Source organism: Mesorhizobium sp. M2E.F.Ca.ET.219.01.1.1 (assembly GCF_004016445.2).
In the GTDB taxonomy this organism is placed as follows: domain Bacteria; phylum Pseudomonadota; class Alphaproteobacteria; order Rhizobiales; family Rhizobiaceae; genus Mesorhizobium.
Genome location: NZ_SADT02000005.1, coordinates 504,346 through 560,554, shown reverse-complemented (window position 1 = coordinate 560,554; position 56,209 = coordinate 504,346). Strand labels below are relative to the sequence as shown.

Below are 56,209 nucleotides of genomic sequence, written 5' to 3'. Positions count from 1 at the left end.
ATTGCCGTCAGGTGGCGAATCGTCCTCCAAAGGGCGATGAGCCATCTCCGCTATTCTGGCCTGCCCTTCGAAGTCCAGCGCGCGGCGTTCCTCAGGATCGTCGCGGCCGACCCGCTGCTTGGCGAAACGCTGGCGCGGGTGCGGGCGCTTGCGCTGCCGGACTGGCTGGTGGTCTCCGGCGCGCTCTACAATAGCGTGTGGAACCATCTGACCGGCAAGCCGCCGGGCTACGGCATCAAGGATGTCGACCTGTTCTATTTCGACGACGCCGACCTTTCTTATGAGGCCGAGGACGCGGTGATCCGCCAGGCGGCACGGCATTTCGATGGGCTGCCGCTACCGGTCGAAGTGCGCAACCAGGCGCGGGTGCATCTGTGGTATCCGCAGAAATTCGGGCAGGAATGCCCGAGATATGCGAGTGCGAGCGAATCGGTGAGCTATTTCGCGTCGAAGACGCATGCGATTGGGGTGCGGTTCGGTGCTGATGGGGCGCTGGAGTTGGTGGCGCCGTTTGGGCTGGATGATGTTTTTTCGTTTCGCATCACGCCGAACCGGGCGCTGGATAATCAGCGGACGCATGAGGCGAAGGGGAAGCGGGCGCAGGCGTGCTGGCCGGAGATTGAGGTGGTGCCTTGGTAGAGGGTGCAGAGATAAGAAACGTCGGCGCGAGGCCCCCCTCTCTGCCCTGCCGGGCATCTCCCCCTCAAGGGGGGAGATCAGCTGTCACGCCGGCTTTCGCTAATCGCCAACGTTGCAAAGGGAGCGCCGGCGTCGAAGCTGCCAATCTCCCCCCTTGAGGGGGAGATGGCCGGCAGGCCAGAGAGGGGGGCCTCGCGTTAACCTCTCAACGAAGGCCGAAGCGCCCCCTTTCACCTTTACCCATTCACCAGCGCCAGCAATTCCTCCGTATAGCGCTTGCCGACCACCTTATCCGGCGACAATGCATCGCCGATCGCCGCAACCTCGGCGGCACTCAGCTCAATTCCGGCCGCCGCCGTGTTCTGCTCCAGGTGCCGTATCTTCCTAGCACCCGGGATCGGCACGATGAAATCGCCCTGGTGCAGCACCCAGGCGAGCGCCAGCTGCGCCGGCGTCACGCCCTTTTCCGCCGCCATTTTCTCCAGCATCGCGATGACGGCGTTGTTGGCTTCCATCGCCTCGGCCTGGAAGCGCGGCAGCGACCGGCGCCAGTCGCCGTCGCCGAGCACGTCAGGCTTGGCGATCGTGCCGGTGAGCAGGCCGCGGCCGAGCGGGCTGTAGGGCACGAAACCGATGCCGAGCTCGCGGCAGACAGCGAGTATCTCGTCCTCGGGATCGCGGCTCCACAGCGAATATTCGCTCTGCACCGCGGCGATCGGATGCACGGCATGCGCGCGGCGCAGCGTGGCAGCGCTCACCTCCGACAGGCCCAGTGCCCGCACCTTGCCCTCGCGCACCAGCTCGGCCATGGCGCCGACCGTGTCCTCGATCGGCACGTTGGGGTCGACGCGGTGCTGGTAATAGAGGTCGATCACGTCGGTATCGAGCCGCTTCAGCGAGGCTTCCGCTACCGCCTTGACGTGCTCGGGGCAGCTGTCGACGCCGACAATACGGTCGGTACCCGAGCCGTGCTCGGAAATCTTGAAGCCGAATTTGGTGGCGATGGTCACCTTGTCGCGCACCGGCTTCAGCGCCTTGCCGAGCAGGATTTCGTTCTCGAACGGACCATAGACTTCGGCCGTGTCGAAAAAAGTCACGCCGATTTCGACGGCACGGCGCAGCGTGGCGATCGATTCAGCCTCCGGCTGGCCGCCATAGGCGAAGCTCATGCCCATGCAGCCGAGGCCGACGGGAAAGACTTCGAGTTCAGTCCCGAGTTTACGGGTTTGCATGGCGCATCTCCTTGTTGCGATGGGCAGGACATAAGGCCTTGCAGTCCGTTCGATAATCGGCTCTCATTCGCACGGCTTGTTCTAAAACATAGACCAATGAACCGCACCAACCTCTCGCAGCTCGCCGTGCTCGCCACCGTCGCCCAATGCGCCAGCTTTCGCGGCGCCGCGCGCGAGCTCGGCATCGCGCCCTCGGCGGTGAGCCACGCGGTGTCGAGCCTGGAAGCGCGGCTCGGCGTGCGGCTTCTGGCGCGCAGCACGCGCAGCGTCGCGCCGACCGAAGAAGGCGCGCAACTGCTCGAACGGCTGCGCCCGGCGCTGTCCGAGATCGACCTGGCACTGGAGACGGCGGTCGAGGCGCGCGACCGGCCGGCGGGCAATCTGCGGCTCACCGTGCCGCGCACGGCCGCCCATCTGACGCTGACGCCCAGGCTCGGCGCCTTTGCCGCGGCCTATCCCGATATCGTGCTGGAGATCGTCATCGAGGATCGCTTCACCGATGTGGTCGAAGGCGGCTTCGATGCCGGCGTGCGGCTCGGCGAAAGCCTGCAGCGCGACATGATCGCGGTGCGCATCGGGCCTGACCTCCGGGGCGCGGTGGTCGCCGCACCCTCCTATTTTGCGACGATGCCGACACCGCGCCATCCACGCGAGCTGGCCGACCACCGCTGCATACGCTTCCGCTTCTCCAGCGGCATCCTTTACCGCTGGGAATTCGAGAAGGACGGCGAGGAAATCGAGATCGCGACGCAAGGGCCGCTGATCCTCGACGAAGACCATCTGATTGCCCAGGCGGCGATCGACGGCGCCGGGCTCGCCTTCGTCTTCGAGCCCTATGTGCGGGCACCGCTCGCCGACGGCAGGCTTATCCGCGTGCTGGAGGATTGGTGTCCGACCTTCGAAGGTTTCTTCGTTTATTATCCCAGCCGCCGGCAGATGCGGCCGGCGCTAAGGGCGTTCGTGGATTTCTTCAAGGTGAGCGGGTAGGCACGGACAAGGTCGCCGGTTCAAGGTGAAAGGCGAACTTGTCAACGTCGGCGCTGCCCCTCATCTGCCTGCCGGCATCTTCTCCCCGTTGAACGGGGAGAAGGGAGATGTCGCCGGCGGTTTCGCCAATCGCCAACGCGGCAAGAAAGAACGCCAGCGTCGCGGCCAGCCCCTTTCTCCCCGTGAACGGGGAGAAATGCCCGGCAGGGCAATGAGGGGCGGCGCCGGCTTCTGGAATTGTCTCGGGGACGAGGCATAGGATAGTTCGGAAGAAAGCTGATCTCGGCGGCGTTCTTCGGCCATGCAGACATCCCTCACCAACACCCCTACCCGCTATGGCTGGGCGATGATCGTCCTGCACTGGCTGATCGGCGTCATCTTCATCGGCCAGTTCGCGCTCGGCTATGTCATGGTGCGAACGACAAGCCAGCGGACGTCCTTCGAGCTGATCCAGCTGCACAAATCCTTCGGCTTCCTGCTGCTTGGCCTGATCATCCTGCGCATCGCCTGGCGGCTCGGCAACGCGGCGCCCGCATTGCCGGCCTCGGTCGGCACGCTGGAGCGCAGAACCGCGCCGCTGGCGCATTTCGCGCTCTATGCCTTCCAGATCGCGCTGCCGCTCTCCGGCTGGGCGCTGGTCTCGGTGTCGACGCTGGAGATCCCGACCATGCCGTTCAACCTGTTCGTGATGCCCAACCTGCCCTTGGCCGAATCCGATGCTTCGGAGAGCTTTTGGACGTCCGCGCATTGGTATCTCGCTTATGCCGGCATCGCGCTGGTGGCGCTGCATATCGCGGCGGCGCTGCGCCATCATTTCCTGCTGCGCGACAATGTGCTGACGCGCATGATCACACCTTCGTCAGGCAGGGAATAGAACCGCGCCATCATTCGTTGGTGGGGCGAGAACGCAGAAAATGCGTATCTGCGGAAGGAAAAAACCATGAACGCGCGCATCCTCGGATTGGCGGCTTTTGCCGCTTGCCTCGCCGTGCCTGCCGTTGCCGCAGTGGCGCTCAGCGACGCCGCCGGCAGCTACACGATCAGCCCGTCGGGCTCCTCGATCCGCTTCACCATCGGCAAGGCCGGCGGCGGCGGTTTCGACGGCGCTTTCGGCCGTTTCAAGGGCACGATCCGTATCGACAATGGCGATGTCGGCCGCTCCAAGGTGGACCTCACCATCTATCCCGAAAGCGTCGGCACCGGCCAGGGCCGCATCGACGCCTTCCTGCGCTCCGACGCGGTGTTCGACGCCGCCAACAATCCGGAAATCCAGTTCCGCTCGACCAGCGTGACCCGCACCGGCGACACGACGGCAGTCGTTACCGGGCGCCTGACGGCGCGCGGCAAGACGTTCCCGGAAAAGTTCACCGCCGAGCTCGGCGGGCTGAAATCCGGCACGATCAAATTCCACGTCACCGGCAAGGTGCTGCGGTCGCGCTACGGCATGGATGTCGGCACGCCGCTCTACTCCAATGTCGTCGACTTCGACATGACGCTGACGGGGAGACGGGGCTGAGCGCCATTTCCTCGCCCCCGCAACGCGGGGGAGAGGTGGCTGGGGCGAAGCCCGAGACGGAGCGGGCGATGCCCTATGCGACGGCAGAGCCTTCGCAGAATTGTGCCGTGGTGAAGCCGCTCCACTTGAAGTCAGCACTCTACGAAGGCCCCTCTCCGTCCCGGCTTCGCCGGGCCACCTCTCCCCACTGCGTGGGGCGAGGAAAGGAGCCTCCTGCATTGGCTTTTCCGTCGATTTCGGGCAAACCTCGTTGCCTGTAAACCGACATGGAGAAGCGTGATGTTCCGATGGGGTGTTCTGTCGACGGCCAAGATCGGCCGCGAGCAGCTTTTGCCGGCAATCGTGGATTCGGAGAACGGCGTCCTGTCGGCGATCGCCAGCCGCGACCTGTCGAAGGCCAAGGCGCTGGGCGAGCGTTTCGGCGCCCGCCACGCTTTCGGCTCCTATGAGGAGCTGCTTGCCTCCGAGGAGGTCGACGGCGTCTACATTCCGCTGCCGACCTCGCAGCATGTCGAATGGACGGCCAAAGCAATCGAAGCCGGGAAGCACGTGCTGGTGGAAAAACCGCTGGCGCTCGACGCCAAGGACATTCCGCCGCTGATCAAGCTGCGCGACGAAAAGAAGGTGCTGGTCTGCGAGGCCTTCATGGTCACCTACCACCCGCAATGGATCAAGGTGCGCGATCTCATCGCCGGCGGTGCCATCGGCCGGCTGCGCCACGTGCAGGGCGCGTTCTCCTACTACAATGTCGACCCCAACAACATGCGCAACAAGCTCGATCTGGGCGGCGGCGCGCTGCCCGATATCGGCGTCTATCCGACGGTGTCGACGCGCTTCTCGACCGGCAAGGAGCCGATCCGCGTGCAGGCGACGATCGAGCGCGACAAGACCTTCGGCACCGACATCTATTCCTCGATCCGCGCCGATTTCGGCGACTTCGAATTGTCCTTCTATCTGTCGACGCAAATGGCGGCGCGCCAGGTGATGGTGTTCCACGGCGAGAAAGGCTTCATCGAGGTCTTCGGCCCGTTCAATGCCGGGCTCTACGAGCACCACCGCATCGAATTGCACAACCAGAACCATACCGAGGCGCAGGTGTTCCGCTTCCCCGGCACGCAGCAATACCGGCTGGAATGCGAGGCCTTCGTGCGGGCGGCACAGGGCGGCAAGGACCGCGTCTTCACGCTGGAGGAATCGGTGCTCAACCAGAAAGTCATCGACGCCATCTTCCGCGCCGGCGAAAAGGACGGCTGGGAAACCGTCTGAACGCGATAAATTCGCCGGCTCTTTCTGGGAGGAACAATGGCTGACGCGGACGTGATCATTGTCGGCGCGGGGCTGGCGGGCCTCGTTGCCGCCGCCGAGCTGACCGACGCCGGCAAGAAAATCATCATCGTCGACCAGGAACCGGAGCAGTCGCTGGGCGGGCAGGCCTTCTGGTCCTTCGGCGGGCTGTTCCTGGTCGATTCGCCGGAGCAGCGGCGCATGCGCATCCGCGACTCGCACGACCTCGCGCTCGAGGACTGGATGGGCACGGCCGCTTTCGACCGGCCGGAGGATTTCTGGCCGCGCAAATGGGCCGAGGCCTATGTCGGCTTCGCCGCCGGCGAGAAGCGTTCCTGGTTGATCGAGAGGGGCCTGAAATTCTTCCCCGTCGTCGGCTGGGCCGAGCGCGGTGGCGGCAACGCGACCGGCCACGGCAACTCGGTGCCGCGCTTCCACATCACCTGGGGCACCGGCCCCGGGGTGATCGAACCATTCGTGCTGCGCGTGCGCGAGGCGCAGAAGCGCGGGCTCGTCCAGTTCCGGTTCCGCCACCGGGTCAACGAGATCATCCGCGCCGGCAACACCGTCACCGGCGTGCGCGGCGACGTGCTGGAACCGAGCAGTGTCGAGCGCGGACACAAGAGCTCGCGTACCGTGGCCGGAGAATTCGAACTCGGCGCGCAGGCGGTGATCGTCGCTTCCGGCGGCATCGGCGGCGATCACGAGTTGGTGCGCAAGAATTGGCCTGAGCGCCTGGGCGCGCCGCCGAAGCGGATGATCACCGGCGTGCCCGACCATGTCGACGGGCGCATGCTGGCGATCACCGAGGCTGCGGGCGGAAGGAACATCAACCGCGACCGCATGTGGCACTATGTCGAGGGCATCAAGAACTGGGCGCCTATCTGGACCGATCATGCGATCCGCATCCTGCCCGGCCCATCCTCGCTCTGGCTCGACGCGCGCGGCAAGCGGCTGCCGGTGCCGCTCTATCCGGGCTTCGACACTTTAGGCACGCTCAGCCATATCATGGGCACCGGCTTCGACTATTCCTGGTTCATCCTGACCAAGAAGATCATCCAGAAGGAGTTCGCGCTGTCGGGTTCCGAACAGAACCCCGACCTCACGGGAAAAAGCTGGCGGCAGGTGCTGGGCCGCGCCACGTCGGGCATTCCCGGTCCGGTGAAAGCCTTCATGGAAAAGGGCGAGGATTTCATTGTCGAGGCGGACCTTGCCCGGCTGGTCAAGCGCATGAATGCGCTGGCCGGCGGCGAGCCGCTGCTGGACGTCGCCCAGGTCGAGCGCGAGATCCGCGCCCGCGACATGCAGCTCGACAACCCGTTCTCCAAGGACGCGCAGATCACCGCGCTGCGCGGCGCGCGCGCCTATCTCGGCGACAAGCTGATCCGCACGGCCCGGCCGCACAAGATGCTCGATCCGGCGAACGGGCCGCTGATCGCGGTGCGTCTCAATATCCTCACCCGCAAGACGCTGGGAGGGCTCGAGACCGATCTCGACAGCCGGGTGCTCGATGCCACTGGGCAGCCGGTGCCGGGTCTCTATGCGGTCGGCGAGGTGGCCGGCTTCGGCGGCGGCGGCGTGCATGGCTATGCGGCGCTGGAAGGCACCTTCCTTGGCGGCTGCATCTTTTCAGGCCGCAGCGCGGGACGAGCGGCGGCGGCCACGATTGCGTGAACGATAGGCGTGAGCGCGCTTCACCGTTTCACGGAAACGGTGAAGCGCCCTATGTCTTTGTTTGACGCAATTCCACACGGAAAACTGCTCCCACTTTTCCCTGAACGAACTCCAACCGCAATGAGAACGAGATGCGCATTATCGTCTATGGCATCGGCGCGATCGGCGGCGCCATCGCGGCCCAGCTACGTTTTTCCGGCCACACGGTCATCGGCATCGCCCGCGGCAGGCAGCTCGACGCCATCCGCGCCTCGGGACTGTCGCTGTCTACCCCGCAAGGCACCAGGACCGCGCGCTTTCCTGTCCACGCCGACCCGTCGGAGATTTCCTTCGAACCGGACGATGTCGTGCTGCTGACCATGAAGACGCCAGATACGCTCGGCGCGCTGCAACGGCTCAACGCCGCCGGCTTGGCTGCGCAGCCGGTGTTCTGCTTCCAGAACGGCGTCGCCAACGAGGCGCTGGCCCTGCGCTTCTTCGCCAATGTCTATGGCGCGACAGTGATGCTGCCGGCGGACTACGACACGCCCGGCGAGGTCGCGGCCTATTTCGCGCCCAAGATCGGGGCCTTCGACATCGGCCGCTATCCTTCCGGAACCGACGGCACCGTCGAGAAACTGTGCCGGATACTCAGCGCGTCCGGCTTCATCGCCGAAGCCAGGGACAATGTGATGGAGAGCAAATACCGCAAGCTGCTGGCCAATCTTCGCAACATCATTGACGCTGCGCTCGAGGACGCCGAGCTTCAGCGGAAATGGTATGCTCGGGCGCTCGCCGAGGCGGAGGCGGTGCTGACCGCCGCCGGAATCGCGTGGGACCAAACCGACGCCATGGCTCGCGAGGAACTGACCATAACCGCCATTCCCGGCCGGACGCGCGTCGGGTCGTCGACGCTACAGAGCATTGTGCGCGGAACTGGTTCCCTCGAAACCGACTTCCTCAACGGCGAGATCGTGCTGCTCGGGCGGCTGCACGGCATGGCGACGCCGGTCAACGCAGCCCTGTGCAGGCTGTCGATCGAGCTGGCCAGCGGCCGGATGCAGCCGCAATCGGCCAGCGACGACACGATCGCCTCCATGATCGGCGCGCCCGGCTGAACCGGCTGATCGCCGGAGGCGATCAAAAGATGGAGCCCAGCCTGAGAATCCTTTCGAGCCCATGGAACGTCTTCCTCATGCAGACCCGCAAATAGGAGACGACCATGACCTATAATCTCATCCGTTACGGCGTGAAGGAAGCCGGCATCGCCGAAAACCGGGCGCTGGTGGAAAAAGTGTTCGAGGCGCTGGACGAAGCGCAGCCGCAATCCGTACGCTATCTGGTGCTCGAACTCGGTAATGGCGAATTCGTCCATCTTGTCGGCTATGACAAGGACAGCTCGGCACTGACCGAACTCGACACGTTCAAGCTGTTTGGCGCCGATCACGCCGGGCGGCGTTCGACGCCGCTGGTGAGGTCGCCGGCGAAGATCGTCGGCAATTATCGTATGCTGGCCAGGGCCGATGAGGCCGCGACCGCCTGATCTAAAGCGCGTCGCGATCCTTCGGATCCGCTCCATGCGCTTTAGGTCTTTGGTTTTGCGCATGTCTTTATCCCGAAACCGGTTCCCACTTTCGGGAGACATGCTTTAGTCATCGGCGAGGCGAGAAAGAGGACATGAGCTTGGCAGGGTTCGGCCGTGCGGAACTTGAAGCCATGCTCGTCGGCCTGCGCCCGAAACTGCACCGCTATGTCGCGCGCATGGCGGGCTCCGCCATCGAGGGCGAGGACATCGTGCAGGAGGCGGTGGTGAAGGCGCTCGCCGCCCATGACGGCGGCGCTCTGGTCGAACGACCGGAGCAGTGGCTGTTCCGCATCGCCCACAATGCGGCGCAGGATCACCTGCGCCGCCGCCAGCGGGAGCGCTCGCGCATGACCGAAGCCGACATGACCGGAATTGAGGATATCTCCGCCAACGCGGAGATTCGGCTCGCGGCGGCGGCAAGCCTGCGCAGCTTCATGCAGCTCACGCTGGCGCAGCGCAGTGCCGTGATCCTGGTCGACGTGCTTGGCCTCACCTTGCATGAGACCTGCGAGGTGACGGGCGCGACACTTGCCGCCAGCAAGGCGGCACTGCATCGCGGCCGGGCTGAGTTGAAGGCGCTGGCTTCGGCGCCGGCCGACGTCGCGATGCCAAAACTCGAACCGGAAGAGGAGCGCCGGCTGCGCCGCTACATCGACCTGTTCAACGCGCGCGATTTCGACGGGGTCAGGGCGCTGATCGCCGAGGACGTCCAGGTCGATGTCGTCAACCGCACCCGCCTCAACGGCAAGAAGGAAGCCTCGACCTATTTCGGCAATTACGAGCGGCTCGGCGATTGGGCGTTGTCGCTCGGCTTCGTCGAGGCCCGGCCTGCGATCCTGATCCGAAACCCGCAGGCGGGCGGAGCGCCGCGCGGCTTCATGCTGATCGAATGGCGCGGCGAAGAAGTCGTCCAAATCCGCGATTTCCGCCACGCCCCTTACTGCATCGCGGAGGCCGACGTCCTCTTGGTCCCCAGCGAACAAGAGTAACCGGCTTCGGGCCGCGTTTGCGCCTTCGAATCGATCTCCCGCCGGCAAACGCTCATTAACCGACCGACAACTTCAGCACCATCAACATCGATGTTTTAAACATCAATCCTTGACGATAAGACATTTTAATGTAGGCTGCAGCACCGAGACCTCATATCTCAGAACTGAACAAGAGAGTCGCCGGTGATAACCGCACCGCAATTGCGCGCAGCAAGATCGCTGCTCGGCATCGATCAACGACGGCTTGCCGAGTGGTCCGGCCTGTCGCTGCCGACAATCCAGCGCATGGAAGCCAGCGGCTCGATCATCCGGGGCAATGTCGATTCGCTGATGAAGCTGATCGCGGCGCTCGAGGGGGCCGGCATCGAACTGATCGGCGAAGGCGCGGCCAGCCAGGGCGGCGGTCGCGGCGTTCGGCTGAAGGCCGGCTTCGATCCCGCCAAGGCGTCCGGAACCGTTGGCGACGACGCCGAGCCGGGCGGGAGCATGCCGTGAATTCGACTGTCGCCCTCCTGTTGTGCGGTCCTGCCGCGCTTCTGGCAACAGCCATATTGGCTGCGGCCGCCAGCCGGCTCGCCGCCGCGACTCGACTGGTCTATGGCGCGACGCTTGCCATTTCAGCCGTGCTGCTCGCGACTGCCGCCAGCCATCTCGCCGGCAACCCCGGCGAGGCCTCCGCCACCTTGCCGCTCGGCCTGCCCTGGACCGGCGCCCGGTTCCGGCTCGACGGCCTGTCGGCGTTCTTTCTCGTCGTCGTCAATTTGGGCGGCACGATCACCAGCCTGTACGGTCTCGGCTATGGCCAGCATGAATCCCAGCCGCATCGGGTTCTGCCGTTCTATCCCGCCTTCCTCGCCGGCATGAACCTCGTGGTGCTGGCCAACGACGCCTTCAGCTTTCTGTTGTCCTGGGAATTCATGTCGCTCGCCTCCTGGGCGCTGGTCATGGCGCATCACCGCGATGAGGCCAGCCGGCGCGCCGGCTACATCTACCTGGTGATGGCAAGCTTCGGCACGATGGCGCTGCTGCTTGCCTTCGGCCTGCTGGCCGGGCCGGCGGGAACCTATGCGTTCGACGCGATGCGGACGGCGCATCCCGATCGGTTCGCCGCCGGCGCGGTACTGGTGCTCATGCTGCTTGGCGCCGGTTCCAAGGCCGGCCTCGTGCCGCTGCATGCCTGGCTGCCGCTTGCCCATCCGGCAGCGCCCAGCCACGTCTCGGCGCTGATGAGCGGCATCATGACGAAGGTCGCCATCTATGGCTTCATCCGCGTGGTGTTCGACCTGCTTGGCGAGCCGGCATGGTGGTCGGGCGTGGCGGTGCTTCTCATCGGCGGCGTGACGGCGGTGCTGGGCATCCTGCACGCGCTGATGGAAAAGGACCTCAAACGGCTGCTTGCCTATTCGACCATCGAGAATATCGGCGTCATCTTCGCCAGCCTCGGCCTTGCGCTGGCATTCAAGGCGAACGGCATGGCGTCGGCGGCCGCGCTGGCCTTCACCGCGGCGCTCTTCCATGTGCTCAACCATTCCTTCTTCAAGAGCCTGCTGTTCTTCGGCGCCGGCGCCGTGCTCTCGGCAACCGGCGAACGCGACATGGAAAAGCTCGGCGGCCTCATCCATCGCCTGCCGGTGACCAGCTTCGTCTTCCTGATCGGCTGCGTCTCGATCTCGGCGCTGCCGCCCTTCAACGGCTTTGCCTCCGAATGGCTGGTCTTCCAGGCCATATTACGCAGCCCCGAGCTGCCGCAATGGGGTCTGAAGGTGATTGTGCCCGCGGTCGGCGGCATGCTGGCGCTGTCGGCCGCACTTGCCGCGGCCTGTTTCGTAAAGGCATTCGGCATCACCTTCCTTGGCCGGGCGCGGTCGGCGGCGGTGGAACGCGCGCGCGAAGTCGATCGCTGGTCACTGGCGGCGATGGTCGTGCTTGCGGCCTTCTGCCTGCTCGCCGGTATCCTGCCAGGCTTCGTCATCGATAGCCTGTCGACTGTGACGCTTCCGCTCGTCGGCGAGCGCATGCCGGTTCAGATGGCGCAGCCCTGGCTGTCGATCGTGCCGATCGCCGAAAGCCGCAGCTCCTATAACGGCCTGCTGGTGTTCGTCTTCATCACCATCTCGGCGTCGCTCGCGGCCTTCTTCATTCACCGCTTCGCCTCGCATGCGCTGCGCCGGGGCATCGCATGGGGATGCGGCTTCCCGGACGCGGTGCCGGCCGCGCAATACTCGGCCGTCAGCTTCGCGCAGCCCATTCGCCGCGTCTTCGGCGGCTTCGCGTTCCGCTCGCGCGAGACGGTGGACATGCCGGCTCCAGGCGCCCTCGAGCCGGCGCGAGTCAAGGTGGAGATGCATGATGTGGCCTGGGAGATCTTCTATCAGCCGATCACCGGCGCGATCGATTTCGCCACCGAGCGGCTGAACCACCTGCAGTTCCTGACCATCCGCCGCTACCTGACGCTGGTCTTCCTCTACCTCGTCATCCTGCTTCTGGTGCTCGCGCTATGGCCGTGATCTTTGAGCTGGCCGTGCAGGGCGCGCAGATGCTGGTCGTGCTTCTGCTGTCGCCGCTTCTGATCGGCTTCGTGCGCAAGGTGAAGGCGCGGCTGGTCAGGCGGCAGGGGCCTTCGCTGATCCAGCCCTATCGCGACCTCGTCAGGCTGATGCGCAAGGAGGTCGTGCTGGCGGACAATGCGTCCTGGCTGTTCCGCGTGACGCCCTACCTCATCTTTGCCGCCACCTGGGTCGCAGCCGCGCTCGTCCCGACATTCGCCACCGGCCTCGAATTCAGCTGGACCGCCGACCTCATCGTCATCGTGGCGCTGCTTGGCAGCGCTCGCTTCTTCCAGGCGCTGGCCGGGATGGATGTCGGCACCAGCTTCGGCGGCCTCGGCGCCAGCCGCGAGGTGATGATCGCGTCACTCGCCGAACCGGCGATGCTGCTCATCGTGTTCAGCCTGGCGCTGCTGGCCGGCGCCACGCAGCTCTCGACGGTCGCCGCCTTCATGGGCTCGCCTGAAGTCGGATTGCGGGTATCGCTCGGCATGTCGCTGATCGCCCTGGTTATGGTGGCGATCGCCGAGAATGCGCGCATACCGGTGGACAATCCGGCCACGCATCTGGAGCTCACCATGGTGCATGAGGCGATGATCCTGGAATATTCCGGCCGCCATCTGGCGATGATCGAGCTCGCCACCTTCCTCAAGCTGCTGCTCTACATGTCGCTGATCGCCTGCGTCTTCCTACCCTGGGGGCTGGACGGCGCAAGCGCAGGGCCGAAAGCACTGGCCGTCGGCGCCGCCGCCTATCTCTGCAAGCTCGCAGTGCTCGCCATCCTGCTTGCCGTGTTCGAGACGGCGGTCGCCAAGATGCGTGTCTTCCGCGTGCCGGACTTCCTGGGCGCGGCGCTGATGCTGGCGCTGCTCGGCACGCTTTTGCTGTTCGTCTCGCGGAGCCTGTGATGAACGGTCTCACCTTCGACATCGCCCATCTGCTCGCCGGCAGCCTGGTGCTGATCTCATTCATGATGCTCTACCAGGACCGCCTGTTCGCGCTGATCAACGTCTTTGCGCTGCATGCGGTCGTGCTTGCGCTCTCGGTGGCCTGGCAGGCCTACATCCAGGACGCGCATCATCTCTATATCACCGCGGCGATAGCGCTGGTCTTCAAGGCGATCGTCATTCCCGTCGGGCTGCATCGCATCATCCAGAGGCTCGGCATCCACCGTGACATCGAGACCGCCGTCGGCATCGGCCCGACCATGCTTGCCGGGATCGGGCTGGTGACGCTCTCCATGGTGCTGATGCTTCGGGTGACGCCCGAGGCCGACCCGCTCGCCCGCGAGGACCTCGCCTTCGCGCTGTCGATCATCCTGCTGGGCCTGCTGGTGATGGTCACAAGGCGCAACGCCGTCAGCCAGGTCGTCGGCTTCATGTCGCTGGAGAACGGGCTGGTGCTGGCTGCCACCGGCGCCAAGGGCATGCCGCTGGTCGTCGAGATCAGCGTCGCCTTCTCGATCCTGATCGCCTTCATCGTCATCGGCGTCTTCCTGTTCCGCATCCGCGAACGGTTCGATTCGGTCGATATCGGCGCGCTCGACGACTACCGGGGAGAACGCCGGTGAGCGGGTTTTCCTTCGACGCCGTGGCCGCGATCCTTTTCATCCCAGCGGGCGCCGCGGCTATCCTGGCGGCAATGCCGAACTACAAGATGACGGCCCTCGTGAACGTCATCGCCAGCCTGCTCACCTTGCTCGCGGCGCTGTCGCTGTTCGTCACCGACCGGCCGGCGCCGGGACAATATCTGCTGGTCGACGACCTCAACATCGTCTTCATCGTGCTCAACACATTCGTCGGCTTCACCACCAGCGTGTTCAGCGCGTCCTACATCGCGCATGAGCTGGAAACCGGCCGGCTGACCGCGCCGAACCTGCGCTTCTACCACGCCATGTACCAGATCATGATGTTCGGCATGAACCTGGCCTTCGTGTCGAACAATATCGGCCTGATGTGGGTCGCGGTGGAACTCGCCACGCTGACCACGGTGCTGATGGTCGGTATCTACCGCACGCATGAGGCGCTGGAAGCGGCGTGGAAATATTTCATCCTCGGCAGCGTCGGCATCGCGCTGGCCCTGTTCGGTACGATCCTCGTCTACATGGCCGCGCAGCCGGTCGTCGGCGAAGGCACCAACGCCATGGTCTGGTCGGTGCTGATCGAAAAGGCGGCGCATTTCGATCCCGCGCTGCTCAGCGTCGCCTTCATCTTCCTGCTGCTCGGCTACGGCACCAAGGTCGGCCTTGCCCCTTTGCATGCCTGGCTGCCCGACGCGCATGCCGAGGGCCCGACGCCGATCTCGGCGGTGCTGTCGGGCCTGCTGCTCAACGTCGCGCTCTACGCCGTGCTGCGCTTCAAGCTTCTGCTCGCGGCGAGCCCGCAGGCGATCGGGCCGGGGCCGCTGATGGTCACGATGGGACTGACCTCGCTGATCTTCGCGGCCTTCATGCTCTACCGCCGCCGCGACATCAAACGCCTGTTCGCCTATTCCTCGATCGAGCATATGGGCATCATCGTCTTCGCCTTCGGCATGGGCGGTCCGCTCGCCAATTTCGCCGGCCTGCTGCACATGGTCATGCACAGCCTGACCAAATCGGCTATTTTCTTCGCCGTCGGCCATATCGCGCAGGTCAAGGGCACGCAGAAGATCTCCGAGATCAGGGGTCTGACCGAAAGCCATCCCGGGCTTGGCTGGGCGCTGGTCATCGGCGTCGTGGCCATCGCCGGCCTGCCGCCGCTCGGCATCTTCATGAGCGAGTTCCTGGTCGTCAGCTCGACTTTCGCCAGGCATCCCTGGCTGGCGATCCCGCTGGTGTTCGGGCTGCTCATCGCCTTCGGGGCACTGTTGCTGCGGCTGACCGGCGTCGCCTTCGGCGAGCCGCGCGGTGGCATGGCGCCGGTCGAGGCGTCCTATGTGCCGATGTATTCGCATCTCGCTCTGGTGTTTGCCGCCGGCATCTATCTGCCGGCGCCGCTGGTGGCGTGGTTCCAGCACGTCGCCGGTATCCTGGGGTAGGCGCATGACTAGGAAAAACATGCCCGCATTCGCCGATCTCATCGAGGCCGACCGCCAGGTGGAGCATCACGCGCCCTGGCGGCGCGCCGTCGTCGCCCCGAAGGCCTGGAACCTCGCCGTCGAGCAGCTCGCCGCCGGCCGCTGGAGCCTGCTCGGCCTGTGGGGGGAGCCGGACAAAGTGCACATGGCACTTCTCGACGAGGCGCAGACCATCGGCGTGATCAGCATGGATTGCCGTGGCGGCCGCTACCCGTCGGTCGGCCAGCACCATCCGCCGGCGCTCCGGCTGGAACGCGCCGCGGCGGACCTGTTCGGGCTGGCGCCGCAAGGCCTGCCCGACAGCCGGCGCTGGCTCGACCACGGCCAATGGGGCGTCTCACATCCGCTGGCGGCGCGGCCCGGCGGGCCGGCGGCCGCATCGTCCTACCGGTTCCTGACGGCCGAGGGCGACGGCCTCCACCAGATTCCTGTTGGGCCGGTGCATGCCGGCATCATCGAACCGGGGCATTTCCGCTTCACGGCTGGCGGCGAAACGGTGGTGCGGCTGGAGGAGCGGCTGGGCTATGTGCACAAGGGCATCGAAGGGTTGATGCAGGGCGCATCAATCAATCAAGCCGCGAAACTCGCGGGCCGGACCTCAGGCGACAGCACCGTCGCCTATTCGCTGGCCTTCGCCCAGGCGGCGGAGGCGGCGCTCGGCGTCGCGCCGCCGCCGCGCGCGATCTGGCTGCGGGCGCTGATGGCCGAGCTGGAGCGCCTTGCCAACCACCTGGGCGACATCGGCGCCATCTGCAACGACGCCGCCTTCGCGATCATGCATGCGCATTGCGGCGTGCTGCGCGAACGCGTGCTGCGCGCCGCCGATGCGGCCTTCGGCCACCGCCTGATGCGCGACCGCATCCTGCCCGGCGGCACTGCAAGCGAGCTGAACGAGGCGGGGGCGGATGCCATCCGGTCGCTGGTCGCGGAGATCAGGCGGCGCTTCCCGCATCTGGTCGAGCTCTACGACAACACGGCCTCGCTGCAGGACCGCACGGTGGCGACCGGCCGGCTCAAGGGCGAGCTTGCCCGGCAATATGCCGCCGGCGGCTATGTCGGGCGCGCCTCGGGCCGCGATTTCGACGCGCGGCGCGATCTTGCTTACGCCCCCTATGACCAGCTTACCTTCGATGTGCCGGTGCTGCAGGAGGGCGACGTCAACGCGCGCGTCTGGATCCGCGTGCGGGAGGTCGAGCAGAGCCTGTCGCTGGTCGAGCAGATTCTCGGGCGGCTGCCCGCCGGCCCGACCCTTGTCGAGGTCGCGGCGCCAGAGGGGCCGCGCGAGGGCATGGCGGTGGTCGAGGGTTTTCGCGGCGACATCCTTGCCTGGCTGCGCATCGGCGAGGACGGCCTGACCGAGCGCTGCCACCTGCGCGACCCGTCGTGGTTCCAGTGGCCACTGCTGGAAGCGGCGATCGAAGGCAACATCGTCGCCGATTTCCCGCTCTGCAACAAATCGTTCAACTGCTCCTATTCCGGCCACGACCTGTAGAATCATGCGAAAACTGCTCTTCGAAAGCCTGATCCGCCCGCCCCTGACGGAACGCCCGCCACGAGCCAGCAATGCTGCCGTCGACGAGCTGGCGCGCGCGCTCGACGGCATGGCGCGCCGGAAACTCGGCCGGAGCCTGTCGATCCGCGCGGTCGACGCCGGCTCCTGCAATGGCTGCGAGCTCGAGATGCACGCGCTCAACAACGCCTTCTACGACATCGAGCGCTTCGGCTTCCGCTTCGTCGCCTCGCCGCGCCATGCCGATGTGCTGATGGTCACCGGGCCGGTCACCAAGAACATGCGCGAGGCGCTGAAGCGGACTTCTGAGGCGACACCCAACCCGAAATGGGTGGTTGCGCTAGGCGATTGCGCCAAGGACGGCGGCTGCTTCGCGGGCAGCTATGCGGTGGTCGGCGGCGTGTCGGACGTGGTGCCAGTCGACCTGCACATCCCGGGATGCCCGCCGTCGCCGATCGAAATCCTCAAGGGATTGATCGCGCTGCTCGACGGCGCAAACGGGAGGGCTGGAGCTTCCAGGAGCTGAACAGCGGACGCGCGGCGCTGCCGCGGCGCTACCGATCGACCACCAGCCGCAGCACCCGTGACGCCGGCGAAAGCCGCACCCGCCTGCCCCAGTCGAAGGCGATGAAATCCTGCTCGATGCCGTCGGCGAAGATCACGCCGCCCTCGTTCATACGCGAGGTGATGAAAAGCGGTTTTTCGGTAATCTTTCCCGCCCGCAGTTTCGTGGCGGTCGCGATGCTCGGGAAGGGCTCGCGCACCCAGAAGCCGACCGCATGTTCCTCGCCGCCGAGCGACAGCTCCAGATGCGTCGCCTCCATGATCGAGCGCGCCCAGCCGGTCGCGCCGGTGCCGGAGGCGACGATGAGGCCGCTGGAGGAGTGATCCTCCGCCTCGCCTTCCGCCTCGATGCGGTAGCGGGCCGACTGGTGGCTGCGATGGCCGACGAATATCTCGTTGAGCGCAAGCAGCGTCTCACCCTCGCCGAGCTCGGCCTGGACCATGGTGCGCGATTCCACCTGGACATCGCCGGCGCTGCTGGCGGCAAGCAGTTTTGCCAGCCTGCCGGCGCCGATGCGCACCAGCACGCCGTCATAGAGATCGGGCGCCGGATTGACGCCCAGCACCGGCTGGCCGTTGAGGTATTTGGCGACATTGGCGACCAGCCCGTCCTGCCCGACGGCGACGATGACGTCGTCGGGCGCGAACAGGAAGCGGTTGAGGTCGGCGCGGCTCACCAGGGTCTGGCGCCAATCGGCCGGCACCGCGGCGCGGGCGGTGCCCAGCACGGCGTGGAAGCGATCATGGCGGGCCTCGACGTCTTCCAGCCGCTGGCCGCGCGTCTCAAGGAAGAAGCGGGCCTGACCCCGCGTCGCGTGATGCGCGATCAGCAGCTCGTAGTCGGTCTCGCGCGTCACGAAGACCGCGCGGGGTCGGTTCGCGGCCATGGCTCGCTCCTTACCGGCCTTCGATCGCCGCCGGGCTCTTGCGGAACTCGCCAAGTACAGTGGCGAGCAGGTCGGGCGTGACGTTGACGTGCTCGATCCTCTCCAGCTTGCCGGCGAGCTGCTGGGCGGCAAGGCCGAGCAGGATCGCGGGCGGCAGGTCGCGATAGATGGCGATATGCTGCCTTTCGGCTTCCACCTTCGCGCCCTCGATGGCGCGGATGCGCTCGGCCTCGGCGCCGGCTTCGATCTGCTGCGCTTCGGCCGCGCCCGTTGCGCGATTGCGGGCGTTCTCGGCTTCTTCGGCGATGAGCAGCTTCTCGCGCCGCGCCAGCTCGGTCTTGTTCGCCAGCTCGTTCTCGGCGATCGCCCGCTCCTTCTCGACGGCCAAAGCGCGGCGCTGGAAGGTCGCCTCGTCAGCCTTCTGCTGCAGCGCCTCGAAGGTTGGCGTCTGCAGCGCCCGCTCGAGCTCGCTGGTCGGCGTCAGGTTGGTGAGACGCACGGCGACGGCGGCGACGCCGATGTCGGTCAGAGCGGGATCGGTGGCGACCAGCGCCTGCAGCCGCTCGCGCAAGGGCGCAGGGCCGGCGTCGAGCAGCGTGCGCACCGGCGCCTGGCCGAGATATTGCTGCACCGCCTGGTTGGCGATGCCGGCAATGCGCGCCTGGATCTTCTCGATCGGCTCGCCGCGCAGCTTGCCGGTCCTGAGATCGATGCTGAAATCGACGCGCTCGGCGAGCCGCGCCGGATCGACGACGTGCCAGCCGATCGTGCCCTGCACGGCGACGGTCTGGAAATCCTGGCTGCGGCCCTTGACGAACAAGGTCATCTCGCGGTCGTCCATCGGCAGCTCGGCGATGCTGGCGGTCTCGGGCACGAACCAGAAGACCAGGCCGCGGCCGCTTTCGATCGCCCGGCCGTTGCGGTAGCGGATGACATGGCTGCTTGCCTCGCTGCGAAGCTGGGCGACGAAGCCTAGACTGCGAATGGTGGCCATGGTGGTCTCTCCCTCAATCGGCCGTGGACGGTTGGAAACGATAGAGCTCGGCCGGGCGGAAGGCGGCGCCCGTTTCATAGGCGCCGGTTGCCTTGAGCCATCCTCTGTCGAGCTGTCGCCGGCGGAAGGCCGGCTTGTTGAGCGACGTGCCCAGGATCGCCTCGTGCACATCCTGCAGCTGCCGCAATGTGAAGAGCTCGGGCAGCAGCGCGAAGGCGACATCGGAATAGTCGAGCTTGCCGCGCAGCCTGAGCATCGCCATCGCCAGGATATCCGCGTGATCGAAAGCGAGCGCCAGTGTCTCGTTTTCCGGTGACAGCACGTTCACCGGCCCACCGGTCTCGCCGGACCAGGGCACCTGGATCGCGGCCGGCAGCAGCGCCGGCATCGCGCCGAGCGCCGCATCGAAGGCCTGCTCGGTGAGCAATGCGAGGTAAGCGATGCTGATGATGCGCATGCGCCGATCGCGGGCCACCGCGCCGAACGTGTAGAGCTGTTCGAGGTGGGCCTCGGCCATGCCCGCCTTATCGCGCAGCACCCGCGCGGCGGCCGCATCCAGCGACTCGTCGATCCCGACAAAGCCACCCGGCAGCGCCCAGCGCCCCGCATGCGGAAGCTGGCCGCGCTTGACCAGCAACACGGCCGGCCGGTTATCGCGGATACCGAGCAGGACAAGGTCGACGGCCACTGAAGGCCGCTGGAAGGCACTCGGATCGTAGTCGTTGAGGAAATCGGTCTCGTTCATCGCATGCACCACCTGTAATACGCAAACCGCATATATCTAATTTGCATATATGTCAACGGACATTTCCGCCTGTCACCGGACAAGCTCGAGCGGCTGGAATGCCATCTGGGCGGGAGATGTATCCGTGGGCCGTGCGTCGCGGCAGTGTTCCTATGCCGCTACGGGTTCATACCGTCGCCTAATGAACTTTCGGCCAGCCCCGAAGGGCGATATCCGCGACCGCTTGCAATTGCTTTTTGGTCGCTCCATCAGCCGACAATATCGCCATTCCGTATATCAGCGCGGAAAGGTACCGGGCGAGATCCGCGGGTTGCGCGCTGGCCTGCAACTCGCCTTCGGCCTGTGCGCGCTGCAGTCGTTTTAAAATGCCCGCCTCCCCGCGGCGACGCCGAGCGGCCAGATCACCCCTGACCGCCTGCGATATCGGGCTGACAGACAGCGCTCCTTGAACACCCAGACAACCTTGCGGATTGCGGCTGTCTCCGTGCAGCTCGACAGGCCCGGTCATCAGCAGCCTGATTGCGTCCTCAAGCGCCGTGGCTTGCTGGGCCGCACGCCTGTAAGCGCCGGCCTGGCTCTCATAGCGATCCATGACGCGCTGGAACAAGGCCTCCTTGCTGCCGAAGGCGGCGTAGAGGCTGGCGCGGGTGATGCCGAGCGCTTCAGTGAGGTCGGCAATTGAAGTCCCCTCATAGCCATGGCGCCAGAAGAGTTGCACCGCACGGTCGAGCGCCTGGTCGATATCGAACTCGCGTGGTCTTCCCGCTCCCATGTCAGCCTCCTACTCAGCGTCTTCATAATAGTGCTTGCTTAATGTAGAACGATCATTCTACATTTCATCATCCGTAGTTGGAAATGGTGGAGGGAAAGATGCTCGGCAAGGCGTTGGCGCTCTCGTTGTTCCTGGCGATAACAGCGCCGATGACTGCTCGCGCGGAAGGCGGCACCTTTCCGGGTTTCCACACTGAAATGGTGGCCGCGAACGGGGCCAAAATCTATGCGCGCATCGGCGGATCGGGGCCGGCCGTGGTGCTGATACACGGATTTGGCGACACCGGCGACATGTGGAAGCCGCTGGCTCTCGGCCTTTCCAAGGATCATACCGTCATCGTTCCCGATCTGCGCGGCATGGGGCTTTCGTCGATCCCGGAGAGCGGCTACGAAAAATGGAACCAGGCCGCCGACATCCGGGCCGTGCTCGATCATCTGGGCATCGGCAACGCCGATATCATCGGACACGACATCGGCACGATGGTCGCCTACGCCTATGCGGCCCGCTATCCTGAAAAGACGGACAAGCTTGTCGTCATGGACGCGCCGGTGCCGGGCATTCCGCCCTGGAACGATATCGTGCGCGATCCAAGGCTGTGGCATTTCGACTTAGGCGGTCCCGACATGGAGCGCCTCGTGCGCGGCCGCGAACGCATCTATCTCGACAGGTTCTGGAACGACTTCGCGGGCACGCCGGCGAAAATCGACGAGGCGACCCGCCGGCACTACGCGAAACTCTATGCAAGGCCCGGCGCCATGCACGCCGCCTTCGCCCAGTTCCGGTCGATCCGCAAGGACGCCATCGACAACCAGGCCACCCTGGTTAGGAAATTGCCGATGCCCGTGCTCGCCATCGGCGGCGCGAAATCCTTCGGCGAGACGGAGGCGGTCGTGATGCGCAACGCCGCCACCAATGTGACCGAAGTCGTCATCCCCGAGTCCGGGCACTGGCTGATGGAAGAGGCTCCCGGACCGACAATCAGCGCCGTGCAGGAATTTTTGAAGCACAACTGATCGGCGGCCTGTCGAGGAACCCGATGGGCTTCACCAGGACCAACCTTGTTCCGATGTGGAAGATGGCCGCGATGACGTTATTCGCTTTTGGCCGTCGAGAAAGCGATGCCTAAAAGAAGCCCGCGAGGTTTCGTAGTCCTCCGCGTGTAGATGGGCCATTGAGGCGGCCGTTCGAACAATTTCGAGGCTTTCGGCCGGCGATCTGTTAACAATCATGCAATATGGCACAGATATTGCCGGTCCGAAGCAGCCTGCGAAGTGAGCTGTTACAATGCGCCACACACACGACGAGGCATTACAACTCGTCATTCACAATGACGACCAGACGCCGTGGGCGTTTGTGGTCGACCTCATATGCTCGGTGTTCAGCCGATCGGAGGCGGAGGCCGAAGCCTTGACCGCGACGGTATCGCAACAGGGAAAGGCCGTGTGCGGCAGCTATCCATCCGCTGTCGCGAAGGCGATGCTGGAGACGGCTGAGCAGCGCATCAAGGCGGCCGGTCATCCGCTTCGCATCACCGCGGCTCCCGGCGAAACCGATGCCGTAGCCGCCACCGGCCGGCCGACACGGGTTTCGCTTCGCGTCACCGCGACTTCCGGCGGAGCCGCGCCCGCCATCGGCTATCCAACACAGGATTCACGCGACAGGAAGTTCAAATACGCCCACGAGGCAATCGCCTGGCATTTTTCGGGGCTGGCGCATGACGAGATCATCGCTACCTCGCGGCAGTTTCCCGGCCATATGCGCGCCGACGTGCAGGTGGCGCTCGACAAATTGTTCTCGGCCTCGCCCATTCGCTTCTTCGGCCTATACGAGCAGCACCGCTATGAGACGCTGACCTATGCCGCGTTGACAAAGGACGGACAATACGCCGTCACCATCTCGGCGGCGCAATTCCAGGAGGTCGACATCGGCGAAAGCGAGCCGGTCAAGTGCCTCAACAACGGCTTATGGCTCAACCGCGACGGCGACCTGCATTACGCGGTGGTGCTGTCCTTTCACCGCGAATATGGCCGCGAAGCCGGAACCTGCGTCGAGATCGCCGTGCCAGCGGGCGAGGCCGGCGTGGCGCTGGTGGACCGCTGCTTTGCGCAGTTGGAGGCTGCCATCAACGCCGCACGCTCCTATCGCGGCAAGGTCCTCTCGCTCGAAACGGAAGGCGACTATCAGGGCCGCTCCAAAGGCGTGATGGTGCATCGGCTGCCGCAGGTTCAGCGCGACGCGGTCATCCTGCCGGAACAGACTTTGAGGCTTCTCGACCGCAACGTGATCCGGTTCATCGAAAGCCGGGAGGCGCTGCGGCGGCTTGGGCAATCCACCCGCAAGGGCATCCTACTCTACGGCCCTCCGGGCACCGGGAAGACGCACACTATCCGCTACCTCGCCGCCAATCTCCCCGGCCACACGACCCTGATCATAACGGCGGGACAGATGGGTCTTCTGTCGCAATACATGACCCTGGCGCGCCTGCTGCAGCCGACCACGGTGGTGATCGAGGACGTGGATCTCATCGCCCGCGACCGCGAGACCATGGGCAGTCCATGTGAAGAATCCCTGCTCAACACGCTGCTCAACGAGATGGACGGATTGAAGGACAATGCCGACATCCTGTTCGTGCTGACCACCAATCGGCCCGAGCAGCTGGAAGGGGCGCTCACAGGGCGCCCGGGACGCATCGACCAGGCTATCGAGGTGCCGCTGCCGGATGACACCTGCCGGGAAAAGCTGGTACGCCTCTATGGCGGCGGGCTGAAACTTTCCGACGGGATCGTGAGCGAGGCGGTGGCGCGCACGAAAGGCGTCAGCGCGGCTTTCATCAAAGAACTGATGCGCCGCGCCGCGCAGGCCAGCATCATGCAGGGCGACGGAGAAGCCGTGACCTCCCAGGATCTCGCCGAGGCGCTGGACGACATGCTGTTCACCGGCGGCCGGCTCAATGTCAGGCTGCTTGGCGGAGCAACCGAGGAGATTTCCGGCTACTGAGTCGGTGTCGAATTGTGAGCGGGTAACGTCGACCGTCCGTTGCCCGGCATGATGACGTGGCGATTGCAGAGCGAGGCGCGGCGCCCCCGGAGGCGACGAGCTCGGCAATCGCATTTCGGTCCGAGCCGAGCCATGCTAGGATTTTGACGACAGGTCCGGACCGCAGACCCGAGAAGCTCGATGCGCAAGCAGGTAGCAGGCCGGCCGTAGCGGCCGCCGGCAGATCCGGTGGGGCAAAAGATGGCAGGGGGCAGTTCGGCCATACCGCCAAGGCTGGAGCTGGCCTGCACGCAGCGCCGGAACGCCGGCCGTCGCGGGCCGGGCGAAAGCAGGCCTTTCCGCACGATCCGACCGATGCGCCGGCCGGCACTCCCGTCGCACCGGACCCGATCGTGATGCGCAGCCGCTGGACCATCCTTTCCGTTCTCTTCGTCGCCCGCACCGCGATGGCGGTACAATTCCAGAGCGTTGCGGCCATTGCGCCGGAACTGGGCAAGGCGCTTGATGCGAACCTCGCCGACATCGGTGTGCTCATCGGCCTGTATTTCGCCCCAGGCGTTGCGCTGGCACTTCCCGGCGGCGCGATCGGCAGGCGCTTCGGCGACAAGGCAAGCGTGCTCGCCGGCCTGGTGATGATGCTGGCCGGCGAGATGCTGCTTTTCGTCTCGGCCTCATGGAGCGTGCAGATCGCGGGACGGCTGATCTCCGGGGTCGGAGGCGTGTTGCTGAACGTGCTGATGACCAAGATGGTCGTCGACTGGTTCGCGGGACAGCGGATTGCCACGGCCATGGCGATCTTCATCAATTCATGGCCGCTGGGCATCGCCCTCACACTCGCCGGGCTGCCGCTGATACAGGCGCAATTCGGCATAGCGGGGACGCAGATCGCGGTGATGGCGCTCATCGTCGCGGCGCTTGCGCTGGTGGGGTTCCTGTACCAGCCACCCGGACCCGCCGCCGCTCCGGCTTCAGCGGAAGGCTCGCGGCTTGCGAAGCCGGCCGTCTGGGCCGTGCTGCTGGCGGGCCTGATCTGGGCCTTCTACAATATCGGCTTCGCGATGATCTTCAGTTTCGCGCCGTCGATGCTGGTCGAGCGCGGCTGGTCGACGGCCGCCGCCGGCTCGGCCGTCAGCATCGTGCTGTGGCTCGCGGCGCTTTCTCCCCTCGGAGGCTACCTCGCGGACCAGACCAGGAGCCGCAACGCCATGCTGGCGACAAGCTGTCTCGCTTTCGCGGCCTTGGTCCTCTTGCTGTGGCGCGGTTCAGCGGTGCTGCCCACCTTGGTTGTGCTTGGCCTGGTCTGCGGGCTGCCGGCCGGAGCGATCATGAGCCTGCCGGCGCGGGCGCTGGCGCCGGCGACACGCGCGCTGGGAATGGGGCTCTTCTACACGGTGTACTACGCCACGATGCTGATCGCGCCCTGGCTCGGAGGCAAGCTTGCGCTCTGGACGGGCAGCGCCGGCGCGGCCCTCGGCCTCGGCGCGGCGGCTCTTGTGGCCTGCCCGGTCCTTTTGTGGGGGTTCGAACGCCGGCTGCTCGTGCAAGCCCGAACGGCACCGCAGGCGGGCTGAGTTTTTTCGACGGACCTCGCCGCGCCCGACATGGCGTGATCACGCAGGAATATAGGCCAGCCTGATCACATCCTCATCGATCCGATCACTGGCGATAAGCCGGAGCGGCGGCCGGGGCCCGGCGAAATAAGGCTTGCCGCGGCCAAGCACGACCGGATGCAGGTAGATCCGATATTCGTCGATCAAGCCGAGGTCGGTGAGGCTTCGCGCCAGATCCGGGCCGGCAACGGCGATCTCGCCGTCGCGCTCGGCCTTCAGCTTGCGCATCGCGCCCTCAAGGTCATTTCCGACCAGGCTGGCATTGGGGCCGACCGATTGCAACGTGCGCGAGACGACCCATTTCGGCTGGTTCCGCCACGCCGCCGCGAAGGCCTGTCGATCGGCATCCCATTCAGGATGTTCGTCGTCCCAGTAACGCATGGTCTCATACATGCGGCGGCCGTAGACGCTGCCGGCCTTGCGCCGCACATCTTCGATGAAATGGCGGAAGAGCGTGGGGCTTGGCCCAAACTCCGTATGATCGACGTAGCCGTCCAGCGACTGGTTCATTCCAAACACGAGCCTGGCCATCGCCTGTCCTCGCATGGCATTCGCACGATCTGATTGCGTTGTGCGATCGGTTCAGGTTAGGCCGACTGGTTTTGTTTTGCAATTGGTTTTTGGCGCGTGCATGAACGCAGCACGGGGGCGCGGGCCAGGTCCGCCCGCCCACCTATCGAGTTCCCCGGCACGAAATTCAGGCGACCACTGCCGGGCCCGGCGAAACGATAACTCTGCTTCAGGACTTGCTCCTGCTGGTGAGCACTAACACCTCCTCATAACCCATAACGGGCCAGCCGGGCGACGTCTCTCTATGTGTCGAAGCAGCCAAGCTTCCAGCAAGGAACAATGACGTGACCGCACAGGCAAAACGGCTCTACACCGGCAAAGTCCGCACTACCGGTGGTCGGGATGGGGCGTCCCGCAGCTCCGACGGGAGGCTAGATATCCGGCTATCGACACCCGGAGGTCCCGGCAGTGGCACCAATCCCGAGCAGCTGTTTGCGGCCGGCTGGTCGGCCTGCTTCGAGGGAGCGATGGCGATCGCCGCCCGCAAGATGAATGTCGTGCTGCCTGCCGGCACAGCAATCGACGCTGAGGTGGATCTGAACGTTGATGAAGGTGCATACTTCCTCAACGCGCGCCTCAATGTAAGCCTGCCGGGTCTCGACCCCAACGTCGCGCGAGCGGTCGTCGACGCGGCCCATCAGACCTGTCCCTATTCGAAGGCCACACGCGGCAACATCGAGGTCGAAATCAGCCTGATCTAGCCCGGTCCCGACTGTCGGTCGGACCTGACCAAACCTCACAGCAAGGCGGTGCACCCATGAATGCATTCAGAACTCCGGAAGACATCGACCATTCCCGCCGGCGCCTGTTCGGCATCGCCGCCGCGACCTTGGCGGCTGCGCAACTCGGCGCGATCAGTGGTGCGGGTGCAGAAGGCGGCGATCCGAAAACCACCGCCCAAGGCTCCATAAAGCCGCGGACTTCATTTGCATCGCTGAAGCAAATCGACGCGGGCCTGCTGAACGTTGGATATGCCGAGGACGGCCCTTCGGACGGGCCTCCAGTCATCCTTCTGCATGGCTGGCCCTATGACATCTACAGCTATGTCGACGTCGTACCGCTGCTTGCGGATGCAGGTTACCGCGTGATCGTGCCCTATCTGCGCGGGTACGGGACGACGCGCTTCCTGTCGGACGCCACTGTCCGAAACGGCCAGCAGGCGGCGGTCGCCGTCGACATCATCGCCTTGATGGATGCCCTCGGGATCCAGAAGGCGGTCGTCGCGGGCTACGATTGGGGGGCGCGGACCGCCAATATCGTTGCCGCGCTCTGGCCGGAGCGCTGCAAGGCCATGGTGTCTGTCAGTGGATATCTGATCGGCAGCCAGGCCGCCAACGTGGCGCCGCTGCCGCCGCAGGCCGAGCTCCAATGGTGGTATCAGTTCTATTTTGCCACCGAGCGCGGCCGTGCAGGCTATGCGAAAAACACGGACGACTTCGCCAAGCTGATCTGGCGGCTCGCGTCGCCGCAATGGAAGTTCGACGACGCCACTTTCGCGCGCAGCGCGGCAGCCTTCGCCAATCCGGACCATGTCGACATCGTCATCCACAATTACCGTTGGCGTCTCGGCCTCGCCGCAGGCGAACCCAAATATGACGAGATGGAGAAGAAGCTCGCCACCTTTCCGATGATCGGCGTTCCCACGATCACGATGGAAGGCGATGCCAACGGCGCGCCGCATCCGGACCCCGGCGCCTACGCCAAGAAATTTTCCGGCAAATACGAGCACCGGCTGATCACGGGCGGCATCGGCCACAACCTGCCGCAGGAAGCCCCCCAGGCTTTCGCTCAGGCAGTCATCGACGTCGACCGGCTCTGAGCGCTCGGCAGAAGGAAGATTGCGATGAGACGCTTTGGTATCGTCTTGGCCGGACTGACAACGTTATTGGCTGCAGGGGCGTGCGCTATGCGTGAAGCCGGCGCGGGTTCGGACACGACCAATGCCTCCCCGATCTACGGCGTGACGATCCCCGCGGGCTACCGGAGTTGGGAACTGGTCGCCCCGGCGTTGGAAGCGGCCCCCTTGAACGAGCTTCGCGCAGTCGTCGCGAACAGGGTTGCGATCGAAGCATATCAGGCTGGCAGGCTGCCGTTCCCGGACGGCACCGTCCTCGTCAAGCTCGCGTGGAAACGGGCGCAATCGGCCGAATTCGAACCCGCTTCCGTTCCCGGCGCGGCGACGACGGTCTAGGTCATGGTCAAGGATTCGAAGAAATACGCGGCTACGGGCGGATAGGGCTTCGGCAGGTTCGTCGATGGCAAGCCGGTCGATGAAGCTCAGCACCAGACCTGCTTCTCTTGCCATGAGGAGCGCGTCCAGGGTCGCGATTATTTCTTCACGCGGCTTGCGCCGTAGTTCAATCATGAACACGTTCAGACGAAGACACTCACGAAGGACATTCAGATGAAAATACTGCTTGCAGCCTTGGCGATCGCCAGCGCCTTTTTCGGCAATGCGTACGCGCAGGGTGACAAACCCACCATAGTCCTGGTTCACGGCGCGTTCGCGGACTCGTCGAGCTGGAACGGCGTCGTCAAAATCCTGGAGAAGGATGGCTATCCGGTCGTGGCTGTCGCCAATCCGTTGCGTGGCGTCAAAAATGACGCCGGCTACGTCGCCGACGTCCTTGGCTCCATCAAGTCGCCTGTCGTCCTGGTTGGGCATTCCTACGGCGGCTCGGTCATCAGCGAGGCGGCCGACGGCCATGCGACCGTCAAGGCGCTGGTCTATGTCGCGGCCTTCGCGCCGGATGCGGGCGAATCAGCCGCGCAGCTCGCCGGCAAATTCCCCGGCAGCTCGCTCGGTCCGACCCTCGCGCCGCCGGTCACCCTGTCAAGCGGTGGGAAGGACCTCTACATTCAGCAGGACAAGTTCCACGAGCAGTTCGCCGCCGACGTCCCCAAAGCCGAAGCCAGGCTTATGGCCGCGGCGCAGAGGCCCATCGAGGAAGCCGCGCTGAACGAAGTCCAAACTGGAGCGGCGTGGAAGAAGGTGCCGAGCTGGTTCATCTACGGAGACGGCGACAAGAACATACCAGCCGAGGCCTTGGCATTCATGGCTGCCCGGGCCCACTCACAGGGTACCGTGGTGATCAAGGGCGCCTCGCATGTGGTAATGGTGTCGCACCCTGGGCCGGTGGCGCGGCTGATCGAGAGGGCCGCTGCGAAGGCATCACAGTGAAAGCGGTCGCAATGACCGCGCAAGGCAGACCGTGATTGAACCTTGCCGAGTTGCCCGGGCCTGGTGGCCCGGGCGAGGTGCTTGTCGAGGCCGCTGATGCAGACGCCAATTTCATGGGTACGGGCGTGCGGCGCGGACCTGTTTGGCGCCGACATCCCGCGCAGGAGGGGCGGCTAGATCCGAGCGCCGCCTGTGGCGTCGATGGACTGCCCTGTCGTCCACCGTGCGTCGTTCGACGCGACGAAGGTGATGACGTCGGCAACGTCGGCGGGCTGGCCGACACGTGAAAACACCGACAATGCTTCCGCGCCCACACGCGCATCTGTCGCAAGCCAGTCCGCGTTCATGTCGGTCTCGGTGACGCCGGGCATGACCGAGTTGACGGTTATGCCGCGGCTGGCGAAATCGGGCGCGAGCGCCAGCGTCAGTGTTTCGAGAGCCCCCTTTGACGCCGCATAGGCCGGATGAGTCGGCGCTGCGATGCGTGTGAAGCCGGTGGAAACGTTGATGATGCGGCCGTCGTCTCGGATATCATTCGCCAGCGTCTGGATCAGGAAGAACGGCGCCTTGAAGTTGATGGTCATGAGGTCATCGAACGTGGCCTCGCTGGTCTGTGCTAACGGCGTTGCCACCGCGATGCCGGCATTGTTGACGAGGATGTCGAGGCCGGCTTTGCCAGTCGCGGCCAGGGCCGCTGCCCTAAACGTTCCGGCAATGCTGTCGGCAGCCGCCTTCGCGTCGCGCAAATCCGCGCCGATGGCGACGGCTCGCGTCCCCAGCGCCTCGATATCCCGCACCGTAGCGTCCGCGGCTTCCTTATTGCTGGCGTAGTGCACGCCGATGAGCGCGGCACCTTCCTTGGCGAAGGCGAGCGCAACTGCTCGCCCGATGCCGCGCGATCCGCCGGTTACGAGCGCGACCTTGTTCGAGAGACGTCCGGACATCTGCAACTCCATTGCGATTTTTAATAGCGATCGATATATTAATCGAAGTCGATAGCTGTCAACAGATTTTATAGGGATCGATATATAAATGACGAAAAAACGGGGCAGGCCGAGGACCCTGGATCGCAATGTCGGGCTTGACGTCGCGGCGCGACTGTTCTGGGAACACGGCTATGAAGGAACATCGATCGCCGACTTGACGGCGGCCATGGGCGTGACCCCGCCGTCGCTCTATGCGACGTTCGGCTCCAAGGAGGAGCTCTACAGGCAGGCGCTCGATCATGCCACCGAGCGGGAGAGCAAGGCCCGGATGGACGCGCTGCAGAGCGATATGAGCGCTTACGAGGCTTTGTCCTTCTACCTGCACGACGTCGCGACCGGCATCTCGCGTCCCGGCGATCCGCGCGGATGCATCGTCTCGACAGCGGTTGTTCAATGCGCGGCGGAAAACGAGACGGTCGCGAAATCCGTAACTGCAAGGCGCGAGGCTGCAATCAAAGCCATACGCGAACGTTTCGACAGGGCAGTCAGCGAAGGGGAACTTGCCGCCGGCGCCGACACGGATTCGCTTGCACGATTCTACGGAGCTTTCGTGCAAGGAATGTCGGTGCAAGCCTGTGACGGTGCTTGTACCGAAAGGCTAAGACGTCTGGTCGACATCGCGCTTTCAGCCTGGCCGGGAAGCCGTTGATAGAAGTCGTTGAACGCGTCAAAGCGCCTTGGCGGACTTTCCGGGCCGACCTATCACTGAAATATTGGCGCGCCCGAAGAGATTCGAACTCCTGACCCCCAGATTCGTAGTCTGGTGCTCTATCCAGCTGAGCTACGGGCGCGCAACAGGCCGTGTCTGACACAAGCCCCGCGATCCGGTCGAGACGGCCGGCCGCGATGTGGAGTGTTCCCTAACGACTGAATTTGAGAATTGCAAGCCGATCCGGCAAAAGTTTTGTCGCAGGTACTTTCGTCCCTGCCGAGGCGTATCGCGATTGCAGGCCGGCCTCACCTGAATCTCGGTGCACCTCAGGCGGGGCGGCGCAGGCCATTGCGCGCCTGGTCGAGCCGGACCGGCTGGTCGGGAATGGTGACGGCGAAGACGGTGCGGCCGCCGATCGATTCGACCAGCTCGACCGCGCCGCCATGGGCGCGGATCAATTCATGCGCGATCGCCAGGCCAAGGCCGGTGCCGCCGCTGCGCGCCGAGCCGCGGAAGGCGGCGAACAGGTTCTCGCGCGCCTTGGGCGGCAGGCCGGGGCCGGTGTCGGTGACGGTGATGCGGCTGACGCTGCCATGGCGCTCGGCCGCGACGGCCAGCCGGCGCACCACCGTCCTCTCCGTATCGGCGGCCATCGCCTGAATGGAGTTGCGGCACAGATTGGTGAGCACGCGGAAGAGATGGTCGGAATCGGCATCCACCTCGAAGGCATGCTCGACGCCGTTTATGAACTCGATGCCTTCCTCGATATCGAGCAGGCCGTGCACGTCGTCGACCAGCTGGCGCAGCCGCAGACGCCGGCGCGACGGCGCCGGCTCCTGCGTGCGGCCATAATGAAGCACGCCTTCGGAATAGGACACGGCGCGGTCGAGCGCGCGCAAAAGCTTTGGCGCGAAGGACTGCACGGTCGGGTCCTTCACCTGGCGCAGGCGGTCCGACATGAGCTGCGCGGAAGCCAGGATGTTGCGCATGTCGTGATTGATCTTCGACACGGCCAAGCCGAGGTCGGCGAGGTGCTTCTGCTCGGCCAGCATCTTCTGCAGCCGATCCTGCATCTGCGCCAGCTCGCGCTCGGCGACGCCGATCTCGTCGGAGCGCTCGGTCGGACAGATTATCCGCCCGGGATCGTCTGGCGCCTCGGAGAAGGACAGGATCGAGCGCGTCATGGTGCGGATCGGCCCGATCATGATCAGGTCGATCGCCGCATAGACGAGCATTGCGGTGAAGAGCGAGATGAGCAGCGAGACGACGGCGACATTGCGCGAGTATCTCAGCATGGCGTCGCGCAGACGGTAATCCGGCATGATCAGCTCGAATTCCTTGTCGCTGTCGCCGACCGGGCCGAAGACGCGCAGCATGCGCTTGCCGCCGAAGAACAGCGTGTCGAGCGCGCCGGTCATGCCGTTGACCAGGCCGACATTGGCGATGTCGATATGCTCGTCGACCTGCGGCGGCATGTCGGAAACGACGAGCAGCCGCGACACCCCGCCGTCGCGCACGGCAATCGCCTTGGCGCCGATCGCCATCAGCACGTCGTTCTGGGCGTTGTGCGACAGCGAGTTGGGCTCGCCCTGCAACAAAACGATCGACACGGCGGCGGCGGTGCTCAACCGCTCTTTCAGCCAGTTGACCCGATAGCTGGCGATCCAGGGCAGGAAGATCAGGATTTCGGCCAGGAGCACGAAGGCGATGGTGAGAAGGAGAAGCTTGGTCGACAGGCCGCGCGACAGCGGCACCCGGCGCGTCGGATTTGCCGCCGCCGGGGTTGCCTTTTCATCCGTGGACAGGACTTCACTCGTCATGACGCGGTCTTCACGAAGCCTTGATGGGTAAGATTATGCGATTTGCGGCTTTTTTGCCAATTTCAACCTTGGTCCAGCGAAAAAATGCCCGGAGACCACGGCGGATTGACTTCCAAAAACCTTCTTTCTATAAGCCCGCTCACGCTCGGGCCATTCGTCCCGGCGCGGTTTCGATCGCGCCTAAGCCGGCCCGGCAAAGCTCCTGTTACAGTGTGACAGAATCAAGAAGGGCCGCACCCCGCGGTATTAAAACAAATGAAGCGTACCTACCAACCGTCCAAGCTCGTCCGTAAGCGCCGGCATGGTTTCCGTGCCCGCATGGCCACCAAGGGTGGCCGTGGCGTCGTTGCTGCCCGCCGCAATCGCGGCCGCAAGCGGCTCAGCGCCTGAACGAAAGACGAGATCGTTGCCCGCAACCGGCAAGCCAAAGGGGAAAACTCCCGGGCGGCTTCTGAAACGCGCGGACTTCCTGGCTGTGCGCGGCGGCAAGAAACGCCGCGGACGGCTTTTTCTCGTTGAAGTTCTCGACCGCGGCGACGACCTTGCGCCGCGCGTCGGCTACACCGTCACCAAGAAGGTCGGCAACGCCGTGGTGCGCAACCGCGTCCGGCGGCGGCTGAGGGAAGCCGTGCGCGTTCACGCCGCCGATGACATGGCGCCCGGCAATGACTATGTCATCGTCGGGCGTGAAGACGTGCTCGCCACTCCATTCGGCCAGTTGAAGGCCGAGCTTTCCCGCCGGCTACGCGGCGCACGATAGGCCAAGGGCTTTCGATGGAAAACAACCGCAATTTCTTCATCACCATCGCGCTGTCGGTGCTGATCCTGACGCTCTGGCAGGTGTTCTACATGAACCCGAAGATGGAGCAGCAGCGCGAGCAGGCCCGCATCGAGCAGCAGCGCGTCGAGGCGCAGAAGAAGGAAGCGGGCGGGGGCGCCAACTCCGGCGCGGCCGGAACGCCGGCCCCGGCGGCCGGCAGCGTTCCCGGCGCACCTGGCGGTGAAACGGTGACCGCCGCCAGCCGCGACCAGGCCATTGCCGCGACCAAGCGCGTCAAGATCGACACGCCCAGCCTCGCGGGCTCGATCAACCTGACCGGCGCGCGCCTCGACGACCTGAAGCTCAAGCACTATACCGAGACGGTCGACAAGAACTCGCCCGAGATCGAGCTGCTCAACCCCTCATCGCTGCCCAATGGCTATTTCGCCGAGATCGGCTTTGTCGGTAACGATGCGACCGGCGCGGTGCCGGGCGCGGATACGGTGTGGAGGGTCGAGGGCAATCCGACGCTGACGCCCTCGACGCCGGTGACGCTGACCTTCACCAATGACAAGGGCCTGACCTTCAAGCGCACCATCTCGGTCGACAACGAATATATGTTCACCGTTTCCGACACGGTGCAGAACTCGGGAACGGCCGCCGTCTCGCTCTACAATTACGGGCGCGTCACCCGTTTCGACAAGCCGCCCGTCGCCAGCACCTATGTGCTGCATGAGGGTCTGATCGGCGTGACCGGCAGCGAAGGGCTGGCGCAGTACAAATACGCAGCCATCGAGAAGGACAAGGAAGTCAAGCCCGGCAAATCCACCGATGGCTGGCTCGGCATCACCGACAAATACTGGGCCGTGACGCTTATCCCGACGGAGAAGCAGCCCTTCCAGCCGAAATTCTCCTATTTCGAGTTCAAGGACGGGCCGCACAGCCACAGCTATCAGTCCGATTTCCTGTCCGACGCGATCAGCGTCGCGCCCGGCCAGTCGACGACGATCGAGTCTGAAATCTTCGCCGGCGCGAAGGAAGTCGCCAAGATCAACGCCTACGAGGCCGACCGTCACATTCGCCAGTTCAACCTGTTGATCGACTGGGGCTGGTTCTATTTCATCACCAAGCCGATGTTCTGGCTTATCGACACGCTCTACAAATTCTTCGGCAATTTCGGCCTGGCGATCCTCGCCACGACCGTCATCGTCAAGGCTCTATTCTTCCCGCTGGCGAACAAGTCCTACGCCTCGATGGCGAACATGAAGAAGGTGCAGCCGAAGATGGTCGAGATCCGCGAGAAATACGCGGACGACAAGATGAAACAGCAGCAGGCGATGATGGAGCTCTACAAGACCGAGAAGATCAATCCGCTCGCCGGCTGCTGGCCGGTGGCGTTGCAGATCCCGGTCTTCTTCTCGCTCTACAAGGTGCTCTACATCACCATCGAGATGCGGCACGCGCCGTTCTTCGGCTGGATCCACGACCTCGCGGCGCCCGATCCGACGTCGATCTTCAACCTGTTCGGCCTGCTGCCCTTCGCAGCGCCCGCCTTCCTGCCGCATATGGGCGCCTGGGCGGTGGTGATGGGCATCACCATGTTCCTGCAGATGCGCATGAACCCGGCGCCGCCGGACCCGACGCAGGCCGCGATCTTCACCTGGATGCCGGTGATCTTCACCTTCATGATGGGCTCGTTCCCGGCCGGCCTCGTCATCTACTGGGCCTGGAACAACACGCTGTCGATCCTGCAGCAGGGCGTGATCATGAAGCGCCAGGGCGCCAAGATCGAATTGTGGGACAATCTGGCGGCGATGTTCCGCAAGAAACCATCGCCGGCGGAATAGCCTGAACCCGGCCTTCCAAAGCGAACCCCGGCCGTTGGTCGGGGTTTTGTTGGAGATGCCGACGGAGCCAACTCTCGCGATTGGCCGTGCCCGTCTCCGGTCGTCATTCCAGGGCGGAGCAAGGAGCGGAGCGACGCGCGCAGACCCTGGAATCCATGCCGTGACGCTAAGGCGTTGCCTCGCTTCAGAATTCTGCACCGTCACACTCTACGGCAAGGGTCACGGCATGGATACTCGGGTCAAGCCCGAGTATGACGACGTCATGAGGGTTTCGGCCAATCTCCAACGTCGGCGCCATTTGAGGCAAGGCGATCGGGATGGCTTTGGAGTTCAGATAACCGGCATGCCTTGATCGCCGTCATCCCCAGGCTTGTCCCAAGGATCTACCGGCCTCCCCGAACTGAACGCGCCACACCCGCGTGCGGCGGCGGATCCTCGGGACAAGCCCGAGGATGACGGCGTTGCGTTGGCCTTCGCCGATAAACCCATACGTGATTGCCCGCTCGATCCACCGGGGGCGGGACTTTCGGGTAAATTATCGGGAGTTCCTGAAACTCCGCCCGCACCCGCTTCCTATGATTCCAGTCCTCCCCAAAAAGGCCGGACGGCTTCCGGCGCAGCGACGCCGGTGTTTGGGAGGTCGTCCGACAGGCCGGGGTCCCGAGGGCGGCGGGATCCCGGTCCTCTATTCCATGGCCGCGCTGTGATCGACCTTGGCCGGCGTGGACGGCTTGCGCAGCAGAAGCACCAGCGGGATCGCGGCCAGAGACAGGATCATCATCAGCTTGAAGTCGTCGATATAGGAGATGATCGTCGCCTGCAGCGTGACGAGGCCGTCGAGCGCGGCGCGGCCGGCGGCGGTGTAAGGGCTCAGCGCCTGTGAGATCGCCGGGTCGCCGAAGGCCGGATTGTAGGGCGTCACATAGGTGGCGATGTTGGCGTGGTTGATCTGCTGGTTCTGCGTCAGCAGCGCCGAGACCACCGAGATGCCGACGCTGGAGCCGATGTTGCGCGACAGATTGTAGAGGCCGGTGCCTTCCGCGCGCCGCTCCGGCGCCAGCGTGGCGAAGGTGATGGTGGTGAGCGGCACGAACAGGAAGCCGAGGCCTGCACCCTGGATGAAGCCGGTGCTGATGATCGTCCATTGCGAGACGGCCGGCGTCCAGCCGGTCATGTCGTACATCGCCCAGGCGGTGATGGCGAGGCCGATGAACAGCAGCCAGCGTGTGTCCACCTTGCCGACCAGGCGGCCGACCACGAACATGCAGGCCATGGTGCCGAGGCCGCGAGGCCCCATGACGATGCCGGCGGTGACCACCGGGTAGCCCATCAGCGTCTGCAGATAGGGCGTCATCAGCGCCAGCGAGGCGAGATAGGTGATGCCGATGATGAAGATGAAGATCATGCCGACGGCGAAGTTGCGGTCGAGGAACAGCCGTGGGTTCACGAAAGTGTCGCGCGCGGTGAAGGTGTGGACGATGAAGATGTAGAAGGCCGACGCGCAGACCAAGGCCTCGACGACGATCTCGGCCGAGGAGAACCAGTTGAGCTGCTCGCCGCGGTCGAGAAACATCTGCAGCGCGGCGATGGCGACGCTGAGCATGCCGAAGCCCAGCCAGTCGAGCCTTGCCTTGAGGTCGAGCTTGGTTTCCTGGACGAACATCGAGACGCCGATAAAGGCCAGCGCGCCGATCGGCACGTTGATGTAGAAGACCCAACGCCAGGAGACATTCTCGGTCAGCCAGCCGCCGATGACCGGCCCGAGCACCGGGCCGACCATGACCGAGACGCCGAACAGCGCCATGGCCGAGCCGCGCTCCTCGGCGCTGTAGATGTCGAGCAGGATCGACTGCGACAGCGGCACGAGTGCTGCGCCGAACAGGCCCTGCAGCAGGCGGAAGCCGACGATCTGCGGCAGCGACTGCGCGAAGCCGCACAGCACGGAAGCGACGACGAAGCCGGTGATCGCCACCAGAAGAATGCGCTTGCGGCCGAAGCGATTGGCGAGGTAGCCGGACGGCGGCGTCATCACCGCGGCGGCGACGATATAGGAGGTGAGCACCCAGTTGATCTGGTCGGCGCTGGCCGAGACGCTGCCCTGGATGTAGGGCAGCGCGACATTGGCGATGGTGGTGTCCAGCGCCTGCATGATGACCGCCAGGATGACGCAGGCGGTGATGGCGCCGCGATTGGCGACCACGGGCGCGCCTGTCGCGGAAGCCGTTGTCATGACTTTGACCCGGATTGCTTGAAGAGGCTGGCGATGAAATCGGGCAGGCCGCGCGCGTGACCGGTGTCGATGTCGACCACAGCGCTCATGCCGCCGCGCAGCGGCGGCTTGCCGTCCGGATCATCGATCGTCACGCGCATCGGGATGCGCTGCACGACCTTCACCCAGTTTCCGCTGGTGTTCTGCGCCGGCAGCAGCGAGAAGCTCGACGACGATGCGGGGCTGATCGAGCCGACGGTGCCGTGCCAGACCTCGCCCGGATAGCCGTCGATGCTGATGGTCGCCTTCTGGCCGGGGCGCACATAGGTGAGCTCGGTTTCCTTCGGCTCGGCGGCGATCCAGATATCGGTCGACGACACCAGGCTGAAGGCCGGCTGCGAGGCCGGCAGGTACTTGCCGACCTGCAGCGCGTCGACATTGGTGACGATGCCGTCGAACGGCGCCCTGACGACGGAATCGTTGAGGTTACGCTGCGCGTCGTCCACCGCCGACTGGGCCTGCAGGTAGAACGGGTTCTGCTCGACCGGCTGGCTGGCGTCGCCGCCGAGTTGGGCAAGCATCGCCTGCGCCTGCGCCTTGGCGACGGTCACCTTCTGGCGGGCCGCGACGAGATCGTGCTGGGCGCTGTCGAAGGTCGCCTTGGAGGCGGTCGAGGTCTTGAGCAGGTCCTGCTGACGCCGGAAGGCCGACTCGTAATAGGGAATGTCTGCCTCGGCCTGGTCGATCGACGCCAGCGACTGCTGGTAGCTCGCCTGCAGCGTCAGCACCTGGTTGCGCACCGTGCCGAGCTGCGCCTTGGCGCCGGCGAGGGCGGTCTCGAAGGAGGCAGGCCGCAGGCGGAAGAGCACGTCGCCCTTCTTGACGGACTGGTTGTCGTGCACGTCGATCTCGTCGACGGTGCCGGAGACGTCGGTCGACACGCCGAGCGACTGCGCCTGGATATAGGCATTGTCGGTGGTCATGATCTGGCCGCCGACGACATAATAGTAGCCGCCGGCCACCAGCGCGACCGGCAGCAGCGCGAACAGGATCGGCCGCGTCAGGCTGCGGCGCGGCCTGGCGGGAGCGGGCGGAGCCACCGTGACGGCAGCCGGCTTCGGCTGCGCCGAGGGAGCCTCCAGCGTCGCCGGCTCCGGCGCCACGGGCGCTTCCAGCTCGTCGTCCTCGACGACAGGCGGATTGTTGCCGCGCCTTTGCTCGCGCTGGCTGTCCAGGCGAATGACCTGGTCGCTTGCTCTTTCACCGACAATGTCTTCGTCGGTGGGCTTTCTGGGTGAGGTTCCTTCAGACATGGACTTTCTCCCGGTCGACGGCCGGCTGGGTACAGGCCTCGAGCAGATTGCAATTGGTCAAGCGTGTTCCGAAAAGGCCCGCGGCGTCGTGCAGCACGACGCTGAGGGTGGGCGAGGTGGACATAGGAGGTCAGCGAGTCGGCGACAACTTTTCGTGAGCATGCTTATTATCATCATGCACATAATCCCGCTGGACGCACAGCGCAAGACCGACTAAGGCGCTTGGTAAAAATATCGCATAGGCCAGAACCCGCCGGACCGGCTTGGGTTTTCGGCAAGGACAGGACGATGAACCGGCTCAAGACCGCCATGCTGGCGCTGCTCATGGGATACGCTTTTCCGGCCGCCGCGAAGGACGCGGTGAGCTGCGGCGGAGCGGCGATGCTGGGTGGCGCGCAGCTCAATTGTAGTCACGTGCAACCCAAGGCGCCGCCGCAATTCTGCACCTTCAGCTGGGCGCTGCACACGATGGCCGGCGAGCAGAAAATCGTCGAGGGCAGCTTCTCGCTGCCGCCCGGCGCGTCGAACGTCCAGGTCTATCAGGGCAGTGGGTTCGACAGCGCCCTTTCCAATCCGATCGTGATCTGCCGCGGCGGCCACTGAAGGGTTGGTGCCGCGGCAGGATCACGTTAGTTTGATCGGACGTTGACCGCGCCGGAACGCGCTGTCTCTCTGTTTTACGCAATTCCGGACGGAAAACCGCTCACACTTTTCCTGGAATTGCTCTAGCCACGGAGGGATGGCGATGACCGGGCCCAATCCCAACATCAAGCATCCGATCGCGATGCAGCCGCGCGTCGGCTTCCTGAAGCCGCTGGTGAACGCACCCAACATCGAGATCGGCGACTTCACCTATTATGACGATCCTGACGGGCCCGACAAATTCGCCGAGAAATGCGTGCTGCACCACTACGACTTCATCGGCGACCGGCTGGTGATCGGCAAGTTCTGCGCCATCGCGGAGGGCGCGCGCTTCATCATGAATGGCGCCAACCACGCGATGTCCGGCTTCTCGACCTATCCGTTCAACATTTTCGGGCATGGCTGGGAGGAGGGCTTCGACCCTGAGACATGGTCGAAGGAGATCCGCGGCGACACGATTGTCGAAAATGACGTCTGGATCGGCATGGATGCGGTGATCATGCCGGGCGTCCGGATCGGCAATGGCGCCATCGTTGCGGCGAAATCGGTTGTCACGCACGACGTGCCGCCTTATGCGATCGTGGCCGGCAATGCTGCCAAGGTGGTGAAGATGCGCTTCGACGACTTTACCGTGCGCCGCCTGCTCAAGGCGGCCTGGTGGGACTGGCCGGTGGACAAGATCAGCCGCAACCTCGACGCCATTCGGGGCGCCGACATTGCAAAACTGGAGGCTGCGGCTTGAGCGCGCAAAACATGAAAAGCGACAGGACTGAGATCGATCCGGAGCTGTTCACCCGCGGCTGGATCTTTATCCGCGGCGTGCCGTCGATGAAATTCCTGCCGCCGGAAGGACCGCCGGAGATCGCCTTCGCCGGCCGCTCCAATGTCGGCAAGTCATCGCTGATCAACGCGCTGGTCGGGCACAAGGGCCTGGCGCGCACCTCCAACACACCGGGGCGCACGCAGGAGCTCAACTATTTCGTGCCCGACGGGTTTTCCGGTGAAGGCGCCGACCTGCCGCCGATGGCGCTGGTCGACATGCCGGGCTACGGCTATGCCAGCGCCCCGAAGGATAAGGTCGATGAGTGGACGAAGCTCATCTACGAATATCTGCAGGGCCGCGTGACGCTGAAGCGCGTCTATGTGCTGATCGACGCGCGCCACGGCATCAAGGCTAAGGACGAGGAAGTGCTGACCCTGCTCGACAAGGCGGCGGTGTCCTACCAGGTGGTCCTGACCAAGACCGACAAGATCAAGGCCGCCGGCGTGCCGAGGCTGATCGAGGAGACGCTGGCCAAGATCAAGAAGCGGCCGGCGGCCTTCCCCGTGGTACTGGCGACATCATCGGAAAAAGCCTCGGGCCTCGACGAGCTGCGCGCCGCGATCGTGCTGGTGGCAAACGGCGGCTGACGCGGTTGTGGCCTCGGAGCGAGCCAACCGCGTATGGCGCTCCCCCTCACCCAGCCTCCGCTTCGCTCGGCTGACCTCTCCCCTAGGGGAGAGGAGATTGCCGGCGCTGGCGCCAGTCTCTTCTCCCCCACGGGGAGAAGGTGGCCGCGAAGCGGCCGGATGAGGGGGCGTGCGCGCGCCGCTCAGTCCGTCTCTTCGCGCTCCGGCTCGCGATCGCGCCGGCCGGTGAGGATCTCGCGCTTGCCGACATGGTTGGGGGCGCCGACCAGGCCTTCCTTCTCCATGCGCTCGACCAGCGAGGCGGCGCGGTTGTAGCCGACGCCGAGGCGGCGCTGGATGTAGGAGGTCGAGCATTTCTTGTCGCGCTTGACCACCTTGACCGCTTCCTCAAAGAGCGCGTCGCCATCCTCCTCGGCGATCGAGCCCTTGTCGAAGACCGGGCCGGAATCGGCCGCCTCCTCGGCCTCTTCCTCGTCGGCAGTGACGGTGTCGAGATATTCGGGGCGCCCCTGCGCCTTCAGATGCGCCACGACATGCTCGACCTCCAGATCGGAAACGAAGGGGCCGTGCACGCGCGAAATGCGCCCGCCGCCGGCCATGTGCAGCATGTCGCCCTGGCCGAGCAGCTGCTCCGCGCCCTGCTCGCCAAGGATGGTGCGGCTGTCGATCTTGGAGGTCACCTGGAAGGAGATACGGGTCGGGAAATTGGCCTTGATCGTGCCGGTGATGACGTCGACCGACGGGCGTTGCGTCGCCATGATCAGATGGATGCCGGCGGCGCGCGCCATCTGCGCCAGCCGCTGGATGGCGCCTTCGATCTCCTTGCCGGCCACCATCATCAGGTCGGCCATCTCGTCGACGATGATGACGATATAAGGCATCGGCGCGAGGTCGATCACGCGTTCCTCGAACAGCGGCTCCCCGGTGCCCTTCTCGAAGCCCGCCTGCACCTGCATGGTCACGACCTCGCCCTTGTCGCGGGCGCTGCCAGCGCGCTGGTTGTAGCCGTCGATGTTGCGCACGCCGAGGCGCGCCATCTTGCGATAGCGGTCCTCCATCTCGCGCACCGCCCATTTGAGCGCCGTAACCGCCTTCTTCGGATCGGTCACGACCGGCGTCAGAAGATGCGGGATGCCGTCATAGACGGAGAGCTCCAGCATCTTGGGATCGACCATGATTAGGCGGCATTCCTCCGGCTTCATCCGGTAGAGCAGCGACAGGATCATGGTGTTGATGGCGACCGACTTGCCGGAGCCGGTGGTGCCCGCCACCAGCAGATGCGGCATCTTGGCGAGCTCGGCGATGACCGGTTCGCCGCCGATCGTCTTGCCGAGGCCGAGCGCCAGCTTGCAGGAGGTGTTGCGGAAACCGGCCGATCCGATCAGCTCGCGGAAATAGACCGTTTCGCGCGTCTCGTTGGGCAGCTCGATGCCGATGACATTGCGGCCCGGCACCACGGCGACGCGCGCCGAGATCGCCGACATCGAGCGGGCGATGTCGTCGGCCAGGCCGATGACGCGGCTGGACTTCACGCCCGGCGCCGGCTCAAACTCGTAAAGCGTGACGACCGGACCCGGCCGGACATGGATGATCTCGCCCTTGACGCCGAAATCCTCCAGCACGCTTTCGAGCAGGTCGGCGTTCTGCTCCATCCGCTCCTGCGATATGTAGAAGCCCTGGCCTTCCGGCGGCATCTGCAGGAGTTCCTCGGAGGGAGGCTCGTAGCCGACGGAAGCCGGCAACGGCACGACCTCGCCGGCGATGGGCAAGGAGGGTGTCTGCCTCGCCATCCTTGCGCTTGCCGGCGCGGGAACCGGCATGTTCTCGGCGGGTGCCAGCTGGGCGGCCACCGGAGACGGCGTCGGCGCCGGAGCAGGGCTCATATCCGCCGCGTTGGAGCGCCACTCGATGACCCGGTAGAACGATGTCGCCTCGCCCATGAAGGCGGCGCGGGGCGGTATCGGTTGCGCCGCCGGCGCCGGCATCGGGCTGACTGGCGGCGACACTGGCACTGTGGGGGGCTGCCCCGCTTCATTCAGGCGTGCCCGCGCCAGGCGCTCGGCGAGGAAGGGCATGCCGAACTCGAAGAAGGCGTGATCGGAAAGATAGGACCAGCGCAGTCCGCTCGGGCGTGGTTTCTGTGCTGGAGCGGCGGTGGGCTGGGGCGGTGCAGCGGGAGCGACGGGCGTGGCGGCGGAAGGGCCGACGACCGGTTTGGCTTGCGCCGGCGCCGCGGCTCGAACGGCGGGAGCCGCGGGAATGGTCCGAACTGAATTGGTCGGCGGCGTCGCCGGTGCAGGCCGGACGGGCGCGCGTGCCGGAGTCTTGGCCGGTGCGGCATCTTCCTGCGGAGCGGCCCGCCGGGTGAGATCGGTGTCGGGCGTGCGGGTGAACCGCACATTGGGCGCGAGGAAGAAATAATCCTGCCAGGCCGGGCGTTGGAACTCGCCGCCATCGGCCGATTGGGAGGACGCGCTGCGAATGGCATTCGATTCGCCCTGGTTAGAGGACCGCAACGTCACGACCTGTCCCGCTTGCGCTTGTGGAACCCCGCCACGGCGCCCGTCTGCGCCGTGATCGTTGTCGCCTTGATAAGCGGAATCGCCGGAGAGATTGGCACGGGGAAAGCGCATGGATGTCATACTCGAGACTCGCCGATTGAACGTCTCCCGAGACATAGAAAGCGATGGTTAACAGGTCCTTCCGAAAGCGCCCGTGGAGGATGCCGATCGGCGTCTGAAAAAGATCGGCAGACGGTCTTCACGGCACGTGAGGTCCGCCGCGATACGGCAAAGTTTTCAGCTCGCGGGTGCGAATTCTCAAGGCTTGCGCCGCCCGCAACGGACTTCGCAAGCCGGGACAATCAGGCCGACGCGGAAGCCCGTTCCTCGGCGAAGAATTTTTCCGTGCCGTAGGCCTTGAGAAACACATCGACACCGGAGGTGACGACGCGCTCGATCTCGGCCTGGCTCGGCGCCTTGGTGCGATAGGAAAAGATGCACTGGCGGAACAGGCCGGCGAGGCAGAGCTCGGTGAACTGATAGGCGGCAAGATCGACATCGTCGATCTTGAGCAGGCCGCGCGCGACCGCCTCATCGAGGAAAACCATCATCCTGTCGTGGCCGCGCTTCGGGCCGCGTTCGTAGAAACGAGCGCCGAGCTCGGGAATCCGGTCGGCGGCACCGACCACGGTGCGCTGCGCCTGGATGACCTTGACCGACGTGATCTTGGCCGAGAGCCCCATGCCGAACTTGACCAGCGTCCTGCGCAGGTCCTCGAAATGATCGAGCGCCTCATACAAGTTCTTGAAGATGGTGCCGCGCTCTTCCTCGATGAGAGCCTCGAACAGCTCTTCCTTGTTTTCGAAATAGACGTAGATCGTGCCCTTGGAGACGCCAGCCTCGCGCGTGATATCGTTCATCGAGGCGGCCTCGAAGCCCTTGTCTATGAAGACGCGCCGCGCGCCTTCAATGATCTGGGCGCGCTTGACCGGATCCTGCCCGGCCGCCGGACGGCCCTTGCGCAAGTCGAGCAGATCGCTGTCCGCTGTCGTGTCGACCATGGAAGTCATTCCTTAGAAAATATTTCGAACCACTCGGTTCGATTTCCTCTTGATATGATCCTCTTCCCGCGCTATGTCAATGACCAATTCGAACCGAACGGTTCAGTCTGACTGACATCCAGAGAGTTACCCATGTCCTCCAACGCGCCCGCCACCGCCGAAGTCCGTACGTTTCCCAACGCCAAGGTCCAGCCGTCGACCGAGGCTCCGGAAATCCCTGTCCAGCCCGCCGCTCCGGTTGCGACGCCCGCGGCTGAAGCACCCGCCAAGAAGAAGCGTTCGGTGCGCTCTTTCCTTTTGCCGATCATCGGCCTGGCCCTGCTCGGCGCCGGTTCCTACTATGGCTATAACTACTGGACCGACGGCCGGTTCATGATCTCCACCGACGACGCCTATGTCCAGGCCGATATGTCGTTCGTGTCGCCGAAAATATCCGGTTATATCGACAAGGTGCTGGTGAGCGAGAACCAGAAGGTCAAAGCCGGCGATCCGCTGTTCGTCATCGACAATGGCGACTACAAGATCGCCGTCGCCCAGGCCGAGGCGCAGATCGCCACGCTGGCGAAGACGCTCGACCGCATCGACGCCCAGACCAAGGCGGCCCAAGCTTCGCTGCAACAGGCCCAGGCCTCGAAGGTTGCCGACCAGGCTGCCGCCGACAATGCGGCGCGCGCCCAGGACCGCGCCGCACAGCTGCTCAAGACCCGTGTCGGCTCGCAGGCGCAGCTCGACGACGCCCAGACCGCGCTCGACCAGGCCAAGGCGGCGCTTGTTGGCGCCGATGCCCAGATCGCCGCGGCGCAGGCCAATATCGGCGTCCTGGAAGCACAGCGCGCGGAGCAGGCCTCGACGCTCGCCTCGCTGCAGCTCACCCGCGACAAGGCCCAGCGCGACCTCTCCTTCACCGTGCTGAAGGCGCCCTATGACGGCGTCGTCGGCAACCGCTCGGTCGAGCAGGGCGACCTCGTCAGCCCCGGCCAGAAGCTCGCCGTCGTCGTGCCGATGGACAAGCTCTACATCGTCGGCAACTTCAAAGAGACGCAGCTCGGCCGCATGGTGCCCGGCGAGAAGGTCCGCATCACCGTCGATGCGATCGACGGCCAGAGCTTCGAAGGCACGGTCTCCTCGCTGGCGCCGGCCTCGGGCGCGGTGTTCTCGCTGCTGCCGCCGGAAAACGCCACCGGCAACTTCACCAAGGTGGTGCAGCGCGTGCCGGTGCGGATCGACGTGCCGGCCGACGTCTTGAAGACCGGCAAGCTGCGCGCCGGCCTGAGCGTCGTCGTCGCGGTCGACAGCCGCACCGCGCCGGCTTCGACGACCAACTGATCGGGGGGCGGTTCGGCGGCCATTCGAGCGCCGAGCCGCCCAGCCTGCTTCCGAGCGGCAGACCCGACCAACTGTTTCGACGCATTTCCGGACGGAAGCCGCCACGCGGTTGTCCTGAATTGCCTAGGGAGGCCATGAGATGGCAACCGCAACCATTACCGCCGGATCAATGCCCGCACGTCCGGCAGCCGCCGCGCCGGCCCTGCCCGCGGACCATATGCCTGTACGCCGCGTCGTCGCCTTCCTGGCGATGGTGTTCGGCATGTTCATGGCGATCCTCGACATCCAGATCGTCTCGGCCTCGCTGTCGGAAATCCAGGCGGGCCTCAGCGCCAGCTCCGACGAGATCCCGTGGGTGCAGACCGCCTATCTGATCGCCGAGGTGGTGATGATCCCGCTGTCGGGCTTCCTCAGCCGCATGCTGTCGACGCGCGTGCTGTTCACTGCGGCGGCCGCCGGCTTCACCGCGGCCAGCGCGCTCGCCGCCACCGCCACCAACATCGACCAGATGATCGTCTACCGCGCCATCCAGGGCTTTATCGGCGGCGGCATGATCCCCAGCGTGTTCGCGGCCGCCTTCACCATCTTCCCGCCTTCCAAGCGCGCCGTCGTTTCGCCGATGATCGGCCTAGTGGCGACGCTGGCGCCGACGATCGGCCCGACGGTGGGCGGCTATATCAGCCATGCCATGTCCTGGCACTGGCTGTTCCTGATCAATGTCGTGCCCGGCATCCTGGTGGCGACGGCGGCGTGGGCCCTGATCGACTTCGACAAGCCCAACCTTAAACTGTTCTCCAAGTTCGACTGGTGGGGCCTGATCGGCATGGCCGCCTTCCTCGGCTGCATGGAATATGTGCTGGAGGAGGGCCCGAACCATGACTGGCTGCAGGAGCCGGCCGTCTTTGCCTGCGCCATCATCATGACCATCGGCGGCATCATCTTCTTCTGGCGCGTCTTCAGCGCCGAGGAGCCGATCGTCGACCTGAGGGCCTTCAGCAACGTCAACTTCGCCTTCGGCTCGCTGTTCTCCTTCGTCGTCGGCATCGGCCTCTACGGGCTGACCTACCTCTATCCGGTGTTCCTCGGGCGCATCCGCGGCTACGATTCGATGATGATCGGCGAGGCGCTGTTCGTCAGCGGCCTGGCGATGTTCTTCACCGCGCCGGTCGCCGGCATCCTGTCGAACAAGATCGATCTCAGGCTGATGATGATGATCGGCTTCGTCGGCTTCGCCACGGGCACCTGGTGGATGACGCATCTCACCGCCGACTGGGATTTCTATGAGCTTTTGATCCCGCAAATCCTGCGCGGCTGCTCGATGATGCTGTGCATGGTGCCGATCAACAACATTGCGCTGGGCACCCTGCCGCCGGAACGGCTGAAGAATGCGTCGGGCCTGTTCAACCTGACCCGCAATCTCGGCGGCGCCGTGGGGCTCGCGCTGATCAACACTGTGCTGATCGACCGCAACGCCTTCCACTATGCGCGGCTTTCCGAGCATGTGCAGTGGGGCAGCCAGGCCGCGCAGGCCAAGCTGCAGAACATGACGCTGAACTTCGAGCAGACCGCCGGCCTCGACGCGGGCAGCGCGGCGATCTCGAAACTGTCGGGCATGGTGCATCAGCAGGCGGCGCTGTTGTCCTTCATGGACGTGTTCATGATGCTGACGGTGCTGTTCGCCTCGCTCGGATTCTTCGTGCTGTTCATCAACAAGCCGGCGCAACAGCGCGGCGGTGGCGGCGGAGGCCATTGAGGAGCCGGAACCCCCGCCTGGCCTCCTCAACGCGTGACCCCGGAAATCAGCGACGATTTCCGGGGTCATTCTTTTAAATCCGCCCGCCTGGCAGAGAGAGCCGCGCCGCGGCCCGGCGGAAGCCGCGGCATTCACGTCACGCATCGGCCAGGGCAATTCCAGGAAAAACGTGTGTAACGGTTAGGCTCGGCGACTTCGCCGCAGCCCTCCGTCCGGAATTGCGTAACACCAATGCTGAGAACGGTTCGGCGATTCCGTGAAACGCTGAAGCGCTCTAGAGTTCCGGCATGAACATCCTGATTCTCGGCGCGACCGGCTTCATCGGTTCGGCCGTTGCACGGAAACTGACCGAGGAAGGCCACCAGGTCACAGGGCTTGGGCGCGAGCCGGCGCGCGCGGCGCTGAAGATGCCGCAAGCTCGCTGGCTGAAGGCCAACCTAACCGGGATGACGCGGCGCGAGGACTGGCAGGACGCGCTGGACGGGCAGCAGGTGGTCGTCAATTGCGCCGGCGCGCTGCAGGACGGCTACTCGGACGATGTCGGCGCCACCCAGGAACGGGCCATGCTCGCCCTCTATGAGGCGGCACGCGGACGGGATTTGCTGATCGTGCAGTTATCGGCGGAAACCGAGGGGGCCGGCTCCGACCTGCCCTTTCTCGACACCAAGAGGCGCGCCGATGCGGCGCTCACGGCAAGCGGCGTGCGCCATGTCATCCTGCGCCCGGCGCTGGTGCTCGGGCGCAACGCGCATGGCGGCTCCGCCTTGCTGCGAGCTCTCGCCGCCTTTCCGCTCGTGGTCCCGCTGGCCTATGCGGACAGCCCGGTCATGACGGTTGCGCTTGACGATGTCGCGAGCGCCGTCAGCGCCGCCGTTCAGGGTACACTGCCGTCCGGCTCCGATATCGCCCTCGGTAGCGACGATCGGCTGACGCTGAAGGGCCTTGTCCTGTTGCATCGCAGCTGGCTCGGCCTGCCTCCTGCCCCGGTTCTTGCCGTGCCGACGCCGGCTGCAAGACCGGTGACGTGGCTGGCCGATCTCGCCGGGCGGCTTGGCTGGCGCTCGCCGCTCCGCTCGGCGGCACTGGCTGTGATGTCGGGCGGTGTCCGCGTTCGGCGGCGGCCAGGCGCCGACCGGCGCCTTTTGTCGGCGGCGGAGACACTCGCCGCCGCCCCATCGGGCGTGCAGGATTTGTGGTTTGCCCGCCTCTACCTTCTAAAGGCGCCCATCATCGTCACGCTCGCGCTGTTCTGGGTGGTCTCGGGCATCGCGCCGTTGCTGGGATTCGAGGCGGCGCGCGGCCATTTCGCCACCTTCCTGCCCGACCGGCCGGCGAGCGTCATGCTGGCGGCGACGTGTCTTGCCGATATCGCGCTGGGGCTTGCGGTGCTGTTCCGGCCCTGGGCGTGGCGCGCTCTGCTCGGCATGCTCCTGCTGACGCTGATATACCTGCTCGTCGCGACGTTGGCGGAACCAGCGCTCTGGCTCGACCCGCTCGGTCCCCTGGTCAAGGTGGTGCCGTCGATGCTGCTGACGCTCACGGCCTTGGGGATATTGGACGAACGCTGATGCCGCTCGAGGATATTCTTCGGCTTGTCCATGTGCTCGGCGCGACGGTGCTGTTCGGCACCGGGATCGGCATCGCCTTCTTCATGGTGATGGCCGTCAGGACACGCGATCCCGGCATCATCGCCCATGTCGCCGGCATCGTGGTGATTGCCGACACGGTCTTCACGGCCACCGCCGTGGTGCTGCAGCCGCTGACAGGTTACGGCCTGGCGCGCAGCATCGGCTGGCCGCTCAACGAGGGATGGATCCTGCTGGCGCTGGCCCTCTATGTCGTTGTCGGCCTGTTCTGGCTGCCGGTGGTCTGGATCCAGATCCGGCTGCGCGACATGGCGAGGCAAGCGGCGGCGGAAGCGTCCGCGCTGCCGCCCGGGTTCGACCGGCTCTACCGCGTCTGGTTCGCCTTCGGCTTTCCCGCTTTCTTCTGCGTTGTCGCGATCTTCTGGCTGATGCTCGCCAAGCCCAGCATCACCCTGTTCGGCCTCAACTGAAGTCGGTCCGAGAAGGCGCCGCTCAAGCCGCAGCCGGCTTGAAGCTCAATGCCACGCCGTTGATGCAATGGCGCAGGCCGGTGGGCGGCGGGCCGTCGTCGAAGACATGGCCGAGATGACCGCCGCAGCGGCGGCAATGCACCTCGGTGCGCGTCATGCCGAGCGAAGTGTCCTCGGTCTTGCCGATGGAGTTGGCGATCTCCTGGTAGAAGCTCGGCCAGCCGGTGCCGGAATCGAATTTCGTCTCCGACGAATAGACCGGCAGGTCGCAGCCGGCGCAGGCGAAGATGCCCTTGCGGTGCTCGTTGAGCAGCGGGCTGGTGCCGGGATATTCGGTGCCCTGCTTGCGCAGCACGTCGAAGGCTTCGTCCGAAAGAATGGCATGCCATTCGGCGTCGGTCTTGGTGACCTCGAAGGTTTCGGCGGCGAGAGCGGGCTTTGGTCCGCCGGCGCGCAGCATCGCCCCGGCTCCGACGATGAGAGCGGTGGCGGCAGCCCCGCTCCAGAGAAAATCGCGACGGTTCATGGCCGTTCCTCCTGACGCATTTTGCCAAGATAGAGCGCCGCCCGGAAATCAAAAGCCGGTGACGCGCTATCGGTTGTCTTAAGCAATCCCAGACTGAAAACCGCTTTGCGCTTTCCTGGAATTGCTGCTCCGCGCCGCCCTCGCGGGAGCGCGGAGCACACCCTTGCCGGCGGCGCGGATCTTGGATGTCGCGGCCGGCGCTCAGCCATGTCTTCGCCGGCCAGGTCCGCTTTGTTACATCTTCGGCAAGAGAACCTTGTCGATGACGTGGATGACGCCGTTCGACTGGCGGACATCGGCGATGGTGACGTGGGCGACGTTGCCGTTCTCGTCGGTGACGGTGACCTTGCCGCCCTTGGCCTTCAGCGTCAGCTCGCAGCCGCCGACCGTCTTGACTTGGTGGGCGCCGCCATCGGCCTTGGCCATCTTGGCCACGTCGGCGGCCAGCGCCTTGGCGGCGACGACATGGCAGGTCAGCACCTTGGTCAGCTTGTCCTTGTTCTCGGGCTTGAGCAGCGTGTCGACAGTACCCGGCGGCAGTGCTGCAAAGGCCTCATTGGTCGGCGCGAAGACGGTGAAGGGACCGGCGCCCTGCAGCGTGTCGACGAGGCCGGCGGCCTTGACCGCGGCGACCAGCGTGGTGTGGTCCTTCGAATTGACGGCGTTCTCAATGATGTTCTTCTTGGCATACATCGGCGCGCCGCCGACCATCGGATTGGCATAGGCAACGGCGCCGATCACAGAAAGGCCAAGGGTAGAGGCGAGCAAAAGGGTGGCGAGTTTACGCATTGTGTCAGTCTCCTCGGGTTGTTTTTCCCATCCTTGGGAACGCGAGGAGATACGGGACTACCGAAAAGCTAGTTTCACGACTGTTGCAAATTTTTTCTTCATGCGATTTATTTCAAATGCGCCAGCCTACTACGACGACAGAATTCCCCCGTCATCAGCTGACAGAAAATAAACTTCGATTGGTCTTTATGGGCGTGATTGTGCCAAAGCGGCGGTCAGATGCCCTTCAGGTCACCCGCGGCAACGACCGGACCGGTCGGCTGGCCGGTCGGCGAACCGCCCGAAGGCTCGAGGCTGACGGCGAGCACGGCGCCTTGCGCGAGCTTCTGCTGGACGGCAGGGGTAACGGCCATGCGCGCGGTCTGGCCGGCCGGGATGACGCCCATCGAGACCGGCGCGTTCTTGCCTTCGATCATCCACAGCTCGAAGTCCTTGCCAGCGCCGTGATCGCCGGAGACCAGCGACAGGCCGACCTCATGGCGGCCGGCGTCGTAGACGGCGAGGTATTTGACGTTGCTGTTGTCGGCGGCGAGCGAGGCGACCAGCCTGGTGCCGGGCGGCTGAACCGGCGGATTGACGTATGGCAGGGCGATATAGACGGCCAAAGCGGCAATGGCCGCGGCAGCGAGGCCGCGCCAGAACGCAAGGCTCGTCCACAGGCTGCCACCGGGCGCCGGGGATGTGGAAGCCGTTGACGCGAACAGGCGGCGGTCGATCGCCACCTTGACGGAAGCCGGCGGCTCGACCGCGGCGTAGGCGGCGGCCATCGGCGCGAAGTGGACCTCCCAGGTATCGACCAGGCGGGCAAACGCCGTCTCGGTGTCGATGCGGCGGGACGCGATCCGCCGTTCGTCGGCTGGCAGAACGCCGAGAACGTATTCGGCGGCGAGCAGGTCGTCGCCTCCACGTTCCGGTCCGTTGTCTTCCGCCAGCGTCATCTTTCCAGGCATTCCCTCAGTTTGAGCAGGCTTCGCCGCAGCCAGGTCCGCATCGTGTTCAGCGGAACCTTGAAGCGCTCCGCCAGCTCGGCATAGCTTTCGCCGCTCAAATAAGCGCCCCGGACGGCCGCCGCCCGGTCTTGTTCAAGTTCGTCGAGGCAATGATGGATGCGTTCGGCCTCGCCGCCCGCCACAGCCATCGCCTCGGGTCCCGGCGTCGGATCGGCGACGTCGAGGGCCACATCGATGTTGGCGGAAGGACTGCGCCGCGCCCGGATGCGATCGATCGCGTGATTGCGCGCAATGGCCACCAGCCAGGAAATCGGGCTCAGATCGGAAACCGCGAAACGGTCCGCCTTCGTCCAGATCTTGACGAAGACCTCCTGCAGCGCTTCTTCCGCATCTCCCCTGTCCTTCAAGACACGGAGGCAGACACCGAAAAGTTTCGCGCTGGTCTGCCTGTAAAGCAGATCGAACGCGGCCCGGTCCTTCATCGAAGTCCGGACGATCAGCTTGCTGATGTCCTGCGGCGCCATGGCGGCAAATTAGAAGATTGCGATTTATTTGCAACGGGTGCCGGAAGGCTTCGCCCGCCAGGGGCAGCGGCACGCTCGCGCGAGTCGGCAGTGAGCCGCTGCCAAGCAAGTCCGCCAGCGTTTCAACGACTGCTCAGGCTGCCGGCTTAAATCGCACAGGAAGTCCTCCGTCTCCGTCCCGGCTTCGCCGACGGAGATAGAGCTAGCGCTGCCATATTGGTTACATGGCTAGACCGCTGGTGATTTCATCATTGTGACCGCAAAGCCGTTTGCGGCCCGCGGCAATTCCCGCTAAGAGGCCGCCAATCAAGACTTGATGTTCAAGCATGTCTTCGTCCCGAAACCGGTTCCCACTTTCGGGAGACATGCTTCAGCTGGGATCGATACCGATGACGGACGTCGCCGCCAACGCCGAAATGCAGGCCGCGCTGCTCTCGCGCGCGCTGCCTTACATGCAGCGCTACGAGAACAAGACGGTGGTGGTGAAATATGGCGGCCATGCCATGGGCGATACCGAGCTCGGCAAGGCCTTCGCCCGAGACATCGCGCTGCTGAAACAGTCCGGCGTGAACCCGATCGTCGTGCATGGCGGCGGACCGCAGATCGGCGCGATGCTCACCAAGATGGGCATCGAATCCAAGTTCGAGGGGGGCTTGCGCGTCACCGACCAGAAGACGGTCGAGATCGTCGAGATGGTGCTGGCTGGCTCGATCAACAAGGAGATCGTGGCACTGATCAACGCCGAGGGCGAGTGGGCGATCGGGCTCTGCGGGAAGGACGGCAACATGGTGTTCGCCGAAAAGGCGCGCAAGACCATGATCGACCCCGATTCCAACATTGAGCGGGTGCTGGATCTCGGCTTCGTCGGCGAACCGGTCGAGGTCGACCGCACGCTGCTCGATCTCTTGGCGCGCTCGGAGATGATTCCTGTGCTGGCGCCTGTGGCGCCCGGCCGCGACGGCCATACCTACAACATCAACGCCGACACGTTCGCAGGGGCGATTGCCGGCGCCTGCCGCGCCTCGCGCCTCTTGTTCCTCACCGACGTGCCGGGCGTGCTGGACAAGAACAAGAAGCTGATCGACGAGCTGACCGTCGCCGAGGCCAAGGCGCTGATCAAGGACGGCACGGTTTCCGGCGGCATGATCCCGAAGGTCGAGACTTGCATCGAAGCGATCGAGCGCGGCGTCGAGGGCGTCGTCATCCTCAACGGCAAGACGCCGCATTCCGTGCTGCTCGAGCTCTTCACCGAGCATGGCGCCGGCACGCTGATCGTTCCGTAAGAAGACCAGGCAGGGTCGCTGTTTCTGCAAACGGTGAACCGTCCCTTAGCCGACTAATCTTCTCTCATCCGACACACGCGCGGTTTCGATGGTGCGCGTACCCGGCTTTCGGGCCGGCCGCCGGACCATCATCGATTCCTCCTCGGCATCCTGCGGCGCGCCCCAGAACTCGGCGAGCGTCGGTCCGTCCTTGACGCGGCGGTCGCGGACCAGGAAACCCCAGACTTCGCGGAACCAGACGCGGCGGCCCATCTTCGTGTACCAGCGCATCGAGTGGCGCTGTTCGGGATCGGGGTGGAACAGGATGCGCGCCAGCGCCTTCGGCCGCGACTGCACCGCGACCTCGATCAGCTTGACGGCGAAGAACAGCATCCACGGCTTCAGCCGGGTCATGTGCAGGACCTGGTGCTTGTAATCCCAGAAGCGGACGTCCTTCTGGATCACCTTGCGATCGGCGGCGATGCGGAAAAACGGCGTCCAGCGGTGCGGGGTAACATAGAGCGCCTGGATCTGGTCGGGATCGTAGGCGATGAGCTGGCGGAAGCCGCGCCACAAATCGCGAAGGCCCTCGTCCTCGAAGCCGGCGACCCAGGTCGCCATCGACAGGATGCCGTGCCGGCGAAGCAGCCGGATCGCTTCGCGGTCGGACTTCGTGCTGCCGCCCTTGCGGATCAATGACAGCGTCTCCTCGTCGGTGTTCTCCATGCCGAGCAGCCAGCGGATGACGCCCGCCTTGCGGTAAAGATGGAGGATATCGGCGTCGCGCACGATGTCGTCGGCGCGGGTCGAGCCGACGATCAGCACTGGCACATTCTCGGCGATCATGGCGTCCAAAAAAGCGCGCCAGGCTTTCTTCGAGGAGGTCGGGTTCTCGTCCGCCAGATTGACCAGCTCGACGCCGTGCTCGCGATGCAGCCAGGCGATCTCCCTGGCGAATTTGACCGGGTCGCGATGCCGCCAGCGGGTCCAGAAACCGCGCTGGCCGCAATAGTTGCACAGATGCGGGCAGCCGCGCGAGAACTGCATGACCACCGCCCGCTTGCCGCCCCAATAGGAGTAGCGGCGATGGTCGATCAGCTCCCAGCCGACGCGCCAGGCATCGAGGTCGGCAATGGTCATCGCCGGCTGGGTCGCGACCGGATGGCCAAAATCGTCGCGATAGGCGATGCCGGCGACACTTCCCACCGGCTGGCGCATCTCGATGGCCTCGACCAGAGCCGTCGCGGTCGCCTCGCCCTCGCCGCGCACGATGAAGTCGAAGACGTCGGTCGCGACCAGGATGTCGCGCCAGTGATAGGTCGGAAAGACGCCGCCATAGATCACGATGACGCCCGCCGCGCGGGCCTTGATCATCTCGGCGATCTTCAAGGCCGTCGGATGCGCCGAGGTCGAGCCGGAATGGCCGATTAGGATGAAATCCGGTTCGCCGTGCAGGGCGTCATCAACCAGCGCGGCTAGCAGCATCGGCCCGAACTCGGCATCGATCAGGCGCACCTGATGGCCGGAGTCGATCAGCGGACCGCCGATCGCCAAAAGCCCGAGCGGTGGCAAGTGGTCGTCGGGCACGCGGCTGCCGATGGCCGTGTGCGGCGGATTGATCAGCACGATGTTCAAGGCGGACCTCCATGTTGGTCCGCTTGTGCTAATGGCCGATGTCGAAGCCGCCTTGGCCCGATTCAGCAGTTTCCAAGCAGCTTTTCGCCAGATTTGACCGGATCAGCGCCGCAGATGGCTGAGCGGCACATGGCCGGGGCCCTTGATGTTCTGCAGCACCAGTTGCGTGTGGACGTCGCGTACGCCGGGCAGCCGCATCAGCCGATGCATGACGAAGGCGTTCAAATCGTCCACCGACGGGACCATGACATGCAGCAGGAAATCGTGGTCGCCGGTCATCGTCCAGCAGGACGAAACCTCGTCCATGCGCTGCACGGCGGCGATGAAGCTTTCCGGCGAGCCGTCGCTGTGGCTGACCAGCCGCACCTGGATGAACACCTCGACCGTCAGGCCGACGGCGCGGCGGCTGAGCACGGCGGCAAAGCCCTTGATGATGCCGGTTTCCTGCAAAGCCTCGAAACGGCGCGCGCAAGGCGTGGTCGACAGGCCGATCTCCTGCGCCAGCTCCGACACGGGCTTGCGCCCATCGCGCTGCAGGATATCGAGCATCTTGATTTCGAAATCGTCGAACTGAGGCATGTTTTCTCGATCTCGCATTGATCTGAGTTATTTTACCTCAAAATCAGCGGACGAGCTACAAACAAGGGCTGATTTGCCTCAGCGATCGCTTCTACACTTCCCTTCACGATCCGTGGATCACGCTTCTGAGGAGGAAACGATGACAATCAGCGTTGCCGATTACGCCGCCGAATGCGCGGCGCAGGGCCTGCGTGGCGACTATTCGGTGTGCCGCAGCGATTTCACCGTGGCGCAAGGCTACGATTATTCCGCCGAGGAGCAGGCGGTGTGGCGCACGCTTTGCGACCGCC

Annotated in this window: 53 protein-coding genes, 1 tRNA gene and 1 pseudogene (1 of these 55 cut by a window edge); 36 read left to right on the top strand and 19 right to left on the bottom strand. The window is 64.9% G+C overall.

Annotated elements, in window-relative coordinates; translation table 11 throughout:
- Positions 1-36: 36 nt before the first annotated feature.
- Positions 37-639 carry a nucleotidyltransferase family protein gene (locus tag EN862_RS25820; RefSeq protein ID WP_127866320.1) on the top strand — a complete coding sequence of 201 codons (603 nt, stop codon included), beginning with the start codon at positions 37-39 and terminating at the stop codon, positions 637-639.
- 236 nt (positions 640-875) lie between these two features.
- Here the strand turns inward: EN862_RS25820 and EN862_RS25810 are convergent, their stop codons facing one another.
- On the bottom strand, positions 876-1,871 hold the full coding sequence (locus tag EN862_RS25810) for an aldo/keto reductase (RefSeq protein ID WP_127866319.1): 996 nt from the start codon (positions 1,869-1,871) through the stop codon (positions 876-878).
- A 96-nt stretch (positions 1,872-1,967) separates the two neighbouring features.
- Here EN862_RS25810 and EN862_RS25805 point away from each other — a divergent pair, with 96 nt between their 5' ends.
- The 15 genes from EN862_RS25805 to EN862_RS25730 all read left to right on the top strand — a co-directional run bounded on the left by EN862_RS25805 (position 1,968) and on the right by EN862_RS25730 (position 17,524).
- Positions 1,968-2,858: a LysR family transcriptional regulator gene (locus EN862_RS25805; protein WP_127866318.1), complete on the top strand. Its 891-nt coding sequence runs from the start codon at positions 1,968-1,970 to the stop codon at positions 2,856-2,858.
- A 301-nt stretch (positions 2,859-3,159) separates the two neighbouring features.
- A complete protein-coding gene (locus EN862_RS25795; RefSeq protein ID WP_127866316.1) occupies positions 3,160-3,732 on the top strand; it encodes a cytochrome b in 573 nt (190 codons plus the stop codon).
- 66 nt (positions 3,733-3,798) lie between these two features.
- Positions 3,799-4,374 carry a YceI family protein gene (locus EN862_RS25790; RefSeq protein WP_127866315.1) on the top strand — a complete coding sequence of 192 codons (576 nt, stop codon included), beginning with the start codon at positions 3,799-3,801 and terminating at the stop codon, positions 4,372-4,374.
- 279 nt (positions 4,375-4,653) lie between these two features.
- On the top strand, positions 4,654-5,640 hold the full coding sequence (locus EN862_RS25785) for a Gfo/Idh/MocA family oxidoreductase (RefSeq protein ID WP_127866314.1): 987 nt from the start codon (positions 4,654-4,656) through the stop codon (positions 5,638-5,640).
- 36 nt (positions 5,641-5,676) lie between these two features.
- A complete protein-coding gene (locus EN862_RS25780) occupies positions 5,677-7,332 on the top strand; it encodes an FAD-binding dehydrogenase (protein ID WP_127866313.1) in 1,656 nt (551 codons plus the stop codon).
- Between the two features lie 131 nt (positions 7,333-7,463).
- The gene (locus tag EN862_RS25775) at positions 7,464-8,429 is read left to right on the top strand and encodes a 2-dehydropantoate 2-reductase N-terminal domain-containing protein (RefSeq protein WP_127866312.1); all 966 of its coding nucleotides are present in this window, start codon (positions 7,464-7,466) and stop codon (positions 8,427-8,429) included.
- A 104-nt stretch (positions 8,430-8,533) separates the two neighbouring features.
- Positions 8,534-8,854, top strand: coding sequence for a hypothetical protein (locus tag EN862_RS25770; RefSeq protein WP_245518530.1), 321 nt, complete (start codon positions 8,534-8,536; stop codon positions 8,852-8,854).
- Between the two features lie 134 nt (positions 8,855-8,988).
- Entirely contained in the window at positions 8,989-9,885 is an 897-nt protein-coding gene (locus tag EN862_RS25765) for an RNA polymerase sigma factor (RefSeq protein ID WP_127866311.1), read from the top strand.
- Positions 9,886-10,068: 183 nt separating this feature from the next.
- Entirely contained in the window at positions 10,069-10,380 is a 312-nt protein-coding gene (locus EN862_RS25760; RefSeq protein WP_127866310.1) for a helix-turn-helix transcriptional regulator, read from the top strand.
- Entirely contained in the window at positions 10,377-12,392 is a 2,016-nt protein-coding gene (gene hyfB, locus EN862_RS25755; RefSeq protein ID WP_127866309.1) for a hydrogenase 4 subunit B, read from the top strand. The genes EN862_RS25760 and hyfB overlap by 4 nt, the downstream gene beginning before the upstream one ends.
- Complete coding sequence (locus EN862_RS25750; RefSeq protein WP_127866308.1) at positions 12,383-13,339, top strand: NADH-quinone oxidoreductase subunit H; 957 nt, start codon at positions 12,383-12,385, stop codon at positions 13,337-13,339. Before hyfB ends, EN862_RS25750 begins: the two co-directional genes overlap by 10 nt.
- Positions 13,339-14,001 (top strand): hydrogenase-4 component E, encoded by a 663-nt coding sequence (locus EN862_RS25745; protein ID WP_095819077.1) that lies wholly within the window; start codon positions 13,339-13,341, stop codon positions 13,999-14,001. Before EN862_RS25750 ends, EN862_RS25745 begins: the two co-directional genes overlap by 1 nt.
- Positions 13,998-15,449, top strand: coding sequence for a hydrogenase 4 subunit F (locus EN862_RS25740; protein WP_127866307.1), 1,452 nt, complete (start codon positions 13,998-14,000; stop codon positions 15,447-15,449). The genes EN862_RS25745 and EN862_RS25740 overlap by 4 nt, the downstream gene beginning before the upstream one ends.
- A 19-nt stretch (positions 15,450-15,468) precedes the next feature.
- Positions 15,469-16,980: an NADH-quinone oxidoreductase subunit C gene (locus tag EN862_RS25735; protein ID WP_127866352.1), complete on the top strand. Its 1,512-nt coding sequence runs from the start codon at positions 15,469-15,471 to the stop codon at positions 16,978-16,980.
- A gap of 4 nt (positions 16,981-16,984) precedes the next feature.
- Entirely contained in the window at positions 16,985-17,524 is a 540-nt protein-coding gene (locus EN862_RS25730) for an NADH-quinone oxidoreductase subunit B family protein (protein WP_127866306.1), read from the top strand.
- A 28-nt stretch (positions 17,525-17,552) separates the two neighbouring features.
- Here the strand turns inward: EN862_RS25730 and EN862_RS25725 are convergent, their stop codons facing one another.
- The 4 genes from EN862_RS25725 to EN862_RS25710 form a co-directional block, all read right to left on the bottom strand.
- Positions 17,553-18,449 (bottom strand): NAD(+)/NADH kinase, encoded by an 897-nt coding sequence (locus EN862_RS25725; protein WP_127866305.1) that lies wholly within the window; start codon positions 18,447-18,449, stop codon positions 17,553-17,555.
- A 10-nt stretch (positions 18,450-18,459) separates the two neighbouring features.
- Positions 18,460-19,443, bottom strand: a complete 984-nt coding sequence (locus EN862_RS25720; RefSeq protein WP_127866304.1) for an SPFH domain-containing protein — start codon at positions 19,441-19,443, stop codon at positions 18,460-18,462.
- 13 nt (positions 19,444-19,456) lie between these two features.
- The gene (locus EN862_RS25715) at positions 19,457-20,188 is read right to left on the bottom strand and encodes an NUDIX domain-containing protein (RefSeq protein WP_127866303.1); all 732 of its coding nucleotides are present in this window, start codon (positions 20,186-20,188) and stop codon (positions 19,457-19,459) included.
- 178 nt (positions 20,189-20,366) lie between these two features.
- The gene (locus tag EN862_RS25710) at positions 20,367-20,906 is read right to left on the bottom strand and encodes a TetR/AcrR family transcriptional regulator (RefSeq protein WP_348632087.1); all 540 of its coding nucleotides are present in this window, start codon (positions 20,904-20,906) and stop codon (positions 20,367-20,369) included.
- A 152-nt stretch (positions 20,907-21,058) separates the two neighbouring features.
- Here EN862_RS25710 and EN862_RS25705 point away from each other — a divergent pair, with 152 nt between their 5' ends.
- The 3 genes from EN862_RS25705 (at position 21,059) to EN862_RS25695 (ending at position 25,528) form a co-directional block, all read left to right on the top strand.
- Positions 21,059-21,973 carry an alpha/beta hydrolase gene (locus tag EN862_RS25705; protein ID WP_127866301.1) on the top strand — a complete coding sequence of 305 codons (915 nt, stop codon included), beginning with the start codon at positions 21,059-21,061 and terminating at the stop codon, positions 21,971-21,973.
- Positions 21,974-22,244: 271 nt separating this feature from the next.
- Positions 22,245-23,957, top strand: a complete 1,713-nt coding sequence (locus tag EN862_RS25700; protein WP_127866300.1) for an ATP-dependent Clp protease adaptor ClpS — start codon at positions 22,245-22,247, stop codon at positions 23,955-23,957.
- Between the two features lie 395 nt (positions 23,958-24,352).
- A complete protein-coding gene (locus tag EN862_RS25695) occupies positions 24,353-25,528 on the top strand; it encodes an MFS transporter (protein ID WP_127866351.1) in 1,176 nt (391 codons plus the stop codon).
- A gap of 39 nt (positions 25,529-25,567) precedes the next feature.
- Here EN862_RS25695 and EN862_RS25690 read toward each other — a convergent pair whose 3' ends face one another.
- Positions 25,568-26,098 carry a dihydrofolate reductase family protein gene (locus EN862_RS25690; protein ID WP_127866299.1) on the bottom strand — a complete coding sequence of 177 codons (531 nt, stop codon included), beginning with the start codon at positions 26,096-26,098 and terminating at the stop codon, positions 25,568-25,570.
- A gap of 323 nt (positions 26,099-26,421) precedes the next feature.
- On the opposite strand from EN862_RS25690, the gene EN862_RS25685 reads away from it, so the two are divergent.
- From EN862_RS25685 to EN862_RS25670, 4 genes and pseudogenes are all read left to right on the top strand, one after another.
- Positions 26,422-26,838: an organic hydroperoxide resistance protein gene (locus tag EN862_RS25685; RefSeq protein ID WP_127866298.1), complete on the top strand. Its 417-nt coding sequence runs from the start codon at positions 26,422-26,424 to the stop codon at positions 26,836-26,838.
- A 56-nt stretch (positions 26,839-26,894) separates the two neighbouring features.
- On the top strand, positions 26,895-27,956 hold the full coding sequence (locus EN862_RS25680; RefSeq protein ID WP_127866297.1) for an alpha/beta hydrolase: 1,062 nt from the start codon (positions 26,895-26,897) through the stop codon (positions 27,954-27,956).
- Between the two features lie 87 nt (positions 27,957-28,043).
- Positions 28,044-28,493 (top strand): annotated as a pseudogene (locus EN862_RS25675) (cytochrome P460 family protein).
- A gap of 48 nt (positions 28,494-28,541) precedes the next feature.
- Entirely contained in the window at positions 28,542-29,318 is a 777-nt protein-coding gene (locus EN862_RS25670; protein WP_127866296.1) for an alpha/beta hydrolase, read from the top strand.
- A 173-nt stretch (positions 29,319-29,491) separates the two neighbouring features.
- On the opposite strand, the gene EN862_RS25665 is transcribed toward EN862_RS25670, so the two are convergent.
- The gene (locus EN862_RS25665) at positions 29,492-30,262 is read right to left on the bottom strand and encodes an SDR family NAD(P)-dependent oxidoreductase (protein ID WP_127866295.1); all 771 of its coding nucleotides are present in this window, start codon (positions 30,260-30,262) and stop codon (positions 29,492-29,494) included.
- 88 nt (positions 30,263-30,350) lie between these two features.
- On the opposite strand from EN862_RS25665, the gene EN862_RS25660 reads away from it, so the two are divergent.
- Positions 30,351-30,953 carry a TetR/AcrR family transcriptional regulator gene (locus EN862_RS25660; RefSeq protein ID WP_127866294.1) on the top strand — a complete coding sequence of 201 codons (603 nt, stop codon included), beginning with the start codon at positions 30,351-30,353 and terminating at the stop codon, positions 30,951-30,953.
- A 65-nt stretch (positions 30,954-31,018) separates the two neighbouring features.
- Here the strand turns inward: EN862_RS25660 and EN862_RS25655 are convergent.
- Positions 31,019-31,095, bottom strand: a tRNA-Arg gene (locus tag EN862_RS25655).
- Between the two features lie 187 nt (positions 31,096-31,282).
- Entirely contained in the window at positions 31,283-32,776 is a 1,494-nt protein-coding gene (locus tag EN862_RS25650) for a HAMP domain-containing sensor histidine kinase (RefSeq protein WP_127866293.1), read from the bottom strand.
- A gap of 255 nt (positions 32,777-33,031) precedes the next feature.
- Here EN862_RS25650 and rpmH point away from each other — a divergent pair, with 255 nt between their 5' ends.
- The 3 genes from rpmH to yidC are packed head-to-tail and all read left to right on the top strand — an operon-like array spanning position 33,032 to position 35,383.
- Positions 33,032-33,166: a 50S ribosomal protein L34 gene (gene rpmH / locus EN862_RS25645; RefSeq protein ID WP_008833937.1), complete on the top strand. Its 135-nt coding sequence runs from the start codon at positions 33,032-33,034 to the stop codon at positions 33,164-33,166.
- Positions 33,167-33,182: 16 nt separating this feature from the next.
- Positions 33,183-33,536 (top strand): ribonuclease P protein component, encoded by a 354-nt coding sequence (gene rnpA / locus EN862_RS25640; protein ID WP_127866292.1) that lies wholly within the window; start codon positions 33,183-33,185, stop codon positions 33,534-33,536.
- Positions 33,537-33,550: 14 nt separating this feature from the next.
- On the top strand, positions 33,551-35,383 hold the full coding sequence (gene yidC / locus EN862_RS25635) for a membrane protein insertase YidC (protein ID WP_127866291.1): 1,833 nt from the start codon (positions 33,551-33,553) through the stop codon (positions 35,381-35,383).
- Positions 35,384-36,068: 685 nt separating this feature from the next.
- Here yidC and EN862_RS25630 read toward each other — a convergent pair.
- The gene (locus EN862_RS25630) at positions 36,069-37,613 is read right to left on the bottom strand and encodes a DHA2 family efflux MFS transporter permease subunit (RefSeq protein WP_127866290.1); all 1,545 of its coding nucleotides are present in this window, start codon (positions 37,611-37,613) and stop codon (positions 36,069-36,071) included.
- Positions 37,610-38,905, bottom strand: a complete 1,296-nt coding sequence (locus tag EN862_RS25625) for an HlyD family secretion protein (protein ID WP_127866289.1) — start codon at positions 38,903-38,905, stop codon at positions 37,610-37,612. Before EN862_RS25625 ends, EN862_RS25630 begins: the two co-directional genes overlap by 4 nt.
- 288 nt (positions 38,906-39,193) lie before the next feature.
- Here EN862_RS25625 and EN862_RS25620 point away from each other — a divergent pair, with 288 nt between their 5' ends.
- From EN862_RS25620 to yihA, 3 genes are all read left to right on the top strand, one after another.
- A complete protein-coding gene (locus EN862_RS25620) occupies positions 39,194-39,508 on the top strand; it encodes a hypothetical protein (protein WP_127866288.1) in 315 nt (104 codons plus the stop codon).
- Between the two features lie 142 nt (positions 39,509-39,650).
- The gene (locus EN862_RS25615; RefSeq protein ID WP_127866287.1) at positions 39,651-40,289 is read left to right on the top strand and encodes a CatB-related O-acetyltransferase; all 639 of its coding nucleotides are present in this window, start codon (positions 39,651-39,653) and stop codon (positions 40,287-40,289) included.
- Positions 40,290-40,300: 11 nt separating this feature from the next.
- Positions 40,301-40,957, top strand: a complete 657-nt coding sequence (gene yihA / locus EN862_RS25610) for a ribosome biogenesis GTP-binding protein YihA/YsxC (protein WP_127866350.1) — start codon at positions 40,301-40,303, stop codon at positions 40,955-40,957.
- A gap of 182 nt (positions 40,958-41,139) precedes the next feature.
- Here yihA and EN862_RS25605 read toward each other — a convergent pair whose 3' ends face one another.
- Both EN862_RS25605 and EN862_RS25600 read right to left on the bottom strand, forming a co-directional pair.
- Positions 41,140-43,599 carry a DNA translocase FtsK gene (locus EN862_RS25605; RefSeq protein WP_127866286.1) on the bottom strand — a complete coding sequence of 820 codons (2,460 nt, stop codon included), beginning with the start codon at positions 43,597-43,599 and terminating at the stop codon, positions 41,140-41,142.
- 221 nt (positions 43,600-43,820) lie between these two features.
- The gene (locus EN862_RS25600; RefSeq protein ID WP_127866285.1) at positions 43,821-44,519 is read right to left on the bottom strand and encodes a TetR/AcrR family transcriptional regulator; all 699 of its coding nucleotides are present in this window, start codon (positions 44,517-44,519) and stop codon (positions 43,821-43,823) included.
- 132 nt (positions 44,520-44,651) lie between these two features.
- Between EN862_RS25600 and EN862_RS25595 the strand changes: the two genes are divergently transcribed.
- The 4 genes from EN862_RS25595 (at position 44,652) to EN862_RS25580 (ending at position 49,654) form a co-directional block, all read left to right on the top strand.
- Positions 44,652-45,845 carry an HlyD family secretion protein gene (locus EN862_RS25595; RefSeq protein WP_127866284.1) on the top strand — a complete coding sequence of 398 codons (1,194 nt, stop codon included), beginning with the start codon at positions 44,652-44,654 and terminating at the stop codon, positions 45,843-45,845.
- A gap of 139 nt (positions 45,846-45,984) precedes the next feature.
- Complete coding sequence (locus EN862_RS25590) at positions 45,985-47,598, top strand: DHA2 family efflux MFS transporter permease subunit (protein ID WP_127866283.1); 1,614 nt, start codon at positions 45,985-45,987, stop codon at positions 47,596-47,598.
- A 287-nt stretch (positions 47,599-47,885) separates the two neighbouring features.
- On the top strand, positions 47,886-49,166 hold the full coding sequence (locus EN862_RS25585; RefSeq protein ID WP_127866282.1) for an SDR family oxidoreductase: 1,281 nt from the start codon (positions 47,886-47,888) through the stop codon (positions 49,164-49,166).
- A complete protein-coding gene (locus EN862_RS25580; protein ID WP_127866281.1) occupies positions 49,166-49,654 on the top strand; it encodes a DUF2269 domain-containing protein in 489 nt (162 codons plus the stop codon). The genes EN862_RS25585 and EN862_RS25580 overlap by 1 nt, the downstream gene beginning before the upstream one ends.
- Positions 49,655-49,676: 22 nt before the next feature.
- On the opposite strand, the gene msrB is transcribed toward EN862_RS25580, so the two are convergent.
- The 4 genes from msrB to EN862_RS25560 all read right to left on the bottom strand — a co-directional run bounded on the left by msrB (position 49,677) and on the right by EN862_RS25560 (position 52,443).
- On the bottom strand, positions 49,677-50,180 hold the full coding sequence (msrB, locus tag EN862_RS25575) for a peptide-methionine (R)-S-oxide reductase MsrB (RefSeq protein WP_127866280.1): 504 nt from the start codon (positions 50,178-50,180) through the stop codon (positions 49,677-49,679).
- Between the two features lie 234 nt (positions 50,181-50,414).
- Complete coding sequence (locus tag EN862_RS25570) at positions 50,415-50,891, bottom strand: fasciclin domain-containing protein (protein WP_245519689.1); 477 nt, start codon at positions 50,889-50,891, stop codon at positions 50,415-50,417.
- 293 nt (positions 50,892-51,184) lie between these two features.
- The gene (locus EN862_RS25565) at positions 51,185-51,907 is read right to left on the bottom strand and encodes an anti-sigma factor (protein WP_127866278.1); all 723 of its coding nucleotides are present in this window, start codon (positions 51,905-51,907) and stop codon (positions 51,185-51,187) included.
- Positions 51,904-52,443 carry a sigma-70 family RNA polymerase sigma factor gene (locus tag EN862_RS25560; protein ID WP_127866277.1) on the bottom strand — a complete coding sequence of 180 codons (540 nt, stop codon included), beginning with the start codon at positions 52,441-52,443 and terminating at the stop codon, positions 51,904-51,906. The genes EN862_RS25565 and EN862_RS25560 overlap by 4 nt, the downstream gene beginning before the upstream one ends.
- A gap of 389 nt (positions 52,444-52,832) precedes the next feature.
- Between EN862_RS25560 and argB the strand changes: the two genes are divergently transcribed.
- Positions 52,833-53,726, top strand: coding sequence for an acetylglutamate kinase (gene argB / locus EN862_RS25555; protein ID WP_040984920.1), 894 nt, complete (start codon positions 52,833-52,835; stop codon positions 53,724-53,726).
- A 45-nt stretch (positions 53,727-53,771) separates the two neighbouring features.
- Here the strand turns inward: argB and bchE are convergent, their stop codons facing one another.
- Positions 53,772-55,340, bottom strand: a complete 1,569-nt coding sequence (bchE, locus tag EN862_RS25550) for a magnesium-protoporphyrin IX monomethyl ester anaerobic oxidative cyclase (RefSeq protein WP_127866276.1) — start codon at positions 55,338-55,340, stop codon at positions 53,772-53,774.
- Positions 55,341-55,442: 102 nt separating this feature from the next.
- Positions 55,443-55,919: an Lrp/AsnC family transcriptional regulator gene (locus EN862_RS25545; protein ID WP_040984916.1), complete on the bottom strand. Its 477-nt coding sequence runs from the start codon at positions 55,917-55,919 to the stop codon at positions 55,443-55,445.
- 139 nt (positions 55,920-56,058) lie between these two features.
- On the opposite strand from EN862_RS25545, the gene phhA reads away from it, so the two are divergent.
- Positions 56,059-56,209: the 5' end (the start) of a phenylalanine 4-monooxygenase gene (gene phhA / locus EN862_RS25540; protein WP_127866275.1), read on the top strand. It continues 683 nt past the right edge of the window; the window shows 151 of its 834 coding nt (coding positions 1-151); it begins with the start codon at positions 56,059-56,061; its stop codon lies beyond the right edge, outside the window.

What these genes read in the sequence shown, in the direction of transcription:
- EN862_RS25820 (WP_127866320.1), top strand. Translation starts at nt 37, where the DNA reads ATGAGCCATCTCCGCTATTCTGGCCTGCCCTTCGAAGTCCAGCGCGCG.
- EN862_RS25810 (WP_127866319.1), bottom strand. Translation starts at nt 1,871, where the DNA reads ATGCAAACCCGTAAACTCGGGACTGAACTCGAAGTCTTTCCCGTCGGC.
- EN862_RS25805 (WP_127866318.1), top strand. Translation starts at nt 1,968, where the DNA reads ATGAACCGCACCAACCTCTCGCAGCTCGCCGTGCTCGCCACCGTCGCC.
- EN862_RS25795 (WP_127866316.1), top strand. Translation starts at nt 3,160, where the DNA reads ATGCAGACATCCCTCACCAACACCCCTACCCGCTATGGCTGGGCGATG.
- EN862_RS25790 (WP_127866315.1), top strand. Translation starts at nt 3,799, where the DNA reads ATGAACGCGCGCATCCTCGGATTGGCGGCTTTTGCCGCTTGCCTCGCC.
- EN862_RS25785 (WP_127866314.1), top strand. Translation starts at nt 4,654, where the DNA reads ATGTTCCGATGGGGTGTTCTGTCGACGGCCAAGATCGGCCGCGAGCAG.
- EN862_RS25780 (WP_127866313.1), top strand. Translation starts at nt 5,677, where the DNA reads ATGGCTGACGCGGACGTGATCATTGTCGGCGCGGGGCTGGCGGGCCTC.
- EN862_RS25775 (WP_127866312.1), top strand. Translation starts at nt 7,464, where the DNA reads ATGCGCATTATCGTCTATGGCATCGGCGCGATCGGCGGCGCCATCGCG.
- EN862_RS25770 (WP_245518530.1), top strand. Translation starts at nt 8,534, where the DNA reads ATGACCTATAATCTCATCCGTTACGGCGTGAAGGAAGCCGGCATCGCC.
- EN862_RS25765 (WP_127866311.1), top strand. Translation starts at nt 8,989, where the DNA reads ATGAGCTTGGCAGGGTTCGGCCGTGCGGAACTTGAAGCCATGCTCGTC.
- EN862_RS25750 (WP_127866308.1), top strand. Translation starts at nt 12,383, where the DNA reads ATGGCCGTGATCTTTGAGCTGGCCGTGCAGGGCGCGCAGATGCTGGTC.
- EN862_RS25745 (WP_095819077.1), top strand. Translation starts at nt 13,339, where the DNA reads ATGAACGGTCTCACCTTCGACATCGCCCATCTGCTCGCCGGCAGCCTG.
- EN862_RS25735 (WP_127866352.1), top strand. Translation starts at nt 15,469, where the DNA reads ATGCCCGCATTCGCCGATCTCATCGAGGCCGACCGCCAGGTGGAGCAT.
- EN862_RS25730 (WP_127866306.1), top strand. Translation starts at nt 16,985, where the DNA reads ATGCGAAAACTGCTCTTCGAAAGCCTGATCCGCCCGCCCCTGACGGAA.
- EN862_RS25725 (WP_127866305.1), bottom strand. Translation starts at nt 18,449, where the DNA reads ATGGCCGCGAACCGACCCCGCGCGGTCTTCGTGACGCGCGAGACCGAC.
- EN862_RS25720 (WP_127866304.1), bottom strand. Translation starts at nt 19,443, where the DNA reads ATGGCCACCATTCGCAGTCTAGGCTTCGTCGCCCAGCTTCGCAGCGAG.
- EN862_RS25715 (WP_127866303.1), bottom strand. Translation starts at nt 20,188, where the DNA reads ATGAACGAGACCGATTTCCTCAACGACTACGATCCGAGTGCCTTCCAG.
- EN862_RS25705 (WP_127866301.1), top strand. Translation starts at nt 21,059, where the DNA reads ATGCTCGGCAAGGCGTTGGCGCTCTCGTTGTTCCTGGCGATAACAGCG.
- EN862_RS25700 (WP_127866300.1), top strand. Translation starts at nt 22,245, where the DNA reads ATGCGCCACACACACGACGAGGCATTACAACTCGTCATTCACAATGAC.
- EN862_RS25695 (WP_127866351.1), top strand. Translation starts at nt 24,353, where the DNA reads ATGCGCAGCCGCTGGACCATCCTTTCCGTTCTCTTCGTCGCCCGCACC.
- EN862_RS25690 (WP_127866299.1), bottom strand. Translation starts at nt 26,098, where the DNA reads ATGGCCAGGCTCGTGTTTGGAATGAACCAGTCGCTGGACGGCTACGTC.
- EN862_RS25680 (WP_127866297.1), top strand. Translation starts at nt 26,895, where the DNA reads ATGAATGCATTCAGAACTCCGGAAGACATCGACCATTCCCGCCGGCGC.
- EN862_RS25670 (WP_127866296.1), top strand. Translation starts at nt 28,542, where the DNA reads ATGAAAATACTGCTTGCAGCCTTGGCGATCGCCAGCGCCTTTTTCGGC.
- EN862_RS25665 (WP_127866295.1), bottom strand. Translation starts at nt 30,262, where the DNA reads ATGTCCGGACGTCTCTCGAACAAGGTCGCGCTCGTAACCGGCGGATCG.
- EN862_RS25660 (WP_127866294.1), top strand. Translation starts at nt 30,351, where the DNA reads ATGACGAAAAAACGGGGCAGGCCGAGGACCCTGGATCGCAATGTCGGG.
- EN862_RS25650 (WP_127866293.1), bottom strand. Translation starts at nt 32,776, where the DNA reads ATGACGAGTGAAGTCCTGTCCACGGATGAAAAGGCAACCCCGGCGGCG.
- rpmH (WP_008833937.1), top strand. Translation starts at nt 33,032, where the DNA reads ATGAAGCGTACCTACCAACCGTCCAAGCTCGTCCGTAAGCGCCGGCAT.
- yidC (WP_127866291.1), top strand. Translation starts at nt 33,551, where the DNA reads ATGGAAAACAACCGCAATTTCTTCATCACCATCGCGCTGTCGGTGCTG.
- EN862_RS25630 (WP_127866290.1), bottom strand. Translation starts at nt 37,613, where the DNA reads ATGACAACGGCTTCCGCGACAGGCGCGCCCGTGGTCGCCAATCGCGGC.
- EN862_RS25625 (WP_127866289.1), bottom strand. Translation starts at nt 38,905, where the DNA reads ATGTCTGAAGGAACCTCACCCAGAAAGCCCACCGACGAAGACATTGTC.
- EN862_RS25620 (WP_127866288.1), top strand. Translation starts at nt 39,194, where the DNA reads ATGAACCGGCTCAAGACCGCCATGCTGGCGCTGCTCATGGGATACGCT.
- EN862_RS25615 (WP_127866287.1), top strand. Translation starts at nt 39,651, where the DNA reads ATGACCGGGCCCAATCCCAACATCAAGCATCCGATCGCGATGCAGCCG.
- yihA (WP_127866350.1), top strand. Translation starts at nt 40,301, where the DNA reads ATGAAAAGCGACAGGACTGAGATCGATCCGGAGCTGTTCACCCGCGGC.
- EN862_RS25605 (WP_127866286.1), bottom strand. Translation starts at nt 43,599, where the DNA reads ATGACATCCATGCGCTTTCCCCGTGCCAATCTCTCCGGCGATTCCGCT.
- EN862_RS25600 (WP_127866285.1), bottom strand. Translation starts at nt 44,519, where the DNA reads ATGGTCGACACGACAGCGGACAGCGATCTGCTCGACTTGCGCAAGGGC.
- EN862_RS25595 (WP_127866284.1), top strand. Translation starts at nt 44,652, where the DNA reads ATGTCCTCCAACGCGCCCGCCACCGCCGAAGTCCGTACGTTTCCCAAC.
- EN862_RS25590 (WP_127866283.1), top strand. Translation starts at nt 45,985, where the DNA reads ATGGCAACCGCAACCATTACCGCCGGATCAATGCCCGCACGTCCGGCA.
- EN862_RS25585 (WP_127866282.1), top strand. Translation starts at nt 47,886, where the DNA reads ATGAACATCCTGATTCTCGGCGCGACCGGCTTCATCGGTTCGGCCGTT.
- EN862_RS25580 (WP_127866281.1), top strand. Translation starts at nt 49,166, where the DNA reads ATGCCGCTCGAGGATATTCTTCGGCTTGTCCATGTGCTCGGCGCGACG.
- msrB (WP_127866280.1), bottom strand. Translation starts at nt 50,180, where the DNA reads ATGAACCGTCGCGATTTTCTCTGGAGCGGGGCTGCCGCCACCGCTCTC.
- EN862_RS25570 (WP_245519689.1), bottom strand. Translation starts at nt 50,891, where the DNA reads ATGGTCGGCGGCGCGCCGATGTATGCCAAGAAGAACATCATTGAGAAC.
- EN862_RS25565 (WP_127866278.1), bottom strand. Translation starts at nt 51,907, where the DNA reads ATGACGCTGGCGGAAGACAACGGACCGGAACGTGGAGGCGACGACCTG.
- EN862_RS25560 (WP_127866277.1), bottom strand. Translation starts at nt 52,443, where the DNA reads ATGGCGCCGCAGGACATCAGCAAGCTGATCGTCCGGACTTCGATGAAG.
- argB (WP_040984920.1), top strand. Translation starts at nt 52,833, where the DNA reads ATGACGGACGTCGCCGCCAACGCCGAAATGCAGGCCGCGCTGCTCTCG.
- EN862_RS25545 (WP_040984916.1), bottom strand. Translation starts at nt 55,919, where the DNA reads ATGCCTCAGTTCGACGATTTCGAAATCAAGATGCTCGATATCCTGCAG.